The sequence below is a fragment of the Paenibacillus sanfengchensis genome (genome assembly GCF_036864765.1).
Taxonomy (GTDB): Bacteria; Bacillota; Bacilli; order Paenibacillales; family Paenibacillaceae; genus Fontibacillus; species Fontibacillus sanfengchensis.
On sequence record NZ_JBAGJC010000008.1, the window covers coordinates 1 to 57,671 of the forward strand.

At 44.1% G+C, this 57,671-nt stretch carries 49 protein-coding genes, 2 pseudogenes and 1 CRISPR repeat array (1 of these 52 running past the window's edge); of the genes and pseudogenes, 44 read left to right on the forward strand and 7 right to left on the reverse strand.

Going from position 1 to position 57,671, the window contains the following annotated elements; genetic code table 11:
- Positions 1-25: 25 nt before the first annotated feature.
- On the reverse strand, positions 26-346 hold the full coding sequence (locus tag V4U84_RS17410; protein WP_334077603.1) for a helix-turn-helix domain-containing protein: 321 nt from the start codon (positions 344-346) through the stop codon (positions 26-28).
- 318 nt (positions 347-664) lie between these two features.
- Between V4U84_RS17410 and V4U84_RS17415 the strand changes: the two genes are divergently transcribed.
- The 4 genes from V4U84_RS17415 (at position 665) to V4U84_RS17430 (ending at position 5,661) form a co-directional block, all read left to right on the forward strand.
- Positions 665-1,456, forward strand: coding sequence for a sensor domain-containing protein (locus tag V4U84_RS17415; protein WP_334077604.1), 792 nt, complete (start codon positions 665-667; stop codon positions 1,454-1,456).
- A gap of 292 nt (positions 1,457-1,748) precedes the next feature.
- Positions 1,749-2,201 carry a hypothetical protein gene (locus V4U84_RS17420; RefSeq protein WP_334074094.1) on the forward strand — a complete coding sequence of 151 codons (453 nt, stop codon included), beginning with the start codon at positions 1,749-1,751 and terminating at the stop codon, positions 2,199-2,201.
- A 673-nt stretch (positions 2,202-2,874) separates the two neighbouring features.
- Positions 2,875-3,711: a YitT family protein gene (locus V4U84_RS17425; RefSeq protein ID WP_334077605.1), complete on the forward strand. Its 837-nt coding sequence runs from the start codon at positions 2,875-2,877 to the stop codon at positions 3,709-3,711.
- A 393-nt stretch (positions 3,712-4,104) separates the two neighbouring features.
- Positions 4,105-4,728: a CRISPR direct-repeat array (repeat unit 32 nt; unit sequence GTCGCACCCTATGCGGGTGCGTGGATTGAAAT).
- 192 nt (positions 4,729-4,920) lie between these two features.
- Positions 4,921-5,661 carry an RQC-minor-1 family DNA-binding protein gene (locus tag V4U84_RS17430; protein ID WP_334077606.1) on the forward strand — a complete coding sequence of 247 codons (741 nt, stop codon included), beginning with the start codon at positions 4,921-4,923 and terminating at the stop codon, positions 5,659-5,661.
- 228 nt (positions 5,662-5,889) lie between these two features.
- Here the strand turns inward: V4U84_RS17430 and V4U84_RS17435 are convergent.
- Positions 5,890-6,060, reverse strand: a pseudogene (locus V4U84_RS17435) (ABC transporter ATP-binding protein); the annotation flags it as partial.
- A gap of 325 nt (positions 6,061-6,385) precedes the next feature.
- On the opposite strand from V4U84_RS17435, the gene V4U84_RS17440 reads away from it, so the two are divergent.
- Positions 6,386-7,150 (forward strand): SDR family oxidoreductase, encoded by a 765-nt coding sequence (locus tag V4U84_RS17440; protein WP_334077607.1) that lies wholly within the window; start codon positions 6,386-6,388, stop codon positions 7,148-7,150.
- A gap of 116 nt (positions 7,151-7,266) precedes the next feature.
- Positions 7,267-7,629 carry a hypothetical protein gene (locus tag V4U84_RS17445; protein WP_334074102.1) on the forward strand — a complete coding sequence of 121 codons (363 nt, stop codon included), beginning with the start codon at positions 7,267-7,269 and terminating at the stop codon, positions 7,627-7,629.
- A gap of 128 nt (positions 7,630-7,757) precedes the next feature.
- On the opposite strand, the gene V4U84_RS17450 is transcribed toward V4U84_RS17445, so the two are convergent.
- Positions 7,758-9,506: a methyl-accepting chemotaxis protein gene (locus V4U84_RS17450; protein WP_334077608.1), complete on the reverse strand. Its 1,749-nt coding sequence runs from the start codon at positions 9,504-9,506 to the stop codon at positions 7,758-7,760.
- Between the two features lie 369 nt (positions 9,507-9,875).
- A complete protein-coding gene (locus tag V4U84_RS17455; RefSeq protein ID WP_334077609.1) occupies positions 9,876-10,142 on the reverse strand; it encodes a hypothetical protein in 267 nt (88 codons plus the stop codon).
- A 197-nt stretch (positions 10,143-10,339) separates the two neighbouring features.
- On the opposite strand from V4U84_RS17455, the gene V4U84_RS17460 reads away from it, so the two are divergent.
- From V4U84_RS17460 to V4U84_RS17480, 5 genes are all read left to right on the forward strand, one after another.
- Positions 10,340-11,287, forward strand: coding sequence for a hypothetical protein (locus V4U84_RS17460; protein ID WP_334077610.1), 948 nt, complete (start codon positions 10,340-10,342; stop codon positions 11,285-11,287).
- Positions 11,220-11,912, forward strand: coding sequence for a hypothetical protein (locus V4U84_RS17465; protein WP_334077611.1), 693 nt, complete (start codon positions 11,220-11,222; stop codon positions 11,910-11,912). Before V4U84_RS17460 ends, V4U84_RS17465 begins: the two co-directional genes overlap by 68 nt.
- A 56-nt stretch (positions 11,913-11,968) precedes the next feature.
- Positions 11,969-13,195, forward strand: coding sequence for an RtcB family protein (locus V4U84_RS17470; protein ID WP_334077612.1), 1,227 nt, complete (start codon positions 11,969-11,971; stop codon positions 13,193-13,195).
- 153 nt (positions 13,196-13,348) lie between these two features.
- Positions 13,349-13,759 carry a DUF1259 domain-containing protein gene (locus V4U84_RS17475; protein WP_148454849.1) on the forward strand — a complete coding sequence of 137 codons (411 nt, stop codon included), beginning with the start codon at positions 13,349-13,351 and terminating at the stop codon, positions 13,757-13,759.
- Positions 13,760-13,818: 59 nt separating this feature from the next.
- A complete protein-coding gene (locus V4U84_RS17480; protein ID WP_148454851.1) occupies positions 13,819-14,238 on the forward strand; it encodes a DUF1259 domain-containing protein in 420 nt (139 codons plus the stop codon).
- Between the two features lie 198 nt (positions 14,239-14,436).
- Here the strand turns inward: V4U84_RS17480 and V4U84_RS17485 are convergent, their stop codons facing one another.
- Positions 14,437-15,342, reverse strand: coding sequence for an AraC family transcriptional regulator (locus V4U84_RS17485; protein ID WP_334077613.1), 906 nt, complete (start codon positions 15,340-15,342; stop codon positions 14,437-14,439).
- 209 nt (positions 15,343-15,551) lie between these two features.
- On the opposite strand from V4U84_RS17485, the gene V4U84_RS17490 reads away from it, so the two are divergent.
- The 7 genes from V4U84_RS17490 to V4U84_RS17520 are packed head-to-tail and all read left to right on the forward strand — an operon-like array spanning position 15,552 to position 22,110.
- Complete coding sequence (locus V4U84_RS17490) at positions 15,552-16,736, forward strand: acyl-CoA dehydrogenase family protein (RefSeq protein WP_334077614.1); 1,185 nt, start codon at positions 15,552-15,554, stop codon at positions 16,734-16,736.
- A complete protein-coding gene (locus V4U84_RS17495; RefSeq protein ID WP_334077615.1) occupies positions 16,729-17,691 on the forward strand; it encodes a methionine ABC transporter ATP-binding protein in 963 nt (320 codons plus the stop codon). The genes V4U84_RS17490 and V4U84_RS17495 overlap by 8 nt, the downstream gene beginning before the upstream one ends.
- Position 17,692: 1 nt before the next feature.
- On the forward strand, positions 17,693-18,355 hold the full coding sequence (locus tag V4U84_RS17500) for a methionine ABC transporter permease (protein WP_334077616.1): 663 nt from the start codon (positions 17,693-17,695) through the stop codon (positions 18,353-18,355).
- Positions 18,356-18,396: 41 nt separating this feature from the next.
- Entirely contained in the window at positions 18,397-19,266 is an 870-nt protein-coding gene (locus tag V4U84_RS17505) for a MetQ/NlpA family ABC transporter substrate-binding protein (RefSeq protein WP_334077617.1), read from the forward strand.
- A 47-nt stretch (positions 19,267-19,313) separates the two neighbouring features.
- On the forward strand, positions 19,314-19,673 hold the full coding sequence (locus tag V4U84_RS17510; protein ID WP_213507219.1) for a tautomerase family protein: 360 nt from the start codon (positions 19,314-19,316) through the stop codon (positions 19,671-19,673).
- Between the two features lie 17 nt (positions 19,674-19,690).
- Positions 19,691-20,695 (forward strand): aldo/keto reductase, encoded by a 1,005-nt coding sequence (locus V4U84_RS17515; RefSeq protein WP_334074113.1) that lies wholly within the window; start codon positions 19,691-19,693, stop codon positions 20,693-20,695.
- Positions 20,692-22,110 carry a Sapep family Mn(2+)-dependent dipeptidase gene (locus V4U84_RS17520; protein ID WP_334074114.1) on the forward strand — a complete coding sequence of 473 codons (1,419 nt, stop codon included), beginning with the start codon at positions 20,692-20,694 and terminating at the stop codon, positions 22,108-22,110. Before V4U84_RS17515 ends, V4U84_RS17520 begins: the two co-directional genes overlap by 4 nt.
- A gap of 119 nt (positions 22,111-22,229) precedes the next feature.
- Here V4U84_RS17520 and V4U84_RS17525 read toward each other — a convergent pair whose 3' ends face one another.
- The gene (locus V4U84_RS17525) at positions 22,230-22,778 is read right to left on the reverse strand and encodes a hypothetical protein (RefSeq protein ID WP_334074115.1); all 549 of its coding nucleotides are present in this window, start codon (positions 22,776-22,778) and stop codon (positions 22,230-22,232) included.
- A 208-nt stretch (positions 22,779-22,986) separates the two neighbouring features.
- On the opposite strand from V4U84_RS17525, the gene V4U84_RS17530 reads away from it, so the two are divergent.
- The 16 genes and pseudogenes from V4U84_RS17530 (at position 22,987) to V4U84_RS17605 (ending at position 49,476) form a co-directional block, all read left to right on the forward strand.
- Positions 22,987-26,415 (forward strand): AAA domain-containing protein, encoded by a 3,429-nt coding sequence (locus tag V4U84_RS17530; protein WP_334074116.1) that lies wholly within the window; start codon positions 22,987-22,989, stop codon positions 26,413-26,415.
- 82 nt (positions 26,416-26,497) lie between these two features.
- Positions 26,498-27,436 (forward strand): 5'-nucleotidase, encoded by a 939-nt coding sequence (locus tag V4U84_RS17535; protein ID WP_334074361.1) that lies wholly within the window; start codon positions 26,498-26,500, stop codon positions 27,434-27,436.
- 103 nt (positions 27,437-27,539) lie between these two features.
- A pseudogene (locus tag V4U84_RS17540) lies at positions 27,540-27,834 on the forward strand (RtcB family protein); the annotation flags it as partial.
- 436 nt (positions 27,835-28,270) lie between these two features.
- The gene (locus V4U84_RS17545) at positions 28,271-29,950 is read left to right on the forward strand and encodes a competence protein CoiA family protein (protein ID WP_334074117.1); all 1,680 of its coding nucleotides are present in this window, start codon (positions 28,271-28,273) and stop codon (positions 29,948-29,950) included.
- 13 nt (positions 29,951-29,963) lie between these two features.
- Positions 29,964-31,889, forward strand: coding sequence for a hypothetical protein (locus V4U84_RS17550; protein ID WP_334074118.1), 1,926 nt, complete (start codon positions 29,964-29,966; stop codon positions 31,887-31,889).
- Complete coding sequence (locus V4U84_RS17555) at positions 31,886-32,995, forward strand: hypothetical protein (RefSeq protein WP_334074119.1); 1,110 nt, start codon at positions 31,886-31,888, stop codon at positions 32,993-32,995. Before V4U84_RS17550 ends, V4U84_RS17555 begins: the two co-directional genes overlap by 4 nt.
- Position 32,996: 1 nt before the next feature.
- Entirely contained in the window at positions 32,997-38,510 is a 5,514-nt protein-coding gene (locus V4U84_RS17560; RefSeq protein ID WP_334074120.1) for a DEAD/DEAH box helicase, read from the forward strand.
- Positions 38,511-38,595: 85 nt separating this feature from the next.
- Positions 38,596-39,777 (forward strand): Druantia anti-phage system protein DruA, encoded by a 1,182-nt coding sequence (locus V4U84_RS17565; RefSeq protein WP_334077618.1) that lies wholly within the window; start codon positions 38,596-38,598, stop codon positions 39,775-39,777.
- A gap of 517 nt (positions 39,778-40,294) precedes the next feature.
- On the forward strand, positions 40,295-42,517 hold the full coding sequence (locus V4U84_RS17570; protein WP_334074122.1) for an MrcB family domain-containing protein: 2,223 nt from the start codon (positions 40,295-40,297) through the stop codon (positions 42,515-42,517).
- Complete coding sequence (locus V4U84_RS17575; RefSeq protein ID WP_334074123.1) at positions 42,489-44,864, forward strand: DUF2357 domain-containing protein; 2,376 nt, start codon at positions 42,489-42,491, stop codon at positions 44,862-44,864. The genes V4U84_RS17570 and V4U84_RS17575 overlap by 29 nt, the downstream gene beginning before the upstream one ends.
- 156 nt (positions 44,865-45,020) lie before the next feature.
- Positions 45,021-45,863 (forward strand): copper amine oxidase N-terminal domain-containing protein, encoded by an 843-nt coding sequence (locus V4U84_RS17580; RefSeq protein WP_334074124.1) that lies wholly within the window; start codon positions 45,021-45,023, stop codon positions 45,861-45,863.
- 359 nt (positions 45,864-46,222) lie between these two features.
- Positions 46,223-46,876: a hypothetical protein gene (locus V4U84_RS17585; protein ID WP_334074125.1), complete on the forward strand. Its 654-nt coding sequence runs from the start codon at positions 46,223-46,225 to the stop codon at positions 46,874-46,876.
- A gap of 185 nt (positions 46,877-47,061) precedes the next feature.
- The gene (locus V4U84_RS17590) at positions 47,062-47,901 is read left to right on the forward strand and encodes a copper amine oxidase N-terminal domain-containing protein (protein WP_334074126.1); all 840 of its coding nucleotides are present in this window, start codon (positions 47,062-47,064) and stop codon (positions 47,899-47,901) included.
- 814 nt (positions 47,902-48,715) lie between these two features.
- Entirely contained in the window at positions 48,716-49,129 is a 414-nt protein-coding gene (locus V4U84_RS17595) for a sigma-70 family RNA polymerase sigma factor (protein ID WP_334074127.1), read from the forward strand.
- Positions 49,122-49,268, forward strand: a complete 147-nt coding sequence (locus V4U84_RS17600) for a YvrJ family protein (RefSeq protein WP_334074128.1) — start codon at positions 49,122-49,124, stop codon at positions 49,266-49,268. The genes V4U84_RS17595 and V4U84_RS17600 overlap by 8 nt, the downstream gene beginning before the upstream one ends.
- A 16-nt stretch (positions 49,269-49,284) precedes the next feature.
- Complete coding sequence (locus tag V4U84_RS17605; protein WP_334074129.1) at positions 49,285-49,476, forward strand: helix-turn-helix domain-containing protein; 192 nt, start codon at positions 49,285-49,287, stop codon at positions 49,474-49,476.
- Between the two features lie 370 nt (positions 49,477-49,846).
- On the opposite strand, the gene V4U84_RS17610 is transcribed toward V4U84_RS17605, so the two are convergent.
- Positions 49,847-50,422: a hypothetical protein gene (locus V4U84_RS17610; protein ID WP_334074130.1), complete on the reverse strand. Its 576-nt coding sequence runs from the start codon at positions 50,420-50,422 to the stop codon at positions 49,847-49,849.
- Between the two features lie 133 nt (positions 50,423-50,555).
- On the opposite strand from V4U84_RS17610, the gene V4U84_RS17615 reads away from it, so the two are divergent.
- The 10 genes from V4U84_RS17615 to V4U84_RS17660 form a co-directional block, all read left to right on the forward strand.
- Entirely contained in the window at positions 50,556-51,377 is an 822-nt protein-coding gene (locus V4U84_RS17615; protein WP_334074131.1) for a copper amine oxidase N-terminal domain-containing protein, read from the forward strand.
- A 102-nt stretch (positions 51,378-51,479) separates the two neighbouring features.
- Positions 51,480-51,758, forward strand: a complete 279-nt coding sequence (locus V4U84_RS17620) for a DUF6809 family protein (RefSeq protein ID WP_334074132.1) — start codon at positions 51,480-51,482, stop codon at positions 51,756-51,758.
- A gap of 251 nt (positions 51,759-52,009) precedes the next feature.
- Positions 52,010-52,486, forward strand: a complete 477-nt coding sequence (locus V4U84_RS17625; protein WP_334074362.1) for a DUF2975 domain-containing protein — start codon at positions 52,010-52,012, stop codon at positions 52,484-52,486.
- Positions 52,487-52,496: 10 nt separating this feature from the next.
- Positions 52,497-52,706, forward strand: a complete 210-nt coding sequence (locus V4U84_RS17630; protein ID WP_334074133.1) for a helix-turn-helix domain-containing protein — start codon at positions 52,497-52,499, stop codon at positions 52,704-52,706.
- A gap of 35 nt (positions 52,707-52,741) precedes the next feature.
- On the forward strand, positions 52,742-53,305 hold the full coding sequence (locus V4U84_RS17635; RefSeq protein ID WP_334077619.1) for a hypothetical protein: 564 nt from the start codon (positions 52,742-52,744) through the stop codon (positions 53,303-53,305).
- A gap of 717 nt (positions 53,306-54,022) precedes the next feature.
- Positions 54,023-54,850, forward strand: a complete 828-nt coding sequence (locus V4U84_RS17640) for a hypothetical protein (RefSeq protein WP_334074135.1) — start codon at positions 54,023-54,025, stop codon at positions 54,848-54,850.
- Positions 54,851-54,871: 21 nt separating this feature from the next.
- Complete coding sequence (locus V4U84_RS17645) at positions 54,872-55,618, forward strand: hypothetical protein (protein ID WP_334074136.1); 747 nt, start codon at positions 54,872-54,874, stop codon at positions 55,616-55,618.
- Between the two features lie 5 nt (positions 55,619-55,623).
- A complete protein-coding gene (locus V4U84_RS17650) occupies positions 55,624-56,385 on the forward strand; it encodes a hypothetical protein (RefSeq protein WP_334074137.1) in 762 nt (253 codons plus the stop codon).
- Positions 56,385-57,056 (forward strand): ATP-binding cassette domain-containing protein, encoded by a 672-nt coding sequence (locus V4U84_RS17655; RefSeq protein ID WP_334074138.1) that lies wholly within the window; start codon positions 56,385-56,387, stop codon positions 57,054-57,056. Before V4U84_RS17650 ends, V4U84_RS17655 begins: the two co-directional genes overlap by 1 nt.
- Positions 57,049-57,671: the 5' portion of a hypothetical protein gene (locus V4U84_RS17660; protein ID WP_334074139.1), read on the forward strand. Its footprint extends 55 nt past the window's final position; 623 of the gene's 678 nt are visible here — the first part of the coding sequence; it begins with the start codon at positions 57,049-57,051; its stop codon lies off the right edge, out of view. The genes V4U84_RS17655 and V4U84_RS17660 overlap by 8 nt, the downstream gene beginning before the upstream one ends.

A 57,671-nucleotide genomic window follows, 5' to 3' on the forward strand; every position in this document is an offset into this window, starting at 1 on the left:
TCCCCCCGCTTAATGAATGGGTCGGCTATTTCAAATTTTTCAGATAAGCGGGGTTTTGCTTTTTTAGCAACTCTCGCAAAATTTCGATTTCGAGTTCTTTTTCACCAAGGACCTTAACGGCCTTTTGATAGCGTTGCTCTACCTCCTGCAGGCGTTGCAACTCTTGAACATGTTCGTCTGCCGCAGGAATTTCTTCAGGCGAAATAGAGTCCCGATGATCTCTAATCCAACAACGGACAGTCTCAGGGTGGACGTCGTACATTCGAGCCAATACCCCCACCTTAACACCTGCCATCGCTTCTTTCACAACTTTTAAACGTTTTTCTTCGTTCAACCTTTTTCCCATACCGATCATCTCCCTTTATTCTAAGTTTAAATTATTGGGTAGGGAGACTCCAGTTTAATTAGGGGGCCTTAGAGGAATCGCAGGAATTTTCATTTTTTTGTTCCGAACAAGAAAAAAACATGCAGATATGCAGGAATTCTATATGTCATCAAGGTTTTTGGAAATGAAACTGGCTTCATAGGCGGTTATCCCTCCGTATCCTAGTCTAAAGTCTAGGTTCAGACACCCCCTAAGACGGTTATGTCACGCAAATAAGGCGGATATAATGAACTTATATTTCTGAGCGTGATATATGAGGCTAAAAGGAGTGTTTGAACAATGAAGGCAACAGAAGCGACCGACATGGCGCGGGCAGGCAAGGTGAATTGGGTGCTTTTTAATCCAAAAACCTATGCGACGATTCTCTATTTATTGCTAGCTCTCCCGTTAGGGATTATTTATTTTACAGTAGCGATAACAGGACTTACACTATCCATCGCTTTAACTCCCATATTTATCGGAATACCGCTGTTTTTTGGGGTAGCCAAGCTGTTGAATGGGATTGTGCTTTTTGAACAAAGCATGATTAGACAAATTTTAGGTTTACCTACTCCTTCCGTTTCGTATACCCACAATCCACAGTCTGAATCTGGGAAGAACTGGTTGATGCGGATGGTGAGGGGTTTTGAGGGTGGGCTATTCATTCGAAATCTGTTGCTCGTATTACTAAGATTCGTAACAGGTATGGTATTCTTTGTTATTATGGTAACGGTGATTTCACTAGGATTAGGATTTATTGCTCTTCCAGTCGTGCATATCATTTTGATGAATGAAATGCAGCTTGATATTTTAGAGAATAGCCTGTTTAGTTATTTTCATATAGATTGGACTTATAATCAGCAATACCTCCTGTACGTTGGCGTTGGCCTTGTACTTTTCTGGGTCGCGCTGCGCGTCGTGAATGGGCTCATGCAAATTCAGCGCAGAATCATGTATGTGGATGAGCCTTACCAACGGCCGTCTGTGCCCATGGAAGCTCAAATGCATGAGCCCGTGCAGTCGCCATACTTTGAGTACACAGAGGATCTGTCCCCTCAAGGGATGATGCAGCCGGCGCATAGAGAGCTTTAGAAGCTCTCTTTTTTTAACCCACTACTTAGTGTACCGTACCTCATCAACACTCTGTGGCGATTTGTGGTATTCACAGCCGTGGTTCGCCTCCATTTAAAAGACTCAAAAACGAACACCTATTACTATGATGGATGTGCCAGACCAGCGCCCCCTTGCATAAAACTATTAAGCGCGATGCTATCTAGCTTTTTGGCAACTAGGGGATTGGAATTTAGGCTAAAACAACCATTGCGTTGTCGATTCGGCAGTCAGTAGATTATGTTATTATATTTAAAGAATTTAGAGGGATATTATGAAAAATTATGGATTTCAATTTTCACTGATAGGTCTTTTGTTATACGCATTACAGCTACTTCCTAATATAATTTGGAAGCTTGTGCCTCCAGCAAATAATGTGCTTACGAAAAACAGTTCTGCCTATAATATACTGAATATTATAGAGGGATTGTTTGGAGTAATAACGGTGATTCTAATGGTTGTTCTGATAGGCAAAGTCGAAGGACGCAACAGCAACCTTTATATTGGACTGGCCATGCTGTTTTTGGCAGCCTATTATATTTCTTGGATTTTTTATTATAATGGGGTGGTTGCTCCTTGGTTACTCATCCTAGGAATTGCATCCATGCCGCCTTTGTATTTCTTTTTTGTCGGACTTTGGATGAAAAACTATGTCCTCCTCGTTCCGTGCGCTATTTTTGGAATGACGCATATTTTGATCACGTGCATGAATTATTTGAGATATTGATATAACGAAAGAGGCGACACTACATACTTAGTGAAGCAAGATCTTCTAGCCCTTAGGGAAGAGGGTCTTTTTTTATCGTTTAATTGATGATTGCCGACCTGCTTTACCATCTAAGTATCCATATTTGCCGACTTGGAGAATCCTTTGAAATTTGCAATTCCTGAGAACTTCCTAGAGGTAGCAGAAAAGCATGGTTTATTTTTTTTCAACGCAACAAGTACATAATATATAAAGTTTCGTAACCATGAGACTCGGCGGGCGACCAGACGAATTACCCGTATGGCGGCGATAACAACCGGGTATACAGGGGCATGTCCGTTGGAACGTATGTAGGAGACATCAACCATTTGCAGAGAGAGTAAGGCCGAAGAGACTAAACCGATTAAGATTCTGCTTCTCAACATGCAAAATTCCTCCCGAAATTCATGTTATGTAACTCAAGGTTCGATCTAAAAATCATAGCATACGTGCGAACGCGGAGGAACGTGTCAGTTTAGATCGGAATGTCGGTATAGTCCTTTTCTGTGTGAATTGGATAGCGAATTAAAGTGTCAAAGTTATATTGACTTTATAGAAGTAAGTGGATACGATGATCTGGTTGTTAAGTGTGCTGCAACCCCAGAGTCGGCAAATCCGCCCGGCGATTCATTGGAGGAGAGAGGATTAGAAAGTTATGAAAAAGAAAATTGCGGATATCGCATTTATCATTGTGGGTGCCTTTTTATTTGCGCTGGCCGTCAATTTGTTTGTTATCCCGAATGAGTTTGGCGAAGGGGGCGTTACAGGGGTCACGATTATTCTGTACTACTTGTTTCAGTGGTCGCCCTCGGTAGTTAATATAGTGATCAATGGCTTGCTGCTGATTGTCGGCTACAAATTTCTGGATCGGCAAACGACGCTGTATACGGTGATTGCGGTTGCCTTTAACTCGCTGTTTCTGCATTTAACGGAAAACTGGAGGATTGATTCGCATGAGCCGACCATTAATGCCATCTTCGCCGGCTTGCTGGTGGGGATCGGAATCGGTCTGATTGTGCGGGTCGGGGGAACGACGGCGGGAACCGTTATTCTGGCCCGGATCGCCAATAAATATCTCGACTGGAATATCAGTTATGCGCTGTTGTTTTTCGATCTGATCGTGGCTTTTTCCTCCTATTTCATTATTGGTGCGGAGAAGCTGATGCTGACGATCGTAATCTTATATGTGGGTACGAAGGTGATGGATTTCATTATTGAGGGGCTGAATCCCAGAAAGGCCGTTACTATCATTTCGGAGAAACAGAACGACATCGCCGAGATGGTCATCACCCAAATGGACCGTGGAGTTACAGTTCTGTCGGGCCATGGATACTATACGAAAAATCCGAAGGAAGTCCTATACATCGTCATCAACAAGCAAGAAGTGTCCACGCTTAAAAAGATTGTCAGATCCATCGACAAAGCCGCGTTTCTCACCATCCACGATGTGCGGGATGTGTTTGGAGAAGGGTTTTTGGATATTTCGAAGTAAGTGTATGGATTTGTTGAAAAATGGGGTTGAGGACGTTGAGTTTAAGGGAGAAGCCAAAGAGTGGTGTAAGGAAATAACCAACGAGCGAACCCGATCAGACCTCAAGTGATGATATAAGCGTTAAGGCTTTCTAAAAAAGGAGATTTATATTATTTTGGTAATAGGATAAGAAATCAATATCTTTTTAACACCGTGTTGGTCGTAAAGGGGCATGCATTAGTTGGTGCGAATATGAAGCGAACATAATTTTTATGGGGGATTCGCACCGAGAAAATTACTTTATTTTACATAAAAGTTAGATGATTATATGACGATAAGATGAGGAATCGCTGATTAGAGAGACAATTTTAGTAATATTTTCATTTTATTACTTATTCTATATTGAAAATCGGAGTCGCACCCTATGCGGGTGCGTGGATTGAAATCCTTTCCTTGTCCGTCATCCCGCTCAGCGGATCGGTCGCACCCTATGCGGGTGCGTGGATTGAAATAGAAGTTCTTGTCTAGCCTTCTCCTGATGCTGTTGTCGCACCCTATGCGGGTGCGTGGATTGAAATCCTTGCTATGGCCGCGAATTACAATCTTGATAGCGTCGCACCCTATGCGGGTGCGTGGATTGAAATTCGACGTACTTTACAGGGTTTCCGTCCTTGTCGTGTCGCACCCTATGCGGGTGCGTGGATTGAAATCTCCGGAATGATGAACCAAGTCGAATCAGCGATGTGTCGCACCCTATGCGGGTGCGTGGATTGAAATCTCAAGCCACCGAATCCAGCCGCCGGCCTCTTCGTCGCACCCTATGCGGGTGCGTGGATTGAAATCGCCACGTAATTTCCGGTCTTGTTTACGTCTGAGTCGCACCCTATGCGGGTGCGTGGATTGAAATGTAGCAGCCGACCGAGTTGCTGGCGTCGCTTCCGTCGCACCCTATGCGGGTGCGTGGATTGAAATAGCGTCGCCGTGATCAGCAGCCGGATTTTACTGGGTCGCACCCTATACGGGTGCGTGGATTGAAATAAGTTTTGGAGCAAGGACCAACAGTTGGAAGCCATCGCACTCTCCTCTGGATGAGAACTGGTTGATTAACGAAAGGCCGGAACGCGAGGGGGTGCCTTTTGACCTGGAACAATTTCTACGGTGTTACGCCAAGGCAGACCTATCAGTAACGAAGTTTTAACCAAGCTAGAGAAAAGAAACGGGGGAATCCGAATGTCAATGAAACCACGCATACTGCCATTGCCGGATCCTGAACTGCGGATTATTCTGCGAGCTGCCGACGACATTATCGCCGAAGGCGGAAGGACACTTCTCTCGAAGATTTTGAAGGGCTCTAAAGAACGAAAGTTGCTGGAACTGGGGTTAGACCGAAACCCTTCGTTTGGTTATTATAAAGATTTAACATTACAACAGATTATGGATAAAGTGGATCACATGATTCGGACGGGTTTTCTGAAAACGGAGACCAATGGTAAGTACCCTACCGTTGTATTTACCCCATATGGATGGGCGATCGAAAAGGAAAGACGGGCTCAAGAGTTTTTAGAAGAATGGGATCGTTGGCTGGAGAATAATGTAGCTCCGCTCAATATGGAATATTTGAAAGATCGGAATCGAGGCATGATATTTTTATTTTTGTATAAAATTTTATGCTCCAGGAATAGAAAGTATATTCCGTTTTTGACTTTGTGGGAACATATCGAATATAAAAAAGTACAGGCTGAAATACGCAATGTGATCCTAGCATTGAAACAGAGCGATGATATGGATGACACGGAATGGAAACAATTATTGACGGAGCGAGGTCAATCCCTAATCATTCGCTCGCGGTACCCGATTATTTTGGCGTGCCAGTCATGTGGCGACCCCTTTGTGTTTGATGAGACAAATCCTGAATATTACACGAGTGAAGGTTTTCGGCTTCCTGCCGAGTGTCCAAACTGCCATTTATAATGTGTGAACCGATGTTGTGGTGAATGAACCATTCAATTCACGGTTTTTGTTGTTATGTTAATTCCCCGGGACTATTCTCTGTATCACGGAGGCGTCAGAAATGAGAAATTACGAAGATTCGCACTTCTATATGCAATCCGCACTTAAAAACGTACTAGAGAACACTCAAGTTACAGGATTGTATAAGTGCGATTCCACAAGATGAAACCCTTTTTGATGTGAAGTGGGAGCGCTGTGGATGGCAACTCTTTGTTGTTCTCCTCCAGAGATCTGAGAAGGGAAGTTTTTGATACGATCCTGTAAGCCGACCTTTTCCGCGCGATATTCTGTTAATTTTTTTTCGTTGAATTTTGTGATTTTTTGACCGCCTACCAACACCTGACCCGCGCTAGCCGTATCCCTATTTTGTGTTCTCTCGTTACGTTCTTGAATTCGATGAGCTTCACTTCTTACATCTCCTCCTATTGTGGGTTTTGATGAATTCGGTTTCACGCCATGTCCGTTTCCTCTGGTTGCCTAGGTTTTGATGCGCCGCTTCCAAACTGGTTCTCTTGATTGTAGGCGATTCCACAGGCGGAAAAAACAGGCCTGGGACCGTTTTACAACTGGGCCGAAGTCGGGGATGAGGTCGCCTAAGGAATCCGGGAATGAAAGCGCAACATCGCGAAAGCCCAGGTATGGTACAACAAAAGTGCATAAAAACTACCGTAAGGAGTTGGGAAACATGGGTACGCTGTTCAAAAAAGTAGCGATCGTCACAGGCGGCAGTCGTGGCATCGGCCGGGCCATCGCACAGCGGTTTGGACGCGAAGGAGCTACGGTCGCTGTGCATTATTCAACCAGTCAAGGCGCTGCAGAGGAAGTAGTAGAAGAGATTCATCACAGCGGGGGGGCCGCCTTTGCCGTCGGTGCTGACCTCGGTACACTGGAGGGAATTCAGACGCTTTTTGGTGCTGTAGAACAAGAGCTCATTACACGATTCGGCACGAAAGGAATCGATATTCTTGTCAACAATGCGGGGACGGGTCTCATTGCTGACATTGAGGATACGAAAGAGGAGGACTTTGATTCGCTGATGTCGCTGAATGTAAAGGCGCCATTTTTCATGATCCAGCAGGCGCTGCCCCATCTCCGTAATGATGGACGCATCATTCAGATTTCATCGGCCGTTACACGCATTTCCCTGCCGGCCATACCGGCGTACAGCATGTCGAAAGCAGCCATCAATGGACTGACTCTTTCACTGGCCAATCAACTCGGCCCGCGTGGAATTACAATTAATTCCATTGCCCCGGGATTCGTGGCGACAGATATGAACGCGGCGATGCTGCGGGATCCCGAAAGCCGTCAGTTCGGCGCCAGCTTCTCGATTTTCGGAAGGTGGGGAGAACCTAAGGATATTGCGGATATCGCGGCATTTCTCGCATCTTCAGAGGGCGGTTGGATTACGGGTCAGGTCATCGACGCTAGTGGCGGTTCGCACCTATAAAAAGGGTTGTGTTACCCAATTGGAGGTATAGACCAACAACAGCTTAAGAAACGTGGGGGGCTAGCTGGTATACCTTTATATGTGATATATTAACCGAAAATTGGCAGGTGACCTGAATGAGCGAACAATTCTGGCTAGTGGTACAGTACCCCCTAAAAAGCGCAAAAGGCAGCCAACGCGACTACTGGTTAAGAGATAAAGTAATGGAATACCTGGAGATCTCTCTGGCGAACGCTGACTTAGGTTATGTCGATGGCTTTGATATGGGGAAATGCATTGCCGACCCGAAACAATATGCTCTTAATATATTTTGCGTCGTTGCGGAAGAAGAACGGAGTATCGCCTTGATAAAACGAGTCTTAAGAGAGAGCCGGCTTGATTATACCCGTATAAAAATTGCTACCATGCCCTATGGAAAAGAAGAAGATTATACTCTGAAATATGCGTATAAAAAGGGGGTTACTGATTTTTCGTTATAGCATGATATTGGGTATGGCACCGCTACAAATCATTTAAGACTGTACCCCAGGTCCGATAAAATCCCGGGATACAGCCTTATTCCTTGTCAGGTGGGCTCACCTGATTTTATTCGCCACTTCCGCTTGGTTTAAGCGTTTTGGATTTGGAATCGGTCGGCATAGGCCTTCAGCTCTCCAGCGAGCTCTTGAAGCTGCACGGAAACCTTGGACAGTTCCTCCGCCGCTTGGCTCTGATCCACTGCGCTTGCCGATACTTCTTCCGTCATCGCCGAAGTTTCCTCGCTCGCCGCGGCAATACTGCTCAAGCGGTGCTCCACATTTTGCCGGAGGGCATGCATGTCCGTCGTACGGCTCTCCAGCCGGCGCGCCAGCTGCTGGATCTCCGCCGATATTTCGCTGACCTGCCCGAAGGTTCGCAGGCAGTCCACAATCTGCTCCTCTTGCTCTTGAACCGCCGCAAGGTTGTCGTTGAAATGGCTGGCCATCTCGTAGGTCTCCCGCACAAAAGATTCGAGAATCGTGTCGATCTCTTGAATGGACTGTTCCGATTGACGGGCGAGCAGGCCCATCTCGCCGGCAACGACCGCGAACCCTTTGCCCGCCTCTCCGGCTCGGGCCGCCTCGATCGAAGCGTTGAGCGAGAGGATTTGCGTCTGCTTGAGGATGTTATGTATTTGGTCGCTGATGGATGAAGCGAGCCGGGACTTCTCGGTTAACGCTTGAGAAATGGCCTGAAGCGCGGCTACCTTCTCCGCGTTCTCGCGGCCCTTCACCAGCAGCAGCTCATGCTCGCGGGTTACTTGAGTCTGAACGCCGGACAACCGCTCGGAAGTATCGGAGAACTGATTGACATACGATCCTACCTCATCCATGATGCCGCCGAGCTGCTCGGAATCCCTGACCGAATAGTCCGTCTCCTCGGCCTGCTTCATGGAACCTGTCGCTATTTCCTCGATCGCCCGGGAGAGTTCGCCGATCTGGCGATGGTTCGCGTCTGTCGTCCGGGCAAGATATGTAGAGGATTGCTGCAAGGATTGCGATCCCTGTTGAATGGCCTGAAGCATCTTTGTCCATTGGGATACCAAATGATTGATAAACTCGCTGATATCGCCCAACTGATCTTTGGTTATCCGTCTGGATACAACCTTCAGATTACCGCCCGTCATTTGCTCAAGACATGATTTGATATCGCCGACTTGTTTCAAAATACCTCTCATCAAGAGGACGATCATGATCAGCGACAAGATCAGGACGGCCGCAAAAATAGGCAGGACCTTTCGATAGGAGCCGGCCAGCGTTCCCGCGGTGATCTCGTGTACGGCCTTGGCCGAAATATCGATGCCCAGGTAGCCGATCACTTCGCCGCCAGCGTCTTTAATCGGAGTGAAGGAAGACAGCATGGGCCCCCAGGTCGGGTCATGGACGATACCGGTGGTGACCGTCTTGCCGTTCAGGAGCTGCCGCTCAATCTCTGGATCGAACTTCATTTCATCTCCATAATGGTTGTAATCCTCGTCATCCCACGGGGCTCCGTCGACCGTGTAAAACCAGCCGTCCGAGTTATGATTATACATATATATATAGAGTGCGCCGGATTGAAGACTTGTTTTCACAAGTTCGTCTCTAAGACTTTTATATTGATCGTTATCCTCCGCCGCCAGGCTGTTTAACCTCTTGATGCCGTCGGCATCTTGCCCCAGCAGTTTGGCCGTGTTTTCGGTCAGCCGCTGATTGTTATGCTGGATCGTGAGCAGGGATGCGTTCTCGCTGGATGTTTGGGTCGTCCAAAGAATCAGGGCGCCCATGACCAGCAGGGGAATCACCATTATTAAGTACAATTTGACCCTTAAATCCTTCCTGATCTTGCCGAATACCATATCTTTGCCTCCTTCTGCAGCGTCCGTGATGGCCTAACGAGGCAAGCGACGCTACTCTCTTGATGTAATCATTTCTTTAAGTACAGAGTACCTTCCCCCATGCCATTAATTCATGCAAGCATGTCCCTCATTTCTCATGGAATGGGGATAATCCTATTGCTTATATAAATATCGGAAGAATTAAATGGAATTTGAGGGTCGCCTATATTGAAATCCGGTACGGAGACGGCAAAGTAAATGGAATACCATGGGGAGAAGAATTCTTTGGCTTGAAGGTTGAAGAATACCTCAACAACCGGGGTCGTAAGAACATTTCATACAGCGGCCTTACATGTACATCAATAATTCAACTTATAGAGCTTGATTTCTCTAGTTTTTGGTAAGTGTCAATCTGTAAACTCCAAATGTAATCATGGCGTAGACAATACCATAGATCATCCAAGCATCTATATTCACTTTAAGGGTTTTTAAGTCAGCAGCAATGAAAATAAGCGGTAACAACAAAGCGATAACTAATCCCCAATAGACTTTTCCATGGAAGCGCGCAGAACATGCTCCTATCAAGATAGCCAGAATAGGACAGAATAGTAGTGACGGTAAAAGGGGATTTAGTCCCGGAAACAACCAATAGATCATAGTGATCCCTCCTTGAACTTGTAGGTAGATTAGTTTATTTCCAGTATACCATTTTGCGATTCCATTATCTGCCTAATGGGGATACCCGGTCGTAATACTTTCACCATGTTCCTGCAAGCCGGAATGAGCGATGATAGGTCCTGTGAGACGTTTCGGTCCGTGTTGAAAGTAGTATATGAAAAAAAGGTGATGCAAACATGGTTATTTTCTTGGATAAAGCGGTTCGTCCTCTGTGGGAGGGCAAGACTTCCATTTATTCGTATATTCAGGAGCAGGGGGAAGCCGTGGACGGTTCCCTGCCGGATGATGAGGAGTTCTGGGCAGGCAGTAAATTCAGATGGGTCGCGGGTGGCCTGGATGGAGCTTTGGGGCATCATGCTATGCCCAGCGAGAAGAAGGAGAAGGCGCAGGAACTGGCCCGACAGCTGGCGAAGCATTCCCGAAAGCCAAAAAACTCGACCCGAAAACTGCTGTATGCAGAGCTTGTGGAGACGGATATCGGCAGCATGATCGACGATATTTTGGCGGAAGTGCGGAAGATGCCCGGGATCCAGCCGGGTGCCGTGTTTGATGAGGCGGTCTGGCTGGCGGAGCATGGGGCGCATCGGAATGCCGTTAAATTCGGCATCGCTTTGCTGGGTCTTTTTCAGAACGAAGATGTGAAGGATCTGCTCCTGACGTTGGGGAGACATGATGAATTTACGCTATATGCCGCGGTGGCGATCCAAAATGGCATGGAAGACAGCAATGAGGTTCTATTCGAATTGGCCAAACAGGTTCATGGCTGGGGAAAAATCCACCTCGTGGAGCGGCTGGAGCCGGCAAGTGAGGAGATCCGGGACTGGCTGTTGCGCCAAGGCTGCCAAAACAGCGTCATGAACGAATATTTGGCCTGCATCTGCGCCCGGAACGGCGGATTGCGCGAGGCGCTCGCGGCCGATCGGGTCGATGACGCCTTGTTTGACGGGGCAACCGATATCATCGAAGCGTTGTTAAGCGGCGGGCCGGCGGAGGATATCGATGATTATGAGCATGCGCCGCAAGTGCTGCCCGACTATGTAAAGACTGGCCTGGGAAATGAGTACTACCGTGCGGCATTTGTCCGTTATGCTCGGGATTTGCGACTTTTTGGCGTTGGCGGATGAGGAGGACAAGTGGGCGGCGCGGATGTCGGCGGGATGGACCGAGGGGCTGCGGGCGGATCTTAGGGAGGCGGCTCAATCCATTGCGGCCGACAGCAAGTGGGCGAGCCTTGTGATCGAAGCCGTCCGTTCTGGCGGCACGTCGGAACGTTATTATGGGGCCTCTTGCGCGGAGAAGCTCGGTATCGAGGTTTGGGATATTTTTTATGAGCAGCTTGCCGCAAATCCCCTGCAGGACTATCATTTCTATCAACTGATGAAATCGGATAATCCGGAGCGGATTCGGAAGCTGGTCGAGTTCGCGGTCCAACATCTCCCCCTCGAGCAAATCGCCACGGGGCCGGCAGATGAGATAGGGCTTGGCGAAAAATATGCGGCCCATAGCTGTCTGGATCACATTTTACAGCGTTTGGACCAGTATGAGGGAATCGGTGGGGAACTGATTCTTACCGGGCTGAACAGCCCTGTGGTCCGAAACCGGAACATGGCGCTTCGGGCGCTGGAGGGTTGGAGCGTGGCCTCCTGGGGAGAGCGGCTGGTTGAGGCCGTGATTCACTTGTCACAGACGGAACCTGACGACTCGGTCAAGGAAAGTCTGCATCAGTTACGTGAGGCTAAAGGGATCTAAAGTCGGGGAATGCACTCATATTATTTTTTACATTATTGTAGGAGTTGAAAAAGCGAATGGCTTATTTAGAGATCGACGGCGTGCGAGTCTGGGGAAATCCGGACCCCGGGGCGCTGGCTCAAGCGAAAACGTGCGCGGAAACCGGCCGCGTGGTGCAAACGCTGCTGATGGCGGATCATCATAAAGGGTACAGCCAGCCGATCGGCGGGGTGGTGGTCTATGACGGGCAAATTTCCCCTTCCGGCGTTGGCTATGATATTGCGTGCGGAAATAAGGCGGTGCGGACGAATTTGTTCGCCAAAGACATCCAGCCGACGTTGTCGAAAGTCATGGATGAGATCGCCCGCAAAATTTCCTTCGGGATCGGTCGTGTGAATCAGGAATGGGTGGACCATCCGCTTTTTGAGGATCCGGATTGGGCGGTGTATAAGGCGATTGGCAGGCAGGAGCACGACAAGCTGAAGGGGTTGGCGCAAAGCCAGCTCGGCACGGTCGGCAGCGGCAACCATTTCGTAGACTTGCTGGAGGAAAAGGGAACCGGACGCTTGTGGATCGCGAATCATTTCGGGAGCCGGGGGTTCGGACATAAAACGGCAAGCGGTTTTATCAACCTGGCCGCCGGGAGAGAGTTCCTTGCAAGCGCGCCGGGCGAGAAGATGGATCAGCCGCCGGTGCTGCTGGATTTGAGCAGTGAAGTTGGCGAAATGTATTATCGGGCGATGAAGCTGGCCGGACGGTATGCTTACGCGGGAAGGGACTATGTGATCGGGCAAGTGTTGGCCATTTTGGGAGCGGAAGCGGACCTGGAAGTGCATAACCACCATAACTATGCCTGGAAAGAGACGCATCACGGAAAAGAAGTCGTCGTCGTCCGTAAAGGAGCGACCCCGTCCGCGCCCGGCCAAATGGGCTTCATCGGCGGCAGCATGGGGGATATCTCGGTGATCGTGAAGGGGAAGGACAGCCTGGAGAACCGGGACGCCTATTACAGCACCGTTCACGGAGCGGGAAGAATCATGAGCCGGACCCAAGCCGCCGGCAAAATGAACTGGAAAACGCGCACCCGCAGCGGCGGCCAAATCACCACCGAGCGGATGCTGGCGGCCGTCCGGGATTTCGGCGTGGAGCTGCGCGGCGCGGGCACGGACGAGAGTCCTTTTGTGTACCGCAAGCTCCAGGAAGTGCTGGACGCGCACGCGGAAACCATCGAGCTCCTGCACGTGCTGAAACCGATTGGCGTTTGCATGGCCGGAGCCGATGAGTTTGATCCGTATAAGGATTGAGGGGTTTTGCCTCAGCCTAGAAGACCACATCCTCATGAGGGTGTGGTCTTTTTTGGGTCCGCCCGATTTTATTGCGATTCACTGGGTATCTGCCTTGTTCGCTTTTCCGCTTTAGTCATAGGATGTTGTGAAATCGATTAAAGGAGGATTTACATGGCAAAGGTAAGCCCGCAATTTAAGCGGCTGTGCGCCCAATTCGGTAAGATCCTGGGAGGCGAGTCCGAAATTGAAGAAGGCCCGGTTTGTTTTGTCACACGGATGACGAATCTGAGCGAGACGATTCTGGGTAGAAGAACGCGTTCCCCTTTGGTTCAAATGCAAATGTTTTCGTTCGAGTCGCTGGATAAGTCGGGCCGCGCGCTTTGTTTGGGCGAGACGGCCGTGCATCAGAATCAGGTAAATCGCCTGATTTCAAATCTCCGCAAACGGGGGATCAAGGTAACCGCCCTTCATAATCACTGGCTGAACGAAAATCCGCGCTTAATGTATATGCACTGGGAAGCCATTGAGAATCCCGTCGTGTTTGCCAGAAAAACCAAGGAATCGATCTCATTTCTGGGCTGATGCGGACCGGTAGTGCAGTTGCATTTTAATACTATGAATTGAAAGGATGAACCCGACTGATGGAACAAGTGAAAGCAAGCCCTCGTTTCAGAAGACTATGTAACCAATTCTCCACGATTTTAGGCGGAACGGAACATGAAATCACCAAAGGCCCGGTTTGTTTTGTAAGCCGAAACAGAAAAATAAATGCGACCATTCTGGGGAGAAAAACCACGTCCCCATTGATCCGTTATCAGCTGTTCTCGTTCGAATCGCTGGACAGTTCAGGGCGCGCACTTTGTTTAGGGGAAACGGCCCTCTTCCAGGATCAGGTCAACCGATTGCTGACGAACCTCCGCAATAACGGAATTAAAGTCACGGCGGTGCACAATCACTGGCTGTTCGAGAAACCGCGGCTCATGTATGTCCACTGGGAGTCGATCGATAAACCGCTTGATTTCGCCAAAAAAGTAAAGCGTTCTATTGCTTTCTTGGGTTAACATGGGGATCCAAAAGTAGCACAGCGTGAATGCGCGACGGCGAATTGTGGAGTTGGCCTACCACGAGTCGCCTACATAGGTGGTCGGTGTTTATTTGTGCGGATCGAATGACGGACATAAAGAAAAAGACCGAGGACCGGGCAGTCTTCGGCCTGGGGTATGCCAGGTCCATCCGCAGGGGGCGGACCTACATTAATTCTAGCGCAGGTTCATTTTGTCATTTCGCAATACATGCCAGTTCGCGGCGGCGCGATATTCGGCGGGGGAAATGCCGGTATTTTTCTTAAAAGCTTTTGAAAATGAGAAAATATCGACATACCCGACGGACGGAGCGATGGCGGCAAGGCTTAAATCCGTAGTTTCGAGCAGTTTTTTTGCGGCATTGATCCGGATGTTCTGCAAATATTTTAACGGCGTGACTCCATAGGCTGTTTTGAATTTTCTTGAAAAATAAGAACGCTCGATCCCCACATACCTCGCGATGGTTTCGATGCTTATATCCTCCGAATAATGCAGTTCCATGTGTTCCCGCCCCCGCTCCAGCCATTCGTCCGAGCAGTCGATATTGCGGATTTCGTCCGGAACATGCCGGGACAGCGAGCGGAACAGCTGAAGGAAGATGCTTAAGCGCATCAGATCCCGGTCGCGATCTCCCGTGTTTTCCGCTTGTACGATGAGTTCGCGAAGATGCGATAGCGCTGACGAGGTGTATCCGTTGACCTTGAAAGGCGTGCAGCGCTTGATCCCGATTCTTTCCAGCAATTGAACCGACTGCGATCCCTCGAAGGTCAGACGTATATAGTGCATGGGATCGCACTCGAAACTGAAATATTCATGGGGGACTTGGGGGAACACGCCGAATAAATCGTTCCCTTTTAGCTGGTATTTTTTACCCTTTTGGATAAATATCCCTTTCCCGTCCAGGATGAAAATCAGGTTGTAATGCGGCTCGATGCGAGGACTCTTGAATGCGGGACGACGGACCTTGGCTTCGCTGATCCCGATCCTGATCGGCCAGGCGCCGCTCGATTTTTCGAAGGATGTCGGAGTAAAGAAATACTTATTTGGTACATTGAGGATAGGTTCATCAGCTTTTCTCGACATATGAAATACACCTCCCGAGTGAGATTCAAGTATGACTTTTGCCTTATTATAAGATGAACTTTCGCTTAAAACCAAGTAAATTTATAAGAATAATATAAATAAGTCACATTTGGACAATGCGTGAATCGCTTTTGGACATTCAATTTCGGAATCCCGGCTGTTATAGTTTTAAAAAAAGTTCAACCAACGCATATAAGGGGGTGCAGCCAATGCCGTTAGAACGGCAGCAACTGGGAATCACAGACAAACAGCAGGAATGGCTTGCCCGATTGGATGCCATATTGGAACAGCACGCGGCGGGGACCGAAAAGGCGGATGCCGAAAACGACTTGAATTACGGGCTGATCTCCGATTTGAAGAGAATCGGTTACCCGGCCTTGGCGGTGCCGTCCGATTTTGGGGGCGGGGGCATTTCTTTGACCGATTTCCTCGCGTTCCAGGAGCGCATCGCGCAAGCGGATGGCGCTACAGCACTGGCGATCGGTTGGCATATGAGCACCGTGCTGCAGTTGGGAGCCGTTCGCCCCTGGAGGGCAGCGGATTTTGAAGCGCTGTGCGGGGAAATCCTTGCCAGCGGCGCTTTGATCAACCGGGCCGACTCGGAAGGGGCAACCGGAAGCCCTTCGCGCGGCGGAGTTCCGCAAACTACGGCAGAGCGCACGCCGGACGGATATACCATTACCGGGACGAAGCGGTTTACTTCGCTTTCGCCCGTTCTGGATTATTTCATCGTCTCGGCCTTCGAGCCGGAAACGGGAGGAGTATCCGATTTTCTGATCCCGAAAGGGACGCAGGGATTGTCCATTGACCGAACCTGGAATACGGTCGGCATGAGGGGGACGGGCAGTCACGATTTGGTGCTGCGGGATGTGAACGTGCCGTTTGCCGCGAAGGTCATTGAAAGGAACCATTCCAGGGTGTTCCAGCCTAATCCGTACATTTTGTTTATTCCGGCGGTTTACCTGGGGATTGCCGAAGCGGCACGAGATGAAGCCGTGCGGTTTGCCCGAAGCTATCAGCCGAACAGCTTGAAGCATCCGATCGCCAGTCTTCCGAATATTCAGCAAACGTTGGGGCAGATCGAGCTGGAGATTTTGTCGGCCAGACACTTTTTATATTCGGTCGCCAGGCAATACGAGAATCAGGAGTTTGATTCCGTACAGGGGTGGGACGGTGATTTTGGCGCCGCCAAAATATTGGTGGTCCAGAACACGCTGTCGGTCGTTGACAAAGCGATGCGGATCGTCGGCATCCACGGCTTGTCGTTATCGCATCCGCTGCAACGGATGTACCGCGACGTCCGGTTCGGGCTTCATAATCCGCCGATGGAGGACGCGGTTCTAAGACAACTCGCCGTTCGGGTACTCGAAGGCAAGGGGAATGTCCATGATTGAAATTAAAAATCTATCCAAAACGTATGACGGAAAGCCGCCGGTGCTTCAAGGCATCCAACTCCGGATTGAAACCGGAGATATTTACGGCCTGGTCGGCATCAGCGGGGCCGGTAAGTCCACTCTGCTGCGGTGTATCAACGGCCTTGAGGGGTTTGACTCCGGCTCGGTGACGGTCGACGGCACCGATATTCAAGCGTTGAACAAGAAGCAACTACGGCTGCTTCGAAGCCAGATCGGCATGGTCTTTCAACAATTCAGCTTGCTGGAGCGAAAGACCGTGTATGAAAATATACGGTTTCCGGTCAAATGCCTGCACTATAAAGTCAAAGACTTGGACCAAAAAATTCGCGAGGTCCTGGAATTGGTGGAGCTTTCGGATAAGATCCACGCGCTTCCGCGAAGTTTGAGCGGAGGGCAGAAGCAAAGGGTAGCGATTGCGCGCGCTTTGATCACGAATCCGAAAATTCTGCTATGCGACGAGGCTACCTCCGCGCTGGATCCGAACATCACGCAGTCGATTTTGGCCTTATTGCGAAAAATCAATCAGGAGCTCGGCATTACGATCGTCGTCGTTACGCACCAGATGTCCGTTGTGAAGCAGATCTGTAACCGAATGGGGGTACTGAGTGAAGGAAAGCTGAAGGTGGCTGGCGACGTGCAGGATATATTCCTGAACAAACGGGACATGCTGGATGATTTTATGGGCGAAGAGAGCAACGGCAGCCGCCCGGAGCGGCAAACCCATCTGGAAATCATTCAGCGGGTTGGCGAAAACGAGGATATCCTCTCGGATCTTGCGATTCAGTCGGGAGTGAAATTTGAGGTGGTTTGGGGAGGCCTCAACAAGTACCGCGATACGGTAGCCGGATCATTTACGATCCGGGTCAGCGATGAAGACTTCCCTGTCGTCGAGCGGCACCTGCACAATCGCGGCGTGGAATGGAGGAAGATATAGGATGTATGAGTATGACTGGCAGACCATGCTGATGAAAATCATATTGCCGGGCCTGCGCGAAACGATCTTCATGCTGGTGGGTTCGTTCGCCGCCAGCGTCATTTTCGGATTTCTTCTGTCGCTGGTCTTGATCACGACCGATCCGAAAGGACTTCGCCCGAACCGGGTCATTTATGAGACGATCAGCGTCGTGATCAACGTCCTGCGCTCCATTCCGTTCGTCATTCTTATCATCGCCATCATCCCTCTGACGCGTCTGATCTGCGGTACGTCGATCGGGATCGGGCCCGCTATTTTTTCCATTGCCGTAGCGGGGTCGCCCTTGATCGCCAGATTGCTTGAAAACTGCTTCAAGGAAATCAATCCAAGTTTGGTCGAGGCCGCGAAATCGTTCGGGGCTTCGGACTGGCAGATTACGTACCATGTGATCGTGAAGGAGTCCATTCCGCTTGTCGTCTCGCAAATGACGTTTGCCGTCGTTTCGATCCTGGGATTTACGGCGATCGCCGGAACGGTCGGATCGGGCGGATTGGGGGCAGTCGCGTTAACCTACGGCTACCAAAACTTCAACGATCAGATCATGTACAGCACCTTGTTGATTCTGATTCTGATCGTCGAAATTTTGCAAATTTCAGGAAATGTACTCTATAAGAAAATCAAATGAATGGATCTCCCACTACAACCCGAAGGAAAGGAATCGACCCGATGAAAAAACATACAACGATTATTCTGCTTGTCACAGCTTTGATATGGAGCGCTGTTCTGGCCGGCTGCTCCAGCAGCAGCACGAAGAACGCGGCGGCGTCTTCTCCCGGTGAAGCTTCCTCCGGCCAGGAATCGAATAAGCCGGATCACAAGAAAATCGTCATTGGCCTCCTTGCGCGCGAGCAGCCGGATGTTCAATTTGTGGCCGACAAGCTGAAGGCGGAGGGGTATGACATCGAAACAAAGGTATTCAACGACAACATCGCCCTGAATACGGCTACCGAGGATGGCAGCCTGGACGCCAACTTTTTTCAGAACAAGCCTTACTTGAAAAGCTTCAACGAGAGCAAAAACACGCACCTGGCGGCGTATGGCCCGGAAATCTTCACTACGCCTGTCCTGTTCGTCTCGAAGAAATATAAATCCATCGATGAGCTTCCTGAGGGAGCCAAGGTAGGTATCGCCAACGACTCGGTGAACCGGGCAAGGGAACTGCAATTGCTTGATGCCAATGGGCTCATCAAATTGAAAGAGGGCGTCGACCTGCCGACCCTGCTGGACATTGAGGAGAATCCGAAAAAGCTGAATTTTGTGGAAACGGACCCTCGAAACCGCGTCGGTATTTTCCCGGACTTGGATGCGATGACGGCGCCTTCGATTACGGTCTATCAAATGAACGATCCGGAAGTGGTGAAGTTGTTCGAGGAAACGAAGGAAGTCTACAGCAATTACGGCGGCGTTGTTTTTGTCGTGAAAGAAGGATATGAGAATACGGAGTGGCTGGACAAAACGATTGCCCTCATGACGTCGCAAGAATACGCCGACTGGCTGCTGGAAACCTATCACGGGGTGAAGAAACCGCTGAACTAACAGACGTGCGAGCATCATCCAACAATAACACTTAGGAGGAATATAAAATGGCAACTGTAATTGGCGTTTCCAATACGGAATTGGCGGGAGAGCAGCTGGAACAATTTATCGAGGTGATCGGCAAGGCGGTAACCACTTCGCTGGGGCTCCCGGATCATTTGAAGAGCGTGTCGCTTCATCAGCTTCCCAAAGCCTACGCTACGAAAAGGTCCTACGAGGAAATCACCTTCTTCGTGTATACGGCTCCCAAACCGGTCGAAGCGAAGCGGGCGCTGGTCCAAAACATTCAGGCGGCGGCGGACGCGTTTTTTTCGGGGAGTTCTTATACGACGATCGTCATCGTTAAAGAACATGCTGACGAAAACGTCGGCGTGGGCGGTGTTCTCCGATTGGACAAGCAGGCTTAAGGAAGGGGGCGTTTCGATTGGAATATAGGGAGATTGGGCGTTCCGGCATCAAGGCTTCCGCGGTCACTTTGGGAGCATGGGGGATAGGCGGAGGTTTTCAGTTTCCGGATACCGACGATAACGAGTCGATCCGCACGATACACGCCGCGCTGGACGCGGGAGTCAATATTATCGATACGGCGCCCGTATACGGTTTCGGGCATAGCGAGGAAGTTGTAGGCAAAGCGATTCAGGGAAGACGCGACCGGACCATCCTCTCGACCAAATGCGGGTTATGGTGGGGCGATGAGGAAGGAAGTTATCGTTTTACTTGGGACGGTCACCGGGTAAAACGCAATCTCAGTCCCCGCACCATCCGCGTGGAGGTGGAAGAGAGTTTAAGACGGCTGAATACCGACTATATCGATATCTATTATACGCATAATCCGGCGGTCGAGCCGTTCCTGACGCCAATCGAAGAAACGATTGGGGTCTTGACGGATTTGAAAAAGGAAGGCAAGATCCGGGCGATCGGGGCTTCCAACTGCGAGCCGCATCATATCAACAGCTATCTGGAGCTCGGTGAAATCTCCATGGTACAGCGGCGTTATCACATGCTGTCGCGTGAAGTGGAGGCGGAAATCCTGCCGCTTTGCCAAGCCAACGGCATCGGCTTTCACGCCTATTCCCCGCTGGCCAATGGGCTGCTTACAGGGAAATACGACAGGAATTATAAGGCGCCGGAGGGCAGCTCCCGCGCAGGCGATCCCTTGTGGGGACCGGAACTGTACCCCGCCGTGTTGGAATTTGTGGACGGTTTGGAGGATATCGTCACGGGGCTGAATTGCAGCCGTACCAGCCTGGCGGTCGCCTATTTGCTGGCCAAAGGGGAACATATTAACGTCATTTTCGGAGCCCGCAAAGAAAGTCATCTGCAAGACAATCTTCGCGGTGCCGAGCTCAAGCTGTCCGGCGAACTCGTGACGGAAATCGACCGCCGCATCGACGCCTTCTACGCTCGTGCACAGGGGATCGCAAGATGACCGGGCCTCATGAAGTCGTTACCGACGCCCTCGTGGACGAGTGGATTCTTGCTCATCAGGCGGAGATGCTGGAAGCGATGAAACGTTTGGTGCGCATCCGTAGTGTGGGGGAAGGCTTCTTCCCCGAACAAGCCCATCCGTTCGGCGAAGGCTGTGCGCAGGCGGTGGATCTGACGCGCGAACTGATCACGCTGGCCGGCCTTCAGGCCAAAGAGCATGACTATTACGGCATTTCCGCGGTTTATCCGGGGGTTAGCGAGCGTACGATCAGTTTTTTCTCCCATCTCGACGTTGTGCCGGAAGGCAGCGGCTGGTCTTTTGACCCCTATGATCCGTTCGTAAAGGATGGATACCTGTTCGGCCGAGGCGCTGCGGACAATAAAGGAGCCGTGATCGGCGTGCTTTATGTCTTGAAATTTCTGCGCGACCATAACCTCCGGTTGAACCATACGATAACCGCGTTTTTGGGGTGCAACGAAGAGTCCGGCATGCGCGATGTCGAGCATTATTTGCGGTCGGATACGCCTTCCTTTTCGGTGGTGTCCGATGGTTTCTTCCCGCTGGGGAACGGGGAAAAAGGCATATTGATCGCGGACTTTGTCGCGGATGTATCCGGCAGCAATTTGCTGTCGTTCACGGCCGGCGAATTATCGAATGTCGTTCCCCATTCGGCTTCGGCGGTCATCCAGGGCTTCCCGGCTTTGGAGGTGCAGGCCGCGCTCGGCGATGACTTTGCGGTCACGGAATCCACGGACGGACTTTTAGTCCGGACGGAGGGCATAGGAGGGCATGCGGCTTTTCCGGAAGGGACGATCAACCCGATTCCCAAGCTGGCGCGGGCGCTGCTGGAATGCGGATTGTTGACGGGAAAAGCCAGGACGGCGGCCGCCTTTATCGCCTCCGCCTTTGCCGACTATTACGGCCACGGACTTCATGTGGATGCCGAGGACGAAGTATCGGGGAAAACGACGCATACGACAGGCCTTGTCCGCTTAACGGCGGGCAAACTGGTCGTCAACGTCAACCTCCGGTATCCGGTGTCGGCCAATGCTCAGACGTTGATCGATCGTATGCGGGAGAAAGGGGCGGCGTATGGATTTTCGTTAGCGAATATCGAGGATAACCCGCCTTTCTATATTCCCGAAACGGACCCGATCGTCCGCAGCCTCGCCGATTTGGCCAATCAACGGCTGAAGACCGACCTGCCGACCTATGTCATGGGAGGAGCCACGCACGCGCGCAAACTCCCCCATGCCGTCTCGTTCGGCCCTAGCCGCTCCGATATCGGGAATCCCTTCCCCGCCGGAAGAGGGAGGCCCCATCAGCCGGATGAAGCCCTGCGGTTGCAGGATATTTGGGACGGTATCAAGATCTATATCCATGCCGTGCTTTTGTTGGATAAGATGGTCGATTGAATGAAGAGAGCCCTTTCCGCGCGGTTGGGTAACCGGTGGGAAGGGCTTTTTTTGCTGATGGGGAGGAAGTAGTGGGCCTCATGTTGGGAACAAGCAGGAATACAATGAAAGTTCAGGCATCATTCCAATACAACCGTTCGGTCACCATTTAAGGTGTGGAAAATAACCGTAGTTTCATTAACCCAAGTAGGACTTTTAACATTAAGCACTTTAAGATCACCCTTCTCCCGAGAATCCCGAATCATGATTTCAAAATCCATACCATCCAGTTTCTTGACGATCAACCCCATGAAAGAGCTTTTGTAAAATTCATAAAAATAGGTGGTTTCCCCTAAAGTAGCCGATCGGTGAGCAATCGTAAGCGTTTCTCGGCCTAGTGGGGAACGAATAGAATCGTGCTGCCAAGACACTACAGAATTCAAGATGAAAATCCAAACGAAATATATACCCAGCACAAAAGCAAGGATGGAAGGCAAAATATACATCCACCACTTACCGAAACGAAGGGCAATATACATTAAAAAGCCTACATTTAATAGCAGCGGAATAAAATACCCCGTTCCTTTAAATAAAATGACCTCATAATTATGGGAATGCACCAAATATAAAAGAAAATCGCATACTACTAAAAATACAGCGGCAATCAACAGGTAGTAATTTTTCCTCATAAGTTGGCGTTCCCTTTAGAAGCAGTCCTAGAATACCCCATCCCATAGTCTCCTATTCTCCATGGAGGAAATATTATACATTGAATATAACGTGCTCCGATTCGAGGATTGTCTGTCGATCATACAAATCAGGAAGGATTTTCCTAGATCATGTCGAACCCTAACCTTAAGATACAGATTTTTAGACATGGAAAGGTGTTAGGCAACTATGATCAACGTGTTGAAGTATTGGAAGAGCAGCTTAGCCGACGCGGATCAGTTAGATCCTGATTTTAAAAAGATGAAGCCTGGGGGCTATCTCATTCGATATGATGCGATTGAACAAGGGGTTATCCCCTTGGACATCGTGCAGCAGTTTGTTTCCAAAATGAAGGATAAGAAGAAAACCAACTTTGATGTGATGCTGTGTCCCACTGTTACTTTTGTGAAAAAGCAACATGGAAGTCAGATCAATTATAAATTGCCGGAAGTGATAGCTCCGTTGTGGATTCCGGCTATGCTGGACATATCCGGGAGTTTGAAGCCTCATCCGAGATTTACGCCGTGGATCTGCAGGGACTATCTGGAGCCCGTTGAAACGGATGTTTTGCCGCTGGGTACCATTGATCAAGTTGATCAATATCTTTCGGAACATTCAGTAAATCGGGAGTGCTGGAATGAATATTTCGGCTTTGCGCTTGAGTTATTTAAAAACGTTACGGGACAACCCCCTTTGGAATGGGTGCATGATCAGTATCAGTTATCGGACGAAAGCTATCTTTTTTCGAATGAGCTTGTTACCGGAACATCTAAGAACGTGCGGGATCTCTATGATTATATTAAAAGGGATCAAATTCAATCCCCCTTGCTATCAACGATCACGAGTATTGAAGGAAAATCACCGTTACTATCACTGCCGGATACGGAATCGGAGAAGTTAACCGCCAACCATTATGGTCAGATGAGCAATCAGTTTAGTTTATCCCCTTCCCAGCGCCAAGCCATGCATCATGCGACTCTATTACAAGACGGCGATTTGCTGGCGGTAAACGGTCCGCCCGGAACAGGGAAAACCACACTTCTGCAGAGTATTGTCGCTACTTCCGTAGTCCGCCACGCCCTCTATAAAATGGATCCACCTATAATTGTGGTTTCCTCCACAAATAATAATGCGGTTACTAACGTCATCGGTAGCTTTGGAAAGGTGAATGAAGTAGGGGACAAACCCCTTGCGGGCAGATGGATTCCTGAAATTGCGAGTTACGGGGCTTACTTGAAATCCTCTTTCAAAAGTGAACAAGTGAACGCGAACTGTTTAACTGTTATGAATGGAAAAGGCGGTCCTAAGGGCTTTTTTGAGGAATATGAAACGAATGATTTTGTGGCTCAGGCTTCTCAATATTATTTGGAGAAGTGCTCTCGGTACTTGGCACAGGATATTCAAAGAGTCGAGGAAGCCATCGATTTATTGCATGGCAAGCTTGTTGAAAAATTATTGGAAATTCAGCATATCGTTAACACGCATGGGCTGTATCAAGAATTGGAACGCTCGATTCAGGAAAAGTATCCCGAAGGCATTCAAAATGCGATCCATGAACGTACCGAAAAGGTAAAACGAGCAGCGGAGGAACTAGCCGAACTAGAGACGCTGGGTATGGAGTGGAGAAAGTTTTTAATGGAAGAACCCTGGTGGGTTTCTTTGCTGCTTAAATTTCCTTTGGTGAAGAGCGTTTCGCTGCGTAAAAAGCAGCTAAGAGGCCAGTATTTCTGCTCAGTAAATCGGCTGCCGGAGTTGTCTGATGAAGACCACATTAATCAGTGGTTTAAAGATGGTCTTGAAAGATTGAACAGGGAGAGAGTGGAATCCGAGGAGCGATTGGGCGATATAAAGAAGGAACTGGCGGAATATTATTCTGCAAAAAATCAGTGGGACGAGCTTCTTTCCGGCCTTTCCATGGACAAAACCGAAAGTATTCTGGAATACCTGGACAAAACGGTCCGTTACGAGGCGTTTAAGCTTGCTGTACATTATTGGGAAGGTCAATGGCTGCTGGAAACAGAAAGAATGCTGTCGGACCCCGGCTATAAACGGAATAAGGGAAGACAGGGACGTTCTTTATTTTGGCGGAGATTGGCCAAGTTAACGCCTTGTTTTGTCACAACCTTATACATGCTCCCCGCTTTCTTCAGTGCATGGGAGGGAAAAACACTTCCGATGTATGAATATATCGACATGCTGATCATTGACGAGGCAGGTCAGGTAGTGCCCGAAGTTGCGGGAGCCTCTTTCGCATTGGCCAAAAAAGCGATCATTGTGGGGGATACGTTGCAGATTCAACCGGTCTGGAGTATTCCTACGGATGTCGATATTGGAAACTTGAACCGTTATGAACTCCAAACTCAATCGAACACCTTTGACTATCTTACGAACACCGGCATGTTGGCATCGTCCGGGTCCGTTATGGAAATGGCCAGAAGACAAACGAGATACTCCACCTCCGCGTCGGACGGGGGATTCTGGCTAACTGAACATCGGAGGTGTGTACCTGAGATCATCGAATATTGTAATGAATTGGCTTATCATGGAAAACTTGAACCAAAACGAAAATCCATAGAGGATTACTTTCTACCGCATATGGGATATGCTCATATTCCCGGCACTTCGGAGAAGAGAGGGGGAAGCATCGAAAATAGGCTCGAAGCCGAAGTCATTGTGAGTTGGATCGACCGGAACAAGGATAAACTTCTTGAATATTACTCCAAAGAAGGACTTATGCGGCTCGAAGATATCGTGGCGGTTGTGACCCCGTTTGCCCCACAAAAAAGATTACTCAAAAGTAAGCTGGAACAAGCCGGATTAAAAGGGGTTAAAGCGGGGACCGTGCATACTTTGCAAGGGGATGAGCGTCCGATCGTCATTTTTTCTCCCGTATACGACAGCAATCATGAATCGGATTATTATTTCGACCAAGGGGTCTATATGTTAAATGTTGCCGTCTCCCGAGCCAGAGATAGCTTTCTTGTTTTTGGGGATATGGGGATCTTTTCTTCAGGTACTTCCACACCTTCCGGCTTACTTGCGAAGTATTTATTCGCCAAGGAAGAAAACGAGATAAAGAATGTGGATTTAGGCGACTATTTTAAGACGCGTTATGGCGCCCCCGTCGAGCATATTCATCAACTGGAGGATCACAGACAAATTCTTAGAAATTGTATTCAATCGGCTAACAAAGAGATACACATCATCTCGCCCTTCCTGTCTTCCGCGGCCATTAAAGCCGATCAGCTCGAGGCAATGTTTGATGAAGCCGTGAAGCGAGGCGTGACGGTAACCGTATATACGGACGAAGCGCTGAATTATTTTAGGAAAGAGCTTAAAGTCAATTATGTTAAAGCAAAACAAATTTTGCAGGACCATGGGGTCCAGCTCTATTTAACTAAAAAAGTTCATAGTAAAGCGTTATGGGTAGACTCCAATGTGCTTATCGAAGGCTCGTTTAACTGGCTGTCTGCCGTGAGAGTTCCATCAAGTCAGTGGTGCCGATTCGAGACATCTCTGGTCTATCGTGGTCCGGAGGTTGGAAAGATGATTGGGAAGATCAGAGAGGATTTGGAGAAAAGAAAGTTGGCGGTGTTGGAACCTCATGTAAGCATCTAGAGAGATGCTTCTCGTGCCTTGTTTGCTTCATGTCAAAAGGTTCTATGATATACTATCCAAAACAACTCGCGTGGGGGATCATATGCCGTTTCCTATAGATGAAAAGTTTGTTGTCGCTGTTGCCTCAAGTGCTCTTTTTGACCTCGAGGAATCTGATAATGTTTTCAGGGAGAAAGGAGAGGAGGAGTACCGAAAATATCAGCATGAGCACGAACAAGTTGTATTGGAACCCGGGGTTGCTTTTCCGCTGATAAAGCGGCTATTAGCGATTAATAGCCAAGAGCCGAGTGAGCAGCCGGTCGAGGTAGTGCTGCTGTCAAGAAATGATCCGGATACTGGACTTCGTGTGTTTAAGTCAATTGAACACTATGGTCTTTCGATTTCTCGGGCTGCTTTTGTGGCAGGGTCCAATCCGTATGTTTATATGGAGGCCTTTAACGCCTCGCTGTTCCTTTCCGCTAATCCCAGTGATGTCAGAGAAGCTCTAAAAAATGGACTTCCTGCTGCACAGGTATTCCCAACTAAGTTTATCGATGACGATGATGAGATCGAATTGCGAATTGCTTTTGACTTTGATGGGATTATTGCCGATGATTCGTCAGAGAATATATTTCAACAACTTGGAATGCAGGGTTTCCATGAGAATGAGAAAAAAAGGGCCAATGAGGCGCTTCCGCCGGGCCCGTTAAATAAATTTATTAGAGAAGTTGCGCGATTACAGCAGCGGGAATGGGAGAAAAAACAAAACGACGCATCCTATATTCCCCGGATTAGAGTAGCCATTGCTACGGCTAGAAATGCACCGGCTCATGAACGTGTTGTAACTACCTTGAGGAGTTTGGGAATACGGGTTGATGATGCATTCTTCTTAGGAGGAATTGATAAAGGGAGAGTAATGAAGGTGTTCCGGCCCCATATCTTTTTTGATGACCAAGTCAGTCATATTGAGGGCGTATCAAGTATCTCGCCTTCCGCCCACGTGCCTTTTGGTGTTACAAATCTAAGGAACAGTAAAGACTGAGCGCTATTATGGCGCTCTTTTTTTGTTGGGTACATGAAGAGGTGGCGTCCCACGCTATTTTTAATACTGTTGTGTTGATGGAAGGAGATCCCTACTACATCACTATCACGGAGCGGGACGAATCATGAGCCGGACCCAAGCGGCCGGAAAAATGAACTGGAAAACACGCACCCGCAGCGGCGGCCAAATCACCACCGAACAGATGCTGGCGGCCGTCCGGGATTTCGGCGTGGAACTGCGCGGCGCGGGCACGGACGAGAGCCCTTTTGTGTACCAGTTGCTCCAGGAAGTGCTGAACGAGCAAGGGAAAACATGAGGTTATGCATGGGCTGAAACCGATTGGCGTTTGTATGGCCGGAGCGGATGAGTTTGATCCGTATAAGGATTCAGGTGATTGATACTTTAGCAATTTGGGATGAGATGGAGTAGTAGTAGTTTCATCGCACGGGCCTGTAAGAGGGGAATTAGAAGAAGGTTTATTGAATCGGCGTTATAGAGCACATCTTCCGTGTAACATATGTGACTTTGCCCATACCCTTGTCCCCAATTTCATAATGAAATATTAGGTGTGATAGATTTTGTGAAACTATCTCCCTATTCATTCTATATTCGCACTTGCTATAAGAGCATGAAAGTTCTCTACAATTGTGAGTCAATTTCTGAATTTCCTTGCAAATTATTCTGAACTGAGTAAACAAGAAGGTCATTATTTATTTCAATTATTTACTAAAAAAGTTTTGATTTATAAAGGATCATATAGTCATGTTGTGGAATAATATATAAGATAAGTCAATATGTCTCTTGTACTAATCTAATTTAGAAAGAGAGAAAAAAATGGACTGGGCTATTGATCCAATAACGAACGAAGAAATTAGTGCATATGATCAAAATATATCGAAGTATCACGGTTATCTTTGTCCCAGCTGTGAAGCTCCTGTTCAACTTCGAAAAGGTAAAAAACGTGTTTATTTTGCACATGCAATTGGTCAAGCTAATCCCGAGTGCGAAAAATATATGCCGGGTACTTATGCTGAAAAATTACTGTTAAAGGCAGTTCAACAGGAAGTGCTTTCGAGGACGCTAGGGTTATATATTCGAATATTCGAAGATACTGAACGATATTATTGGTGTTTAGAAATTGGTATACCTGAACCAGACAGAACTTATGGATGTTTAAAGGTGCCATATGAAAAGCAAGGGGAAAGGACTATTCCAATTAATCAAATAAAATCAGGCGGACTACGGATTGGAGTAAATCCTAAAGAATCAGCCTATAAGTTGATTGTTGATAACCTTACCGAGGGTGATTGGTACAATAGAGTTATTCAGCCTATTGAGGGTCTGTCTAATTTTACAGTTTTTAAATATTCCCCTCAAGGTGGGAGACGACTTCGCCAAAATCAGTCATTGTTTTGGGGAAAGACATATATAATTCTATGGAAAGTTGGAGCAGACCCCGGGTGGTATCCGAATGCAGAGGGATTAGTTATAAGATCTCTATACAAGCTGGACTCTTGGACCGGAATAATCATTAATCTTCCAATAAATTACAACAATGCTGTGCAGACGTGGGTAAGGCAGAGGTTGAAGAGAAAGGTAGAGTTTCCACCAACTGATATAACATTGGTTACTCCGGTACCCTTAACGAGACTACCAGATAATTCGCTAGTAATAGAACCTCAGAGTGATGTTCTAATTTCGGTGGTAGGCACGGCAAGTTCAAAGAAATGGAACGAAATATTTTTTCATTCTTCTAGTGAAAATAGAATAACGAGACATAGAGGTAATGGAGCAACTCCATATTTAATATCGTTAGGTCGATTAGAGAATGGGAAATTTAATATTTGGATTGACAATGAGTTTGAAAACGGAATTCAGCTTGCAGTTGCTTCTCACGAACCAAAAGTATCATTAGAAAGTCCTAGTATAAAATTTATTGGATATAAACATGACACTAACGAGTTGGTTTCTGTAAGTCTTCATAGTTCTAAAACGTATGAGTTCATTAAGAGTTGGTACTCGAAAAATATTATCCTGGAGAAGATAGACGTGCCAAGTCGTTTGAGCATAAATATCAGGTGGGGAGTTGCTGGTGAAAATAAAACATATGAAAGAGACTTAGTCGACAACAGTATGGGTCCAAGTGTTGCTGACCAACTTTGTGCGCTTTTAAATGATTTTTTATCAATGGATTTAACTCATTTAGTAATTGAGGCTACAGAATATGGAAGGGTTTGTGTGAATTTTAAGACCAAAGTTGATAAGAAAATAAATATGAGTGCTGATTGGCGAATGAGAGTAAAGTGGTTATTAGTACACTCAATGGGAAATGGATTCAGAAATATTCGGACTGCTCCATATTGGAATAATCAGTATCTTAATTATTTGTGTGCCTTGGACAAAACTCTGGTTATTAAGCTTTTAAACTCTTTAATTCCGGTCGAATTTTCTAGCCAATACATAACTATCATAAAGGAATTAAATAAGGCTGTTGAAGATAGAAGAAAGAATTAAGGAGGACCTTGATATGACGTTAACTTATTCTATCGAAAAAAAAAATATAATCTCTAAAGTTAAAACAGAGAAGCTAGTTAATTTTATTAAGGGTGTTTCAACTCCCCTATTAACAGTGCTCTTAAAACGGCTACCTAAAGTAAATGGATTCCGACCGGAAAAAGAAGTTGAGATGAAGATAAATAAATATTGTAAAAAGATACTTCGTTGGACTGAAAAAGACTGGGAACTCATGAAGGAGATATGGTTGGCATGGACACAATCAAATGAATCTTTTCGGCATGCTTTAAATTTCAAATCTAAAGTAGAACTAGTAAGGGAACTTGACTCCCATTACGAAGATAAAAATTTAAAAGACCTAGTGAGGAAACTAATTCAACAACGTGGTAGTGAGTTTTTAACACGTGAAGCGTTAAATACTTGGTTAGAATTCAGTCCTTTTTTGCCTGACTCAGAAGTTGAGGAACTTTTAGAACTAGCCCCTAGTCATGATGAATTAACACAAAGATTAAAGTTTAATACGTTCGACCAGCGCTTAAAACAAAATGAAACTGAAATAAAAAGCATAGGGCAACAAATTAAAGTAATAAACGATAACACTACGAAACAAGTAATAAAATTAACTAAGGAATATAGTGGGTTTAAAGAAGAAATAAATAAATTGGATATTAGAGTCAATGAATATAAGAATGTTGATACCTATGAAAGGAAACTTTCAGGACTAAAAAAAAATTTAGAAAGTAAGCTTGATGAATGCAAAAAACTAATATATGAGCTCGATAAAAACAGTACAGGAATTAATAGTCAAATAATCAGTCGAATTTCAGAAGTCGAGAGGATCTCTCAAATACAATTAGATTCCTTTAATACTAAGCTTATTGAAATGGCAGAAGAAATAGAAAGGCAAAGGGAGACCTATACCGAAGTATTAGAGCAACTCTTCCAAATGAAGACCGATTTGGAGAACACGTTCTCTAGTGTAGCGCATACAGCCGTCACAACTCAGCAGATTTCTAAAGATACGAATGGCTTAGAAGTTGTTCTTCTTCTCCAAAAGGACATTTCTGATCCGATTTTATTAACGGGGATTGAAGAGTCCGTTTCCAAGTTGGAAGAGAATCTTAAGAAAATAGGAATTATTTTGACTCATGCAAGAAAACTTTCAGTAGAACTTATTTCTGCGTTTATTTCGGGACAAATGGTTACCTTTTCGGGATCATTAGCAGTCACAGTAGCGGAGACAGTTGCAAAAACACTGGTATCAGATTCAATATACGTAATAAAAATCCCATTGGGGATGATGAGTCCAACTCCATTTGAATTGGCGTTTGAGAGCCTCATTCCAAATAAAAAGGCAGGCCCTATTGTTATATTAATTGAAGGGATAAATAGGTCTACATTTGAGGTTTATGGGGCAGCACTTCATAAATTTATTTCGGATAGAATACTCAGGATCAATACAAATCTACAAATTATAATTTTAGCAACAATAACTGAAGGCGCAGGTGCCTTACCTTTAAGCAAAGGGGTTATTGATATTGGTCCAATTTATAATACCGATGCGTTAAAATGGGGAGATAAGTTTGCGGTTACACCAGTACATGGCAAAATTAATCCAAATATTATTGATGAGGTTATGCAAGATTCATCTACTATGCTTTTAGATGAAGAAGGTCTAGGACTACCTAATTGGTCAAATAGCATTGCTATTGGAGTATTGTGGCGGAAAGCTGTGTTAAGCGCTGAACGAATAAGTTCTTTATTATGTGAACGGATGCACTATAAAACAGTCGGACTTAACACCACATTTGGGTGGTTGATACCAATGCTATATGTATGTAGAAAAAGCAAATTATCAGAGTTTCTGAGTGAGATTGAACTAGATGACCGTTCAAAGTTGTTAATTGAATTAATTGTAAATCAAGAGGAAATGATATGAGAGCAATAAATATAGAAGCCGGCATGGAGATCTTATTTCAATATCTTGGTCTTCCCCTAAAACCTGTATTAAAGAATAAAATGATTCAAAAATATATAGTTATTGCAGAATATTTGCGAATAACCCTTAACAAACTTTCATTGCATGAAAGAGATAAAGTGGAACCGGTCTATATTATGAAGTTGCTGAATGTTGTTAATGCTCAATTAGAAGGAATCTGGACGGAACTAAAGACAAGAAATTTGACAAAATATACTGAAGTAATTAAATCTGAAGAACACAATGATTCATCTGATTTAATGAAGTGGACATTATGGAACTTAGCCTTAATTGGAGATTGCACTTATGTTCGTAATGGGTTTTGGTTACCCTCTCCGGTAAGATTCGTTGAACTACCTAGATATCTTGGTGAAAGCTATGTTGCAGTAATTGGAACTCGCAGTACTAAAGAGATTAATTCAATATTACCCAAGGTCAAGGCGCGAGGATTAGGTAGAATATTAATGAAAGAGGATATCCCAGTAGATTTATTGTCAGATTCAAACTTATGGCAATTATATAATGATTGGGTAGGTTGGATACCGACAGACACTTTGGGTTGGGCACAAATAGAATGTAATTACGCTCAGAGATATGGTAGTACAAGTTTATCTTCTTTTGATAGGTTTGAGGTATTTCTTTCAGATAACTCTCTGCAGTATAAATCAAAGCGAATGTGGTTGAGTTACGATACCTTTGCATCCTTCGGAATATCCAAGGTCATGCTGTGCAGAACTTTATATAGACCTAGGTACTATTTTTTAGGTGTGTTTGAAAAAGGAATTCTCAAGAGAGAATTTGTAGTAAAGGATAAAGAGAAAATATTATGGTTAACAAACGGACTTCAATTATTACATAAGTCCAAAATCAGGGCTACATGGCACAAAAACGGGTTAAATCTAATTCATACTCCGACGTCTGTCGATAGGTTTTTATCTATTTTCTCTTACCGAGTTCCGTCAAAGTCAGGATATCCTAAGTATTATATACATCCTGAGTATAGAGAATATGTCAACTCCTTTTTAAAAAGTTTGGGTTATTCCATTATTTATAGAGAGGAAAAGTAAAATGACTTCAAACGATTCGTTGGGCGTATTTGGGATGTCGAAAGCGCTTCATGATTCTTTAAGATTATACCTTGAATCAACTTATCATATTAGAAATCTATCACTAATAAATGAGCGAAGAGAACTCTTGCAAACGATCGGATATATCCATCAAGAGCCGTTTGTTGAATCAACGCCTAGTTATGAATTGGGATGTGCATATACTGAGTTGGATATTCCCAAGCCAGCAAAGGATACTCTTACTAGGCTTTCAAAAGTTTCTCCAAGTGTGGGGGTATTTCCGAAACCTTACAAACATCAGTCAGAAGCTTTAGAGGCATTTCTCGGTAATGGGGAGGATATTATTGTAGCAACAGGTACTGGATCTGGTAAGACGGAAAGTTTTTTAATGCCGATTATTGGGGAGCTTTCGATTGAAGCTTATGATAGACAGGATACTGCCAATATGTTCGGTTGCCGAGCAATCTTATTATACCCAATGAACGCATTAGTTAATGACCAACTCGGAAGAATTAGACGATTATTTGGTAACGAGAGGTCTTCGGAAATTCTAAAAGGTTCCCGCAATCGTCCAATCAGGTTTGGATCGTATACATCACGAACCCCGTATCCAGGGGAATTTGGTAATTCAAAAAACAATACTCATATAGCCCCCCTCTTTGAAGATTTCTATTTGAAGCAAGTAAGCGACTCTAAGATGGTTTCAATCTTTGAAGAAAAAGGGAAATGGCCGAGTAAGGATTTGGTTAATTTCTTTGCTAAAGAACAGGAGGAGCAAGCAGTATATCAATCTGGGGTGAAATCGGGTAAAAACTATATTAAACGGAATTGGCATAAAAGATTAAAAACTCAGCCTTCAGATAGGGAATTATTAACCAGACACGAGATGCACCAATCATGCCCCGACATACTTATTACTAACTATTCGATGCTTGAGTATATGTTAATTAGGCCTATTGAGCGTCCTATTTTTAATCAGACAAAAGCATGGTTAGAAAGTAATGTCGACAATAAATTAATTCTTGTACTGGATGAAGCACATATGTATCGAGGCACTGGTGGTGCTGAAGTCGCTCTTTTAATTAGAAGGTTAATGGCCCGCTTAGGAATAGGTAGAGATAGATTAAAATGTATCCTAACAAGTGCAAGTTTGGGAGAGGGCAAAGAGGCAGAGATTGCAACGAAAAGGTTTGCTGCTGAACTTACAGGCCTTAGTGATTTTTCTAAAATAAAGCTGGTGAAGGGGGTAAAAGAAAAAAGAAGTGGCGCATCTCCTGGTACTACCTTTGAAGCTGAGGCCTTGGCTAAGGTGGACCTCACTAGTTTTCAAAATGCAGCTGTAGATCCCGGATTAGCTTTAAGTCAAATTGAGAAGTTGGGAGTAACTCTTGGTTGGAGTAATATACCTAAGAGCATCGATGAACTTCCCAATTATATTTATAATCATCTGGAAAATTGGGGACCAGCAGAAATGATGGTAATCACTCTTAGCGGCAGGGCTGTGCCTTTAAAGGAAATAAGTATTTCTTTATTTCCCAATGTTTCTCTAAGAACCGCTAACTCGGCAACCGAGGTTTTGATTGCATTAGGAGCTTATGCCAAAAGGGCAACGGATAATCGGGTATTTTTGCCAACAAGGTTGCATCTCTTCTACAGGGGCTTACCTGGTTTATATGCATGTATAAATCCTTATTGTACAGAACGGCTTTCAGAAGAAGAAAACGAGCAGTATATATTAGGACGTTTATATACGACCCCTCGACTGCATTGTAACTGTAATAAAAAGGGACGTGTATATGAACTGTTAACTCATAGAGACTGTGGGGCAGCATTCATTCGAGGGTATATTCGGGGAGGAACCGATAACTTTTTACTTAATGAACCGACTACTGAAGTAGGAATAGAGGATGACGAACCTCATCACCTGAGGGAGATCCAATTATTAGTTGATGGAGAGCCTCACCGTGATGCAATGGCTAATTGTGTACCTTCTTGGCTTGATGTCACTACGGGTCATCTAATGAGAGAAGAGCCTAAAGATTTTAATGGATTTATTAAGGTCTACAGACCTGTTTCGAAATTAGATTCCAATGAACATGTATATAAATCATGTCCTATCTGTCTAAAAAAGTGGCGTGGTCGGAGTAAAATAATGGATCTGGTTACAAAGGGTGAAGCTCCGTTTGCGAATTTAGTAAAATCCCAACTTCTTTTACAACCTCCTAGATTGGCTGAGACCGTTGAAAATCCTAATGGGGGGAGGAAGGTACTACTATTCTCTGACGGCCGGCAGAAAGCAGCCAGGCTGGCAAGGGACATTCCTCGAGAAGTTGAATGGGATACGTTTAGACAAGTAATTGCTTTAGCAGTTGTTAAATATAATAAAATCAAGAACAGAAACCCAAAGTTAAACTCGCTGCTCTATGCATCGTTTATTTCTGTTGTCGCTGAATTTAATTTACAGTTTTTTGATGGAGATGATCGTAGAAGACTTACAAGTGATGTTAGGGAATTTCAATCTGATTATGAGGGATCTCTTGAAGAGGCATTAGAAAATGATTGGCAGCCACTTCCTAGCCCAAGTTATTATAAAGCTTTGTTACGTCAAATATGCAATAGGGAATATTCATTACAATCTGCTTTATTGGGATATGTAAGAGCTGCTCAGCCCAAAAATATTTATAGAGACATAAATACAATATCTACTGATATTCCGAGTGATGCAGTAGACGCCATTATATATGGTTTTCTAAACAGCTTACTAGAAGAATATGCTTTTGGTACTGAAAGTTTGATTTCATCTTCGGTACGGCGAGAAGCAGCAGGATATCCCCAGAAAAGCTGGGTAGGTGACGGGAAACTAAGTGAAACAATTATACGGTTATTGGTAGATAAATACGGATGTTGTGAATTCCAAATAGACTCCATACAAGATATTTTAAGAAGGCGACTCTGTGATTCCGATGGTAATGCTTTTTCAGTCAAAAATGATGCTGTAGTACTTGCGATAGACACTGAATCACCTTGGTATTCGTGTAATCTGTGCACCCAAATTCATCCAGTGGCTATTGGGAACTGCTGTGTTAATTGCGGAAGTGCCGACATAGAGATAATAGACCCTAATACTAATAAGTATATTCAATCCAGGAAGGGTTATTTAAGAAACCCGGTCGTTGAAGCTCTTTTTAATGGTAGACGCCCCCAACATGTTACAGCTGAAGAGCATACGGCCCAGTTATCAAATAGGGACGCGGGGATTGTCTTTGCAACAACAGAAAAATATGAACTTCGTTTTCAAGATGTTTTAATAGATGTCGAAAATGGCCCTGTTGACATTTTGAGTTGCACAACAACAATGGAAGTTGGAATTGATATTGGCTCTTTAGTTGCTGTAGGTCTGAGAAATGTACCTCCTCAACGTGAAAATTATCAACAAAGGGCTGGGCGAGCAGGACGTAGGGGGTCTGCAGTTTCCACAGTAATTACTTTTGCTCAAGGGGGTCCCCATGATAGTTACTATTTCCATAACCCAGAGGAAATCGTTGCTGGTACACCAAGACAACCTATGATTAAAACAAATAATGAAAAAATTGCTCGAAGACATGTGCATGCTTTTCTCTTTCAAACTTTTTTTCATCATTTAATAGACGAAGGTGTAAAGTTTGAAAGCAGCAGGAGTCTGTTCTCAACACTTGGAGCTACATCTGATTTCTTTAGTAAGAATGAAAATAATCCATTTAGATTGTCATCATTCAAAACCTGGATAAATGATCAATTGCTTAGGAATAAGGACGGCCTATTAGAGTCTTTGGTGAAATGGATTCCTGAAGGTATCTCGAATGATAATACTAGCTGGGTACTAGAGGTAACAAAAGAATTGGTAGACATTTTAGAAATCAAGTCGCTTTCTTTTGACTCAAATCTAAAAACTGTAGTATCCGAGGATAGTGACGATAATGAGGACATTGACGAATCTAACAATGATTCTAAGGATGAGTTACTAGCCTACCTTTTTGATGAGGGGCTTTTGCCTAGTTACGCATTTCCAACGAATTTATGTAGTTTTATCATTGAAGAAAGGCTAAAGAGGAAAGGTGGTTTCAAGGTTCTTGTAAAAGAGAGGCCACAGCAATCTATAGATAAAGCACTAAGTGAATTTGCACCTGGCCGACAGATAGTTGTCGATAAAACTACTTATCGTTCAGGTGGTATAACAGCAAATAATGCACACGTAACAGATCCAGACAGGGCTGCTCCGTTATTTAGAAGAAATATACGCCCCTATGTCACCTGTGAAAAGTGTACTTTCGTACAAGACATAATTTCTGACCAAAGGATCCTAACTAGTTGTCCAATTTGTAATTCTAAGTTAATCAAATCAGAAATGCTAATTCCGGAAGTGTTTCACCCTGAAGAAGGAAGAGCAATTATTGAAGGCGATCAAGAACAGGATTATACCTACGCGACGTCTGCTCAATTCCCAGTTCCTCTTGCTGAAGACGATCTAACAGATTGGGGTGAATTGGGTAGAAATATTAAGTTCACATATGCAAAAGATCGGCGCTTAGTTATGGTAAACAAAGGGGATGATGAAACCAATGATGGTTTCTCGGTCTGTGTTAAATGTGGGGCCGCATCGGTATTCAATAGCGAGAAGCCTAGAAAGGGTCCGCATCATCGTCCCTATGAGGTTGAGCCACGTGAGGGAATCAATGTTACACCTAAGTGCGATGGCCACTTTAAGAAAGTTGTATTAGGTCATCAATTTCAAACCGACTTATTATTACTGAGGGTACAAATTGATTCACCATTAGTTAGGGATGCAAACTCTAGATTAACGTTAAGTATCTTACACGATGGTCTCAGAACCATTTCTGAAGCTTTATTGTTAGCCTCAAGTAAACAGTTGGATATCGACCCAACTGAATTTCAAGCGGGCTATCGGTTAATTGAAGCTGGGTCCGATAACAAGCCGTTACGTGCAGATATTTATCTTTTTGATACATTATCGGGCGGAGCTGGTTATGCAGAACAAGCAGGCCAACAACTTGAGTTTATAATTAACAGTACATTGGATCTTTTAGAGCATTGTCCGAGTAATTGTGATCGATCTTGTACAAATTGTATGAGGCATTACAAAAATCAGTATTGGCATTCCAATTTAGATCGCTTTATAGGTGCAGCGCTTTTAAAACATTTATTCAATGGTGACGTTCCAAAAATAGAAACGGCAAAAGAGCAGTCAGAAAAACTGATTACATTAAAACGCTTATTAGAATTAGACGGGTATAAAGTGACAACAATTGAAGATGGAATTCCTCTAACAATATATGGACAAAAGCAGAAAATAGCTGTAGGTACCTATCATTCGTTATTCGATTCTAAAAATATTAGAGACTATCATCCGTTATTAGCCCATTCAAATGGATTAAAGGTGTTTGTTGAAAATGAATACCTATTGACCAGGAATCTGCCGTTGGTGTACAACAAGATTAAGAGTATGCTTGAAGCATAAATGTGGACACCACCTGCCCTCCAGTATGGTGGTGTCCATTAATCTTTTTATTTGTCTTTTAAGACTAGATTGGATGGGGATAAAGTTGCCTTCTTCACGAGTAAAAATAACAAAAAAGAAAATGAAGGATACATTATTCGAATCCCTAGAAGAGCAAGGTTATTTAATTCTTGGTGATCAAATTCGACCTCCTGTATTAACATCAAAAGAGGACATTAGAAGACTACATCATCAGCAAAAGCGAACTCGTCATATGGAGGATATTAAACTTTTTAAAGAGTATGGGAAATATCTTATTAATGCCTACTTTGCAAACGGAGTAGAGATTGACCCGGAAAAATTTAGACCTGAGCTTATACCAGTATCCTCAAACGACTGGACAGGAAGACTCTTTAGAATAGCAACTTTACTTTGGAGTGTCCCTGTGAGTAAGGGTTATGGAAGAAGAATGAGATTTTTAGTCATGGATAGGAGTAACGGAAAGCTTGCGGGGATAATAGCTCTAGGAGACCCTGTTTTTAATTTAAAAGTACGTGATGACTATATTGGGTGGAATGCTCAGGACCGTAAAGAACGACTATTCAATGTAATGGATGCCTATGTATTAGGTGCCATTCCTCCATATAACCAACTGCTTGTTGGAAAATATTTAGCAGGGGTTTTAAGTACAAATGAGGTAAGGGGCTATTTTGGAGGTAAATATAAAGATAAGCAGACCATTATTCAAGGGAAGAGCAAGCCGGCTGATTTAGTCTTAATCACCACAACTTCGGCTCTAGGAAAATCATCTGTTTACAATCGAGTATATTTTGATAAAGGAGAAAGTCGGAGACTCCTATTGAAGAAAATTGGGTTTACAGCTGGGTTTGGACATTTTCATGTCTCAGAGGAAGTGTTTAGATTAATGCGTCAATTTTTATCTGAACGAGACGAAAAGTATGCTGACGGGCATGAATTTGGTAATGGGCCAAATTGGAGAATGAGAGTTATAAAAAAAACTATGGAGATTTTAGGATATTCTAGGACACCAGTCCTTCAACATGGAATTAAAAGAGAAGTGTTCATCTCTCCACTTGCTACTAATTTTAAGGAATATTTAAAAGGCGAAACATCAAAACCAGAGTTTTTGTTTCTCCCCTTCCAAGAGTACACGGAATACTTTAAAACAAGGTTTTTAATTCCCAGATTTCATAGAAGGCCAGAGATACGGCTTCATTTAGCACAAGACTTATATTTAAATTTATTAAATGATTTCGATCGAGTGTAAGTTACATGAGGAGTAGAAACAGTGGATTTCAAAGGGGGATTTGGTTATATAAACTGAGTATAACCACAGTTTGGAAGTGGTAGTCTATCGTTTTATCAGTTGTGAATGATTGGTTTTATAAATTACTGATATGACGACTAGTGACTGCGCTGCTCCCTCGTGAGCTTTGCCGGCTGTCTTGGAGGATGGTCTATGTCAAGTTTGATAAACAATGCGCTTGATAAGTTCGACCAATATGCTGATGGTTGAACAAGGGGATTTAGAGTTTGCAGATCTCATCAATGGCATTTATTCAGGCAAAGCTCGCCGGTACCCTTCATAGGCTTTTGGCTTTATCCCATGGCTGTGTTCTATCGTCTATCCTTTAATTCATCTTAATTGCTGCTTTGGGGCTAAGCTACTATTCCCGTATTGGCGTCAAGATAAATTTAGAAGGGGGTAACTAATAAAATTAAAAGTAACTATTCCTAATTAATAAATTGTGCCAAAAACCTATCACTATCCCGGAGGACAAAGCATGTCACTTCCAGTCGAACTTTCTTCTATTTTTCGTTCAAAGCAAAAGTCCTATAAAATGGTGCTTGTGTTTGCAATGATTGAGACCTGGCAGGAAACACACGACAAAATGCTCAAACTTGATGATGTGGCGAGACGGTTCCTGACCTATTACCAATATAGAGAGACTCAAAATCTTGTTGTGGACTCACCACCGCCGAAGGTTACAGATCGGTGGGAGTTCATGAGTATTCCACAAGTAAAATCCTTACTCGAAACTCCAATAGAAGCGCTTCGTTCGGTTGTTGTTAAACAATCGGAGGGGGCCTTTTTGACATTTGCGGATTCAGTATGGTCGCAGGGGGAAGAATTGTTGTCTGAGCTTCAGGATTATGCAAATCGAGAATTAGACTTGTATCATAGTCAGCTTGGATCTAAGCAAGGATTTAACTTCTCTCTTAAAGAAAGCCTAGATCATATTCTACATACATATCATGGGGCTAAGTCTGAACCCTTTGCTAATCATCCATTAGGTGCTCTATTCAGAAGAAAACTACCAGAACAGCTTCGATCGCTTCCTTTTGTTTCTGAGCACATTCGAATTCAAGGATCGGTGGGGAAGGGGAATTGGGCGGGGGTGCCATGGATAGCACTCATGGATACGCGAATTACGAAGTCAACACAGTACGGGGAATATGTTGTTTATCTATTTGCGGAGGACATGAGCGCGGTTTACTTGACTTTTAACCAGGGAGTCACGAAGCCAAAAACTGATCTAGGAAAAAGGGAAGGTTATGCTTTCTTAGAACAAAAGGTGATTGAACTAAGAGAAAGCCTGGATTTTGAGGGTTTTTCTACAGATGAGAATATCCATCTCACTTCAGCCGGTTTGGGTCGTGATTACCAAGTATCTACTGCCGCTTATAAGCGGTATGATGCTTCTAATATTCCAAGCGACGATCAATTAATTGCAGATTTAGAGCAACTGATGACGACTTATCAAGAGTACGTCGATCGGAAGCTTCAAACAGATCAGGCAGATGATCCAGAATATCCTGTGGAAACGGTGGAAGAGATAATGGATGATGAGGTAGTTCGCGAGCGTCTTGATAGTATCAAAACGTACATTAAACATAAAGGTTTCGCATACCCACCCGGATTAATCGAAAACTTCTACCTCTCCCTCAAAACCAAACCCTTCGTTATCCTGGCAGGCGTGTCGGGAACGGGGAAAACGAAGCTGATCAAGCTTTTTGCTGAGGCGATGGGAGCCACTGCGCAGAATGGTCAGTTTACGTTGATCCCTGTCCGTCCAGACTGGAGCGATCCATCCGACCTGATCGGCTATAGTGATTTGTCGGGCAAATTCCGTCCAGGTCGCGTTACCGAAGTGTTGTTGGAGGCATCCCAAAACCCGAGCAAACCCTACTTCATTTGCCTTGATGAAATGAACTTGGCTCGAGTGGAGCACTACTTCAGCGATATGCTCAGTATTCTGGAGACACAGGAATGGAAGGATGGTCGTATTACAACTGCTCCAATCATTCACGGCAATTCACTTGTGCAGGATGAGGATCAGGCGGTGTATGGCAATTTGTCGATTCCTGAAAATGTGTATTTGATCGGAACGGTCAATATGGACGAGACGACACATCCTTTTAGCAAAAAGGTGCTTGACCGGGCGAATACGATAGAATTTAATGATATCTTTTTAGCTCAATTTCCTGATGAGGACCCGGGTTCAGAGCTAGGTCCAGAGCCTACTTCAAATCAGTTCCTAAGAAGCGACTATCTTCAGCTTGTCGATGCCTATCATGCCGAATCGAAAGCACTCATCACGAAGACAACGGATGTACTAGTGCAAATCAATCGTATTCTAGAGGAGATCCATGCCCATGTCGGGTTTCGGATTCGGGATGCGGTATGCTTTTATATGCTCTATAATGAGCGGTTCGGGTTATTTTCAGAAGAAGAGGCGTTTGATCATCAGTTGCTTCAAAAAATACTGCCACGCATTCAAGGCAGCAGCACATCCATCCGGAGGGTTCTCCTGAATTTGATGCGGGAGTGTGTGGGCTCCTCTTTTGTCGTCAACGACTATATGGACGATGCAGCTTTATTGTTCGAGGGCCGCAAGCTCAGTGATCTGTTAAATCAGGCCAAGTATCCGCTGAGTGCAAGGAAAATCGCTTCGATGTTACGGAGGCTTGAAGAAGATGGATTCACCTCTTACTGGTTATCGTAATGCACCGGTTGAGCTGCTGCGAATCGAGAGCAATCTTTTTAATCTATATATTCAAGGGAAGCCGTTTCATCCGACCGTTGAGACTTTGCAGCTCCATCGTCAGGAGGGTGATGTCTGGGCGGATGCCCATTTTCATGTGGAGGTCCCCACTTCTAGGGTAGAGATTCGTTCGGTTCAAGTGTTTTCTCACCAGACAATGGGCCTCCAAGCATGGAATCCTGGTGATCAGGCAGAGCCCTTGTTTTATGAAACGCAAAGCTATGAACTCGTCGTGGAGAAGAAGCAGGATCTACCGATTGTCTTTTTTCATGAGAATCTTCACCTTCGGCAGGCTGTTAAACCCTTGGGCAGTAGGATTTTGTCGGGTGTGCTTAACTTTCAAAATGAAGTAGGCTTGACGGAACTTGAGCTTCGCCTGCATGGGGAGGTAATCTTTAAGCTCCAACTGGAAGTGTTTCCGTCAAAAATGGACTACAAGCACGATTACGAAGTGATTTTGCGGGAGGTTAATGAGCAGATCTATAATCTGTCTTTTGACTTTCTTCGCAAGACGTTTCACTTAACGGGATTGAGAGAGACTCGGTATCAGAGTGTGACGGAGTTTTTTACGATATTGCAGCAGGTTTTTGGGCAGCTAACCCAAGGTATTGAACGCATCAAAAATGCACCCCATTACAAAATGCGACGCGAATCTCATCTTGTGGAGGCGTCGAGGGCGAAGCGGGTAGGGAAGGAAAATATTGCTTTTTTGCGCAAAAGGCCGGAGCTTTTTGTTCCGGGGCTGCAGCAACCTACCCATGTGCTTGAAACCAGACGATATATGGACTTTGATACGGCGGAAAATCGGTTTATTCGCTGGGCATTGCTACGCATCACCTCGAAGTTAAAGGAACTCAGAACAAACGTAGCGAAGAAGGGGAGTCCAGATCCCGTATTACTAAAAAAAGTTGACGTGATGAGTTCGCAGTTACAGCGGCTGTTGCAGCAGGACTTTTTACAAGTGGGGGATATGAGGCAGGTTTCGTTGACGCTCGTCTTGCAGATGGCTCCGGGGTATCGGGAGGTATATCGGATTTATCTTTTGCTGATGAAGGGCCTATCCATTCAAGGGGATTTGTTCCGGTTATCGATGAAGGACTTGGCGCAGCTGTATGAGTACTGGTGTTTCCTGAAAATCCACGAGTTAATGCAGCGAAAATATGAGCTGGTTAGCCAGGATTTGATTAAGGTGAATCGTAATGGTCTTTTTGTGACGCTGGAGCGTGGGCAAAAGGCGAAGATGGTTTATCGAAATCCGCGGAATGGCGAGGTCTTTACTCTCTACTATAATTCCTTGCCTAAGGAAGACACCACTTCTACGTTGGCGCAGAGACCGGATAATGTGCTGACGTTGAAAAAGAATGACGCGGCGATCGAGTATAAATATATTTTTGATGCAAAATACCGCTTAAATCCAGCTTATGAAGGGACACCTTACTGGAGGAAGTATCAACAGCCTGGGCCAGAGGAAGAGGATATTAACACGATGCATCGGTATCGGGATGCGATTGTGTACAAAGATCAGCGGAACGGGGAGTTCGAGCGGAGTATGTTTGGGGCGTATGTGCTTTTTCCGTATCCGGATGAGGTGAAATTTAGGGAGCATCCTTTTTATAAAAGCATTCAGCTAGTTAACATCGGGGCGATTCCGTTTCTGCCGAATGCTACAAATCTCATGGAGCAACTTCTTGACGAGATGATCCAAGACAGCCCGGAAAAAGCCTACGAACGTTCCACCCGCCCCCGCGGAACGATGGAGTATTATTACAACAAGTTTGCCGGCAAAAATGTTCTTGTCGGTTCACTAAGGGGGCCATCCCAACTGGACATGGCTTTGACGCATCGTTTCTACCATATGCCGCTTAAGAATATCGCAGACCACAAGCTCCTTACCCAAATCGAATACATCGCGATGTGTCAGTCGCGCAAAAAGTTCCAAGGACAAGGGGACACGGGGATTCAATGGTTCGGCCGCGTTCAGGATTGGAAGGTAGTTCGGAGACGGGAGATCACGGAGCGACCCGCTCGCCCCGGAACAGAAGAGGAGCTTTATGTTAAATTTACGATTGAACGTTGGGATCGTCGGGACAAGCCCATTGCTCTAGGAGGGCAAGGGATTTATACATGTCTGTATACGAGCAAGTACATGTTTGATCGGGCTAGCGAAATTGCGGAGTTGAAGCTGGAGAATGAAGAAGACCTGAGAAAATGGCGCGAAGCTCGCAGAGTCGGCAAGGTCAAAGTGCGGCTCGATCATGAGGATGTGGATTTGGCGGAGTCGGTGGTGGAGATTCGGGTGGAGGAGTAGGGGCTCGGCACTTTTTTAAAAGTGATCGCTAGAAATTCCTGTAATGAAAAGGTATAATATGGATTGGAAGCGAGCATAAATAATACTCCTATTTTCTTCGTATGCTCCCATGGAGGAATGGTATGCCGAAATATGTTGAAAAGGGAATGAAGTAGAATGAAAAAGGTTCTCGCAGGAATATTCACTGCATTGATTTTAACAATTACCGCTTCACCTACATATGCGGCAGACCTGCAAATAAAAGTTGACGGTGTTACGATTTCCTCCGATGTGAAGCCCGAAATTAAGAACAATCGAACAATGGTGCCTCTCCGAGTAATCAGTGAAAATTTGGGGGCTAGGGTCAACTGGTCGGATTCGAAAATCGTGCTCACAAAAAGTAAGGTGAAGTTAATCTTGCAACTGAATAGCAATACAGCAGTGAAAAACGGTGAAACGGTGCCACTGGATGCCAAACCATATTTAAAAAATCATCGTACGATGGTTCCACTTCGTTTTATTGCAGAAGTGTTTGGCTGCATGGTCAGTCACAGTAACTCTGCAGTAACTATCGAAACCAAGCCTTTAGTCATTGATGGTGTAAAAGTAAAAACATTGCAACAAGAATTATACATGACTATGGGCGGCATAGTAAATCATATCAATGGAAATGCCTATAATGAAGCAATATATAATCTTTTTGTAGAAAACAAAGGAAAGAAGGTCGAAGAACCTGCTGTTTACTCCTCGCATGCAGGTCACCTCGCACCTGGCGACTACTATAAAGCTGGACAGTATGACTTTTTAGACCAAGAAGGGAATAGCATAAAACGTTTTGACATTTATACTAAAGTTCGATCAATGGATGATGTGGACCAGGTTCGCGAGGTTTTAATTTATGAAGCGAATGTAAACCAATGGTATATGTTTAACGACAAAGCACATCGAGAAATTCTAGAGTTTATTGATACAGCCTCAAATAACGGCTTTCTGACTGAGATCAGCAATAATGTTCCATAAAGGGGACGACAGCTTAATAACCCAAGAAAACGAGGCCGCCAAGAACATGGCCTCTCCACGATCCCCTAAAATCAACAAAGGATGGTCTTTAGATTATTGAAGACCATCCTTTATCCACTTGCAAAAACCGCTCACTGAGCGGTTTTTGCTTTTTCATCTGGTATTACTTGTACCATGTCTTCAAAATGAAGTGAATTGAAGATGAATAAACTCATTGGATGGCATGTTGAGATAACCGTATATGACTCTTTAAAAATAGGTTCGGAAGTGGTTGTAAAATCGGTTTTCATTATCTCTTTATATTAGTGATAACACGTTAAAAAGGGTTATCAAAAACTAATTGAGAGGAATGGTTGACTATGGCATTTAATACTGAGTATGCAAAGCTTGTAAGAATCAAAACTGATAATCTTAACGACAGAGGGTTCAAAGCAAAAATAAAATTACCAAACAGTAAAACCTTGCCAAGAGCGTATGACTATATTAATTTCTATGTGGGTATTAATGGTTATGAATGTGGAATATCTATTGCAGACCGAACTGAGTTTAAACCTAATGGTGCATGGAAATGGCGCATTTTTGCGAATGGAGAAGGTAATACAAAAAAAGGAGAAAAAAGTGGAGATTTTTTTAATGACGGTGATATTGTCACACTTTCAATCGAACTAAACGAACAGAATAAGGTTGTATACAAGGTCAATGATGCGGTTTTTAGAAGTTTCGATGAAACAGTCACTAATGTTGTTAACTCTGCACGATTAGTCATTGCTACTAATCAAGATACGGGATATACCCCACCACTAAAACAATGGAGTGTTTTCCATGACCAGGTGAGAGCTTATGAAATGAAATATAAAAATAGCTCAAATAATTGGGTTGCCTTTACCATGGGGAATAAAGTACAGACAGAAGAGTGGCCTCTAGGTGTAGCCACACCTGACAGGAGAAAGTATATTTTGGATAAGACATGGATTGGTAACGCTGATGTGTATGCGTCTTTGAAAAATTTATAAATAAAAAATTCAATAAAAGTCTCCCAGTTTTTTTGGGGAGACTTTTTTAGCAATGGAGGGGTAGTAATATCTTGCAGAAAAAGGTATAATATGGGTTGCCAGTGAACAAATGAAATACTACAACTTCTTCGTTAAGCTCCCATGGAAGAGCGGTACGGCAAAATATAATAAAAGGAGTGAAGTAATTGAAAAAGCTTCTCGCAGGAATATTCACTGCATTGATTTTATCGATTACCGCATTACCTACATATGCGGCAGACATGAAGATAAAAGTTGAAGGTGTTACTATTTCCTCCGATGTGAAGCCTGAATTTAAAGACAATCGAACAATGGTACCTCTGCGAGTGATCAGTGAGAATTTGGGAGCTAGGGTCAACTGGTCAGATTCAGAAATCGTGCTCAAAAGAAGTAATGTAAATGTAGTCTTGAAATTGAATAGTAATACAGCAATGAAAAATGGTAAAAAGGTGCCGCTTGATGCCAAACCATATCTTAAGAAAAAGCACGTGATGGTTCCACTTCGTTTTATTGCAGAGATGTTTGGCTCCAATGTCGGGTATAGCAATTTTGTAGTTACTGTCGAAAACAAGCCATTAGTCATTGATGGTGTAAAAGTGAAAACATTGCAACAAGAAGTACACATGACTATGGGCGGCATAGTAAATCATATCAATGGAAATGCCTATAATGAAGCAATATATCATGTTTTTGTAGAAAACAAAGGAAAAAAGGTCGAAGAACCTTCTAATTACTCCTGGAATCTTAATTACCTCACAACTGGCGACTACTATAAAGCTGGACAATATGACTTTTTAGACCAAGAAGGGAATAGCATAAAGCGTTTTGACATTTATACTAAAGTTCAAACATTTGATGAGGACCAGGATCCCGAGGCTTTAATTTATGAAGCGAATGTAAACCAATGGTATATGTTTAACTACAAAGCACATCGAGAAATTCAACAGTTAATTGATACAGCCTCAAATAACGGTTTTCTGACCGAGATCAGCAATAATGTTCCATAAAGGGGACGACAGCTTAATAACCCAAGAAAACGAGGCCGCCAAGAACATGGCTTCTCCACGATCCCCTAAAACCGACAAAGGATGGTCTTTAGATTATTGAAGACCATCCTTTATCCACATCACGACAAATGTATGGTAAATACAAAGTCCAGACTTTCGTTGTTTGATTCAACTTAAACGTGTCCCATTAGTGCAACAAAGGCCGCTCGATCTCCCCCCTTTTCAAAGCCAATTACCCGAACATCGCCAAAAGGCTAGTGAGGCGCATCCAACCCGAGAGTTTTCATTATTCTACTACTGTCAATTTTGGGTAGAAAATTAAAGATAGAAGGGGCTGATGATTCGGTCCCATTGAACTATAAAACGGGATCGTGATTTCTAGTGTTCATCTCTTTTAATTTAGCTCAAGTCTTTGGCCAGCTCCTGAAGCTGGCTTATTTTTGTTTGAATCGAACGGATAGTTTTTTTCTCAAGGATTATACGTGTCATACAGCCCGGCCACACATCGAATCTTAGCGATCGACGAACCCAATACTTCGCCGCTCACCAAATCAATTGCCACCACGAATGTCCTACCTTCAGCACTAGCATAGAAATTATATATGCTATACAACAAGTATATATAATGTAAAAATATTGTTTTTGTTACCCCTAACATTTGGTGCTTTTTCATTATTTCTATGCTGGGGAATGGTAAATCTATAGATAAAAACAGAACATTTGTTCCTTTGATGGAAAATGGTTGTAAAAATGTGTTTTTATATCTCTTTATAGTGTAGGAATGATCTCTTAAAAAGGGGGTCTAAATACTATAATGAATGATCAAGCAAACCGTAGATTTATTAAGTACATGGCCAATTTAATTCATTACAACTCTATTAACTATGACAAAAAGAGGCGATTGAAAGCCAGTAGATTTATTTTGACACTGGATAACAATGAAAAAAATCTTGGATCCGAATTAATGGCTGTATTTGATTCTGAGCCTGCTTCTGAGCCTGCTTCAGCAAACTTAAAATATCACATAACTGATCCCTTCCTATATCAAGCTTATGAGAAACTACCTAAAAATCAACAGCTAATCTTGTCGTATGCATATGTTCAAAAGTTGAATGATAGGGAAATAGCCCAACTCATGCATGTATCCCAACAAAATATTTCAAAGCATCGCTTAAATGCTCTATCGAAATTACGTCAAGAGTTGAATGGAGTGAAAAAAAATGAATGAAATAGACCTTCCAACACTTATTGCTAATTTGGGCTTTCCCATAGCTATTACATCATTCTTATTAATCCGATTTGAAAGAAAAATATCCGATTTATGTCAGGCGATTAATGACTTGAAGAATGAAATTCAAAAAAAATGAAAGGGTGAAGGTGTCCATGATGACCAAGTTGTTAATGAGAGCGCAGCAATTGCATGATCCCGATGCAACAATGCAGATTCTTGATTTCTTTACCCCAAAAATAAAGGCAGAGCTTTATCAAGTGCCAACCGAACACCGAGAAGATTTACAGCAAGATCTCTATGTAAAAATGATTGAAGTCATTCAACGGTTTGATATTAGTGACTGAATTAAAAAATTCCCTCTCTACTAATAATTCCTTGCCTAAGGGAGTCACCACTTCTACGTTGGCGCAGAGACCGGATAATGTGATGACGTTAAAATAAATGACGGGGTGATTGAAGAAATATAGTCTTGATGCAAAATACCGCGTAAATCAAGCCCTTGAAGGCACTCCTTAGTGGATGAAACACAAGCAGCCCGGTCAGAGGAAGAGGATATCGAGACGATGTATCTGTATCAGACCCACCCTAATTATAGCGAATATCAGCAGTTACTAAAAGGCACCCACGAGGTGCCTTCTTTGCTAGCCCCAAACTATACGCGACACGTACTAACTGCTAATTTACATCTGCTCGATTTTCTTTTCGAGGCCAACTTCACCCACTCTCAAATATCATTTCATGGTTCCCATTGTATATTTGAACAGATGACCTCCCTATTGATGCCTCACCATAGTCTCCAGAAATGATGTAGTTTCTTTTTAACTTTTCCATGTCTAGTCGATGCCATTTTTCTTGATTGAAAGTTACATAAATATAGGTGCCTTCGCTGAGTAGATTATCATCATTGATCTGAACCATTAGCATAGGGAAACCTGTTCGGGATCCATAAACTTGGACAGGTTTGCTTGGATCCACACTATTCTTGATATTGATACCGTATTCTAACCTCTCATTAATAACCCTTACTACATAAGCTCCGATTTTTTGGCGTTGCCTGTAGGATACAAATGCAAAGGGTTCTTCAAGATCGTTATTTTTTACTACATCAAGTACTTCAATATTTTCTTTTTCTCTTAGCTGCTCAATATGGAGGTCCATTATTTTGCTATAGGTTTCTCTTTGTAATAGTAAAAATATAGCGGAGAGTGATACGAGAAGCATTATTATGAATCCTAACAGGTACCATTTCTTTTTAAACATTTTCATTACATCACCCTCGCTTACACCCATTTCTAATATATCCCAATCGTAATTCTATCAGGTTCCTAAGTAAAGTATGAAAGCGCTGGCTCGGGCTGTTAATGCAACTTCAACATGCAGTAACACGTCTAAGGTACAATAAAACGGTGAGGTGATCACTAATATGAAAAAGATACTTTTAACCTTGCTCTGTCTCTCTATAATTTTGCCTTTTAGTCAGCTTAAGGAGGCCTCCGCTTCGGCTCTGCCTTCCAAGTCCGCAGTTTACCTCAAGGCCGGCAAGTTCTTCATCCTGTACACAAAACCGGCAGCGCCGTTTATGGATAAGAACCAGCGTCTACTGGTTCCACTCCGTATTTTCGAGGAGTTGTTCGGCGGAAAGGTGGCTTATTCTACCACCTCCAAGACAGCTCAACTCGAGTGGCTGGACCACCAGTTTCAGTTCACTGTCGGATCTAACAAAGCAGAGATGGATGGACAAACCGTGGTTATGGACACTGAACCTGTACTGAAGAGTGGGGCCGTGTTTTTGCCGATTCGTATTTTTCTGGACCGTGCGGACTTAAAGAGTCATTGGGATAAGAAGTTGCAGGTGTTGGTGTTGGATGATGAGAAGATCCTCACCGGGCAGCCATTCAAAAACTTTGACGGAAACGATTTGTACAGCAACAGCCAGGACGGAGCCTTTCGCATCGACAGCTATACGATCACTTCCAAAAGTAACAGCACTTTCCGGCTCACCATTAACGCGGCGAACGTAACTGGGCACGCCTTGCCCAAAGGAAAGTCTGACATCCACCCCCTGGTTTCTTACGAAAAAAGCGCCGGTGGAGGCTTCGCGACCGATTCCTACAGCAAGCCGTTCTACCCTACGATCCCAGAGGTCAAGCAGGACGGACAAATCTCGGTTTCACAAAACTTCCCCGCCAAAGGTGTCGACTATATTATCACGGTGGCCCGAGAATTTGCCGATCAGTCGCAGTAATAGGCACCCACGAGGTGCTTTTTTTGTTAACTACTATACGCATACACGTACCACACCCTCACCCCACCTTTGTTACTATAAAAAGAAAACGGAGGTGTTCTTATGCCAACCTTCCTCGAATCCCTATACTATGGCAACCTAATCCCCCATGAAACGGCCGTACCCCAAGATCCGAAGTATCGCCAGATGGGCCGGCAAATATCCGAGTCCATAGAGGCTTGGAAAGGTAAACTTTCCGACGAGGACCTCAAGGAACTCGAGGCGTTGCTCGATCTGTACCAACAGATTCAGGGGATGGAGCTGGCGGCTTCTTTTTCGCAGGGATTTAGGCTTGGGGCGGCGATGGTGTTTGAGGTGTATGCGGAGAGGATGGACAAATAGACGAAAAAGTCCCCGTCCGCGAAGGGGGGGAACTGCCTCATCCAGCGACGAGGCGAAATCAGCCCGAGGCCCTTCTATTAAAATTGAAAAGTGCACTCCTTAGGTTCTACCGATGCCATCTAAGGGGTGCATTTTTATTGGTTTGTTTTTCTGTTTTATCAATAATAATTTAACGTTAATTAATAACTATTTATTGAAAAACAATAAATTCTGTGTATAATCAAATTATCGAATTTTCAAGCGAGGTGCTTTTGGTGAAGCGTGAGACGCTGTTTTTAAAGGCCGTTGTGGTTCTGATCGGACTTCCGGTTCTTGCTTTGTGCGTATTGGGGTTGCCCAGGATTGTCGGTGAGGCGGCGGAGTATTTTTCTCCCTATTGGGTGTATCCGGTGTTTATCTTGATCTACGTCTCGGTGATTCCGTTCTACTTCGCCTTGTTTCAGGCGTTTCGGCTGTTGAGCTATATTGACAAGGATCAGGCGTTTTCGGAGTTGGCCGTCGGCACTTTGAAAAATATAAAATACTGTGCGTTCGCGATCAGTATCCTGTTTGCGGCAAGCGAGCCTTTTCTCTATTTGATGGCCGAGAAAGACGATGCGCCGGGGCTGATTGTGATCGGGCTGGTCATTATTTTTGCCTCGTTTGTGATTGCGGTCTTTGCGGCGGTGCTTCAAAAGCTGTTAAAGAATGCCATCGATATCAAATCGGAAAATGATTTAACGGTCTGAGGTGAACACAATGGCGATCATAATCAATGTTGACGTGATGCTGGCTAAGCGGAAAATGAGTGTAACGGAACTTTCGGAGAGGGTCGGAATCACCATGGCGAATCTGTCTATTTTGAAAAACGGCAAGGCCAAGGCGATCCGCTTTTCAACTCTGGAAGCGATTTGTCAGGCTTTGGAGTGCCAGCCCGGCGATATTTTGGAATACCAAAGTGAGGAATAACCAATCCCTTGTCGCACGAGAGGATGTAAGTTGAGGTGAGGAAGTTGACCGGAGAACCAATGATATATCTCCTTTTGACGGATACGGGGACGGTGTTAAACCGGATGATTAAGTCCTATACCGGACAACCTTATAATCATGCCTCCATTGCCTTTGATGCCGGATTGAGCGAGGTATATAGTTTTGGGAGAAAGACGGCAAATAACCCCTTTATAGGCGGATTCGTCCGAGAGAATCTTCACTCCGTCCTGTTTATGCAAGCGGAATGTGCGATCTATGCTTTAACTGTAACCCATGATGAATATCATAGGATGCATCGCTATATCCGGGAAGTCGCCGCGCAAAAAGAACGTTACCGCTATAATTTCATCGGATTATTTGGCGTGATGCTGCAAAAACCGATCCCGAGAAAGCATGCTTTCTTCTGCTTTCAGTTTGTGGCGTCTGTGCTGAAGGAGGGGGAGGTCCTTCATTTTGACAAAGACCCTGCGCTGGTTGAACCCGGCGAGCTGCCCCATTTTGCCAATTTTCAACTGATCTTTGAAGGAAGGGTACAGGATTATCAGACGAGTGTCGATATGAGGTATGCTTATTCTTGAAGGGTCGGGCCGTACTTTTACGAGTGGGCTCTAGAAGGGTAGGACGTTCAAAGCTGACCCGGGATCATTGCTATTTTCTCCTTGTATACTTGATTAAAGCCCAGATTCCCACTCCTATAGCTGCTAGAAATAATAGAAAAAAGAAGATTCCTGCGTATATAAACGAACCAAATGAACCCATTTAATCATCCTCCTTTGTGCTCCCTATTTTAGCATAAATAAGCAAAATATGAGAGGAAGGGATTTGAATGAAAAAGATGTTAATATCGTTGCTGCCCTAGGCCCTTGTTTTTGTTTTAGCATTACCAGCAAGTGGCGCAGATCAGCACTACTTTGGCTGCCCCCCACGATCATGACCAGGTTCCCTTGTCCGTAGACATGAAAAAACTCCTGATTTGCACCGTTACCTATGATGTATCGTACCCTTCGAAAGGCCACATCTTTTGCTATTATATTCCTGACTGGGACTTTTCCCAATGCCCAATTGAAAACGCTTAAGAGATTTTAAAAGAAGGAGAGTTGGGATAACGAATAGTATAAAATAAATTTTTGAAATAAAAAGTCCAGTTTACCCATACTTAAAAACAGGTAAATATTGTATTATAATTACAGTTTGCAAACTATGATTTTCCAATAAAGGAGGAATTTTATTTTGAAAACAAATGAAGCGTTCTTTTGAGAACGCTTCATTAAATTCATTTTAAAGGGGTTTTATCGGTGAATTTGTGGAAGATGGAGTTGAAAAATTGTCTTAGTCGAATAGAATTTAAGGTTGTATTTTTAGTGTTTTTTCTTATATCTATCGGAACTTTTATAGAAGCTTGTTACATTGTATACGGATCGGAATTAACCTTTATTCGATCAGCTTATGAAATGTCAATATTACAAGGGACATCGACTAAGATTATGATGAATATTCTACTAGTGCTGCTCCCTTTGATTATTCCCGTGATTTATTCCAATTCTCTAATTACTGACTTGCGATCCGGAGTTTATAAGAACATCCTGACAAGATCCGATTTAAAAACTTATCTTTGGGCAAAAGTTTCGGTGACTTTTTTAGTGAGCTTTTTTACAGTCTTTATTCCTTTATTTATTAATCAAATTCTATGTTTAATTACATTTCCTCAAGTGGGTTATGATAATCGGTTTGCTTTACCTTCATATGATATTGGCATTCAAAATTATGATTCGCAGGCGATCATGGATGTGCTCCGATTAGGCCATCCGTTATTGTATAACATGGTGTTTATGGTTTTAATCAGTTTGATGGCATCGCTCTTCTCTATATTTGCGTTTGCGGCGTTCTTAACGTTTAACTATAACCAATTCTCTATTTTTACAGGTGTGTTTCTTTTTATAACCATATTAAATCTGGTTATTTCTTTACTGGGTTCAAACCGGTTAAGCTACACAAGCTTACTAACACCTGCTACAAAAGGAAGTCTTATAGATTTGTGCTTATGGATAACCGGATTACTTGTGGTTAGTTCTGGTCTAGTCCTGTTTAAAGCACGGCGCATTGAATTGGGAATTCATCGTTAATGGAGGCTGTGGATTAATATTATGAATTTACAACTTCAACTTTGGTTACGAGCCTTAAAAACTAAACTAACCCTTTTTTTTATATTCTTTCTTGTTATTTTAGGGGGTTACTCCATCCATCGTGTGGAAGTTGATGAAGTTGGGGATCACAATCTACTTTTAAATGTGCTTACGGGGATGATGAACGAGAATATAGTATTATTTTTATATATCCCTATGTTTTTGGTGTTTATACTAAATTTTGTTTTCAGTTTATTTAAAAGTAACGTTTTGTTGAAGTACGGAAACTTTTCGAAATGGTGGCTAAATAGTGTATTTTTAATTTTTCTATTTTCCGCGACGGTTTCACTCATCATCCAATTGGTAATGATCTCGATGCTGTTATTTGGCGGATTATCTTTAAATGCTATTGTTAATATCTATTTACCGATTGGTATTTTAATAACATGTACACTCCTAAGCGGGTTTGTTTTGCTAGGAGAGGCAAGTTTTATTATTGTGTTATGTTTTCGGAAACACTATTGGGGGATAATTCTTCCCATAGTGTTGCTTTTTATTATTAAAACGGTCCAGTGGGTTTTTAAAGCAACCTGGATTACATTGGATCAATATATGGCCATTAGTTATAAGTATAGCTCTAATTCCACTGCCTTTGGGCAGGTGAATTTCTCGGATGCGGTCCATGTGGGCATATGCTTTAGTGCCACTATAATATTATATGTTCTGGGGTTGGTTTTAATAAAAGAAAAGGATATTTATTGGGAGTAGCAAATATGAGAATTCTTATAGATATTAAGCTTTTGCTAAAGCTTCTTTTATGGGGAGTATCGCTTGCGGTGTTTTCGTTTTACCGAACATTAAATTATGGATTTGATCTAGAAGGGATCATTATGGAATCCTACGGTAATATAAATCGCGAAAGTATTACTTGGGTGATTCCGTTATTCATATGGTTATTACCGTTATTAATACTCAATTTCTATATTGGTAACCATATTCATAAACAAATGGGTGAACATGCTGTCTATATTTTTACTAGAACCAATAAAAGGATTGAGTGGTTTCTACAACAAGTTACTACCGTACTAATATATATTTTGTTCTTTCAAATAGTCGTATATACCGCTACTTTATCTTTGGGGGTTCTGTATAATTTAAGCCCTGTTAACATCTCCTCGTTCCTGGTTCTTATATTACAAATATTCATCTTTAGTACGCTCGGATTAGTTGTTTCTATATTACTTGTCAATGTTCTTTCCATTATTATGAATGTAATTTATAGTTCGAGTTTGATAATTGCTTTAAATTTTCTATTTATCCTTATCGGCGGAATATGGGGTGGGGACACAAATTTTACAAAATGGCTCCCTTTTACTCAAAACATTGTGGGTTGGCAATCCGAAGACTTACTACATATAAAAATGTCTGATTTGTACTTTCCGTTTTTTTATTTAGCAACGTTTTTGATAGTAATCGTACTGTTCGGCTGCTGGAGGATTAGAAACCAAGATATTTTAGCTAAGGAGGCTCTTTAGTGATTATACTCAAAAATGTTAGTAAGACTATAGGGAATGAACAGGTCTTAAATAATATACAATTGACCCTTGAGGATAATAAAATTCACGCTTTTTTTGGAGCGAACGGTTCTGGGAAAACCATGCTGTTTAGGGTAGTCTGCGGTTTGGTAAAACCTACTGAAGGCGAAATTATCATTCACGGGAAAACTTTGCATCGAGATCTTTCTTTTCCTCAGGGACTTGGAGTGATCATTGAATCACCCGGGTTTTGGGATCGGTATACGGGCTTTGAGAATTTGAAGGTTCTGGCATCGATTCAAAATAAAATAAGTAATGAGGAAATATCCGAAGCTCTAAACAGAGTGGGATTAGATCCAAAGGATTCGCGTGTTTATAAGAAGTATTCCCTAGGGATGAAACAGCGTTTAGCGATGGCACAGGCGATTATGGAGAAGCCGGATATTCTGGTCTTGGATGAGCCGACAAATGCGTTGGATGAGGAAGGCGTCGAACGTATTAGGAATATTATTCTGGAAGAAAAGTTACGCGGAGCGACAGTTTTAATTGCTAGTCATAATAAAGAAGATTTGGAGATCCTGGCTGATAAGAGGTATTTAATGAGAAATGGGAGTCTCAAGGAAGAGATCGAGGCAGGCGGCTTAAAGATGGGGGCTGACAACGATGCGTAAATATTTCGGGTTGTTGGTTATAATCTTAATGGTCTCTATTGTGGTGGGAATAGTAACATCCAAGTCATTTGAAAATAATCTGGCTGTTCAGGAATACACCAAACAAAGTGAAATTCGCCTTAATCTTATAGAGGATGAGACCTTGGTTTCCACTTATTTTAATAATGAGATAGACTCACTTAATGAATTGATTGATCATTCTGACTTAATTCTTAAAGTTAAAGCAACGAAGAACAGATTAAATTATTCGCAAACCATCAAAACCAAAGTCGAAGTCATGAAGGTTTATAAAGGAGCGAATTTAGAAGGGAAACATGAGATTTATATTTATGAACCAAGTTATTTTTTTGGTCCGAATTATCTATCTTTTGGCGGTTACAATATTATGCAGGATGATGGCGAATATATTGCTTTTTTAAAACATCTTAAAAAGCCAGAGGGATATAAATATAAGGGAGATGAGGATGTCAGCTTCGTACCCATTTCTACTTATTACGGAAAGTTCGAGGAGACTTCTAACGAAAAAACAAACCAGCCCTTATCCAGAGAGGAACTAGATAATGGGATTAAGTATTCCAAAGTAAAGGATTGGGCGATAATCACAACAAAAAAAGA

Excerpts from the sequence above, each read along its gene's own strand:
- V4U84_RS17615 (WP_334074131.1), top strand. The coding sequence starts at position 50,556 with ATGAAAAAGATACTTTTAACCTTGCTCTGTCTCTCTATAATTTTGCCT.
- V4U84_RS17430 (WP_334077606.1), top strand. The coding sequence starts at position 4,921 with ATGTCAATGAAACCACGCATACTGCCATTGCCGGATCCTGAACTGCGG.
- V4U84_RS17505 (WP_334077617.1), top strand. The coding sequence starts at position 18,397 with ATGAAAAAACATACAACGATTATTCTGCTTGTCACAGCTTTGATATGG.
- V4U84_RS17545 (WP_334074117.1), top strand. The coding sequence starts at position 28,271 with ATGGACTGGGCTATTGATCCAATAACGAACGAAGAAATTAGTGCATAT.
- V4U84_RS17485 (WP_334077613.1), bottom strand. The coding sequence starts at position 15,342 with ATGTCGAGAAAAGCTGATGAACCTATCCTCAATGTACCAAATAAGTAT.
- V4U84_RS17620 (WP_334074132.1), top strand. The coding sequence starts at position 51,480 with ATGCCAACCTTCCTCGAATCCCTATACTATGGCAACCTAATCCCCCAT.
- V4U84_RS17595 (WP_334074127.1), top strand. The coding sequence starts at position 48,716 with ATGAATGATCAAGCAAACCGTAGATTTATTAAGTACATGGCCAATTTA.
- V4U84_RS17450 (WP_334077608.1), bottom strand. The coding sequence starts at position 9,506 with ATGGTATTCGGCAAGATCAGGAAGGATTTAAGGGTCAAATTGTACTTA.
- V4U84_RS17445 (WP_334074102.1), top strand. The coding sequence starts at position 7,267 with ATGAGCGAACAATTCTGGCTAGTGGTACAGTACCCCCTAAAAAGCGCA.
- V4U84_RS17645 (WP_334074136.1), top strand. The coding sequence starts at position 54,872 with ATGAATTTACAACTTCAACTTTGGTTACGAGCCTTAAAAACTAAACTA.
- V4U84_RS17630 (WP_334074133.1), top strand. The coding sequence starts at position 52,497 with ATGGCGATCATAATCAATGTTGACGTGATGCTGGCTAAGCGGAAAATG.
- V4U84_RS17480 (WP_148454851.1), top strand. The coding sequence starts at position 13,819 with ATGGAACAAGTGAAAGCAAGCCCTCGTTTCAGAAGACTATGTAACCAA.
- V4U84_RS17555 (WP_334074119.1), top strand. The coding sequence starts at position 31,886 with ATGAGAGCAATAAATATAGAAGCCGGCATGGAGATCTTATTTCAATAT.
- V4U84_RS17495 (WP_334077615.1), top strand. The coding sequence starts at position 16,729 with ATGATTGAAATTAAAAATCTATCCAAAACGTATGACGGAAAGCCGCCG.
- V4U84_RS17415 (WP_334077604.1), top strand. The coding sequence starts at position 665 with ATGAAGGCAACAGAAGCGACCGACATGGCGCGGGCAGGCAAGGTGAAT.
- V4U84_RS17470 (WP_334077612.1), top strand. The coding sequence starts at position 11,969 with ATGGCTTATTTAGAGATCGACGGCGTGCGAGTCTGGGGAAATCCGGAC.
- V4U84_RS17585 (WP_334074125.1), top strand. The coding sequence starts at position 46,223 with ATGGCATTTAATACTGAGTATGCAAAGCTTGTAAGAATCAAAACTGAT.
- V4U84_RS17500 (WP_334077616.1), top strand. The coding sequence starts at position 17,693 with ATGTATGAGTATGACTGGCAGACCATGCTGATGAAAATCATATTGCCG.
- V4U84_RS17610 (WP_334074130.1), bottom strand. The coding sequence starts at position 50,422 with ATGGGTGTAAGCGAGGGTGATGTAATGAAAATGTTTAAAAAGAAATGG.
- V4U84_RS17510 (WP_213507219.1), top strand. The coding sequence starts at position 19,314 with ATGGCAACTGTAATTGGCGTTTCCAATACGGAATTGGCGGGAGAGCAG.
- V4U84_RS17420 (WP_334074094.1), top strand. The coding sequence starts at position 1,749 with ATGAAAAATTATGGATTTCAATTTTCACTGATAGGTCTTTTGTTATAC.
- V4U84_RS17475 (WP_148454849.1), top strand. The coding sequence starts at position 13,349 with ATGGCAAAGGTAAGCCCGCAATTTAAGCGGCTGTGCGCCCAATTCGGT.
- V4U84_RS17455 (WP_334077609.1), bottom strand. The coding sequence starts at position 10,142 with ATGATCTATTGGTTGTTTCCGGGACTAAATCCCCTTTTACCGTCACTA.
- V4U84_RS17605 (WP_334074129.1), top strand. The coding sequence starts at position 49,285 with ATGATGACCAAGTTGTTAATGAGAGCGCAGCAATTGCATGATCCCGAT.
- V4U84_RS17465 (WP_334077611.1), top strand. The coding sequence starts at position 11,220 with ATGAGTACTACCGTGCGGCATTTGTCCGTTATGCTCGGGATTTGCGAC.
- V4U84_RS17530 (WP_334074116.1), top strand. The coding sequence starts at position 22,987 with ATGATCAACGTGTTGAAGTATTGGAAGAGCAGCTTAGCCGACGCGGAT.
- V4U84_RS17570 (WP_334074122.1), top strand. The coding sequence starts at position 40,295 with ATGTCACTTCCAGTCGAACTTTCTTCTATTTTTCGTTCAAAGCAAAAG.
- V4U84_RS17580 (WP_334074124.1), top strand. The coding sequence starts at position 45,021 with ATGAAAAAGGTTCTCGCAGGAATATTCACTGCATTGATTTTAACAATT.
- V4U84_RS17425 (WP_334077605.1), top strand. The coding sequence starts at position 2,875 with ATGAAAAAGAAAATTGCGGATATCGCATTTATCATTGTGGGTGCCTTT.
- V4U84_RS17600 (WP_334074128.1), top strand. The coding sequence starts at position 49,122 with ATGAATGAAATAGACCTTCCAACACTTATTGCTAATTTGGGCTTTCCC.
- V4U84_RS17575 (WP_334074123.1), top strand. The coding sequence starts at position 42,489 with ATGGATTCACCTCTTACTGGTTATCGTAATGCACCGGTTGAGCTGCTG.
- V4U84_RS17560 (WP_334074120.1), top strand. The coding sequence starts at position 32,997 with ATGACTTCAAACGATTCGTTGGGCGTATTTGGGATGTCGAAAGCGCTT.
- V4U84_RS17490 (WP_334077614.1), top strand. The coding sequence starts at position 15,552 with ATGCCGTTAGAACGGCAGCAACTGGGAATCACAGACAAACAGCAGGAA.
- V4U84_RS17440 (WP_334077607.1), top strand. The coding sequence starts at position 6,386 with ATGGGTACGCTGTTCAAAAAAGTAGCGATCGTCACAGGCGGCAGTCGT.
- V4U84_RS17520 (WP_334074114.1), top strand. The coding sequence starts at position 20,692 with ATGACCGGGCCTCATGAAGTCGTTACCGACGCCCTCGTGGACGAGTGG.
- V4U84_RS17460 (WP_334077610.1), top strand. The coding sequence starts at position 10,340 with ATGGTTATTTTCTTGGATAAAGCGGTTCGTCCTCTGTGGGAGGGCAAG.
- V4U84_RS17550 (WP_334074118.1), top strand. The coding sequence starts at position 29,964 with ATGACGTTAACTTATTCTATCGAAAAAAAAAATATAATCTCTAAAGTT.
- V4U84_RS17525 (WP_334074115.1), bottom strand. The coding sequence starts at position 22,778 with ATGAGGAAAAATTACTACCTGTTGATTGCCGCTGTATTTTTAGTAGTA.
- V4U84_RS17410 (WP_334077603.1), bottom strand. The coding sequence starts at position 346 with ATGGGAAAAAGGTTGAACGAAGAAAAACGTTTAAAAGTTGTGAAAGAA.
- V4U84_RS17535 (WP_334074361.1), top strand. The coding sequence starts at position 26,498 with ATGCCGTTTCCTATAGATGAAAAGTTTGTTGTCGCTGTTGCCTCAAGT.
- V4U84_RS17650 (WP_334074137.1), top strand. The coding sequence starts at position 55,624 with ATGAGAATTCTTATAGATATTAAGCTTTTGCTAAAGCTTCTTTTATGG.